At 55.7% G+C, this 56,125-nt stretch carries 61 protein-coding genes and 2 tRNA genes (2 of these 63 only partly in view); 27 read left to right on the top strand and 36 right to left on the bottom strand.

Going from position 1 to position 56,125, the window contains the following annotated elements; genetic code table 11:
• The 8 genes from ABLU50_RS06880 to ABLU50_RS06845 all read left to right on the top strand — a co-directional run.
• Positions 1-324: the 3' end of a biotin-independent malonate decarboxylase subunit beta gene (locus tag ABLU50_RS06880; protein WP_017899903.1), read on the top strand. The gene continues 606 nt to the left of window position 1, outside the view; 324 of the gene's 930 nt are visible here — the last part of the coding sequence; its start codon lies off the left edge, out of view; its stop codon occupies positions 322-324.
• Entirely contained in the window at positions 324-1,205 is an 882-nt protein-coding gene (mdcE, locus tag ABLU50_RS06875) for a biotin-independent malonate decarboxylase subunit gamma (RefSeq protein WP_087833178.1), read from the top strand. The genes ABLU50_RS06880 and mdcE overlap by 1 nt, the downstream gene beginning before the upstream one ends.
• A gap of 16 nt (positions 1,206-1,221) precedes the next feature.
• The gene (locus ABLU50_RS06870) at positions 1,222-2,325 is read left to right on the top strand and encodes an acyl carrier protein (protein ID WP_087833179.1); all 1,104 of its coding nucleotides are present in this window, start codon (positions 1,222-1,224) and stop codon (positions 2,323-2,325) included.
• Positions 2,322-3,026, top strand: coding sequence for a malonate decarboxylase holo-[acyl-carrier-protein] synthase (gene mdcG / locus ABLU50_RS06865; protein WP_048325840.1), 705 nt, complete (start codon positions 2,322-2,324; stop codon positions 3,024-3,026). Before ABLU50_RS06870 ends, mdcG begins: the two co-directional genes overlap by 4 nt.
• Position 3,027: 1 nt before the next feature.
• Entirely contained in the window at positions 3,028-3,246 is a 219-nt protein-coding gene (locus ABLU50_RS06860) for an acetyl-CoA carboxylase biotin carboxyl carrier protein subunit (protein ID WP_017899907.1), read from the top strand.
• 246 nt (positions 3,247-3,492) lie between these two features.
• Entirely contained in the window at positions 3,493-3,873 is a 381-nt protein-coding gene (madL, locus tag ABLU50_RS06855) for a malonate transporter subunit MadL (protein ID WP_025999210.1), read from the top strand.
• A 19-nt stretch (positions 3,874-3,892) separates the two neighbouring features.
• The gene (gene madM, locus ABLU50_RS06850) at positions 3,893-4,663 is read left to right on the top strand and encodes a malonate transporter subunit MadM (RefSeq protein WP_043520981.1); all 771 of its coding nucleotides are present in this window, start codon (positions 3,893-3,895) and stop codon (positions 4,661-4,663) included.
• A gap of 44 nt (positions 4,664-4,707) precedes the next feature.
• On the top strand, positions 4,708-5,139 hold the full coding sequence (locus ABLU50_RS06845; RefSeq protein ID WP_017899910.1) for a HutP family protein: 432 nt from the start codon (positions 4,708-4,710) through the stop codon (positions 5,137-5,139).
• Here ABLU50_RS06845 and ABLU50_RS06840 read toward each other — a convergent pair.
• From ABLU50_RS06840 to ABLU50_RS06780, 13 genes are all read right to left on the bottom strand, one after another.
• Positions 5,102-6,043, bottom strand: a complete 942-nt coding sequence (locus ABLU50_RS06840) for a LysR family transcriptional regulator (protein ID WP_017899911.1) — start codon at positions 6,041-6,043, stop codon at positions 5,102-5,104. The genes ABLU50_RS06845 and ABLU50_RS06840 overlap by 38 nt on opposite strands.
• 101 nt (positions 6,044-6,144) lie before the next feature.
• A complete protein-coding gene (mtr, locus tag ABLU50_RS06835; RefSeq protein WP_004206167.1) occupies positions 6,145-7,389 on the bottom strand; it encodes a tryptophan permease in 1,245 nt (414 codons plus the stop codon).
• Positions 7,390-7,532: 143 nt separating this feature from the next.
• On the bottom strand, positions 7,533-9,464 hold the full coding sequence (gene deaD / locus ABLU50_RS06830) for an ATP-dependent RNA helicase DeaD (RefSeq protein ID WP_004206168.1): 1,932 nt from the start codon (positions 9,462-9,464) through the stop codon (positions 7,533-7,535).
• The gene (gene yrbN / locus ABLU50_RS06825; protein WP_085903200.1) at positions 9,457-9,537 is read right to left on the bottom strand and encodes a protein YrbN; all 81 of its coding nucleotides are present in this window, start codon (positions 9,535-9,537) and stop codon (positions 9,457-9,459) included. Before yrbN ends, deaD begins: the two co-directional genes overlap by 8 nt.
• 104 nt (positions 9,538-9,641) lie before the next feature.
• Positions 9,642-10,526 (bottom strand): lipoprotein NlpI, encoded by an 885-nt coding sequence (gene nlpI, locus ABLU50_RS06820; RefSeq protein ID WP_004206169.1) that lies wholly within the window; start codon positions 10,524-10,526, stop codon positions 9,642-9,644.
• 108 nt (positions 10,527-10,634) lie between these two features.
• Positions 10,635-12,770, bottom strand: a complete 2,136-nt coding sequence (gene pnp, locus ABLU50_RS06815; RefSeq protein WP_087833181.1) for a polyribonucleotide nucleotidyltransferase — start codon at positions 12,768-12,770, stop codon at positions 10,635-10,637.
• A gap of 242 nt (positions 12,771-13,012) precedes the next feature.
• On the bottom strand, positions 13,013-13,282 hold the full coding sequence (gene rpsO, locus ABLU50_RS06810; RefSeq protein ID WP_002918244.1) for a 30S ribosomal protein S15: 270 nt from the start codon (positions 13,280-13,282) through the stop codon (positions 13,013-13,015).
• 148 nt (positions 13,283-13,430) lie between these two features.
• Positions 13,431-14,375, bottom strand: coding sequence for a tRNA pseudouridine(55) synthase TruB (gene truB, locus ABLU50_RS06805; protein WP_017899913.1), 945 nt, complete (start codon positions 14,373-14,375; stop codon positions 13,431-13,433).
• A complete protein-coding gene (rbfA, locus tag ABLU50_RS06800; RefSeq protein ID WP_002918248.1) occupies positions 14,375-14,776 on the bottom strand; it encodes a 30S ribosome-binding factor RbfA in 402 nt (133 codons plus the stop codon). The genes truB and rbfA overlap by 1 nt, the downstream gene beginning before the upstream one ends.
• 102 nt (positions 14,777-14,878) lie before the next feature.
• Positions 14,879-17,569, bottom strand: a complete 2,691-nt coding sequence (gene infB / locus ABLU50_RS06795; protein WP_004206173.1) for a translation initiation factor IF-2 — start codon at positions 17,567-17,569, stop codon at positions 14,879-14,881.
• A gap of 24 nt (positions 17,570-17,593) precedes the next feature.
• Positions 17,594-19,081, bottom strand: coding sequence for a transcription termination factor NusA (gene nusA, locus ABLU50_RS06790; RefSeq protein ID WP_002918252.1), 1,488 nt, complete (start codon positions 19,079-19,081; stop codon positions 17,594-17,596).
• 27 nt (positions 19,082-19,108) lie between these two features.
• A complete protein-coding gene (gene rimP / locus ABLU50_RS06785; RefSeq protein WP_002918364.1) occupies positions 19,109-19,561 on the bottom strand; it encodes a ribosome maturation factor RimP in 453 nt (150 codons plus the stop codon).
• A gap of 208 nt (positions 19,562-19,769) precedes the next feature.
• Positions 19,770-19,846 (bottom strand) — tRNA-Met (locus ABLU50_RS06780).
• Between the two features lie 307 nt (positions 19,847-20,153).
• Between ABLU50_RS06780 and argG the strand changes: the two genes are divergently transcribed.
• The 3 genes from argG to ABLU50_RS06765 all read left to right on the top strand — a co-directional run bounded on the left by argG (position 20,154) and on the right by ABLU50_RS06765 (position 23,205).
• A complete protein-coding gene (argG, locus tag ABLU50_RS06775; protein ID WP_004144895.1) occupies positions 20,154-21,497 on the top strand; it encodes an argininosuccinate synthase in 1,344 nt (447 codons plus the stop codon).
• A gap of 173 nt (positions 21,498-21,670) precedes the next feature.
• Positions 21,671-22,300 (top strand): winged helix-turn-helix transcriptional regulator, encoded by a 630-nt coding sequence (locus tag ABLU50_RS06770; RefSeq protein WP_004206175.1) that lies wholly within the window; start codon positions 21,671-21,673, stop codon positions 22,298-22,300.
• Positions 22,301-22,653: 353 nt separating this feature from the next.
• Positions 22,654-23,205, top strand: coding sequence for a YfaZ family outer membrane protein (locus ABLU50_RS06765; protein ID WP_004206177.1), 552 nt, complete (start codon positions 22,654-22,656; stop codon positions 23,203-23,205).
• Positions 23,206-23,246: 41 nt separating this feature from the next.
• Here the strand turns inward: ABLU50_RS06765 and ABLU50_RS06760 are convergent, their stop codons facing one another.
• From ABLU50_RS06760 to rlmE, 7 genes are all read right to left on the bottom strand, one after another.
• A complete protein-coding gene (locus ABLU50_RS06760) occupies positions 23,247-23,495 on the bottom strand; it encodes a hypothetical protein (protein WP_025999211.1) in 249 nt (82 codons plus the stop codon).
• Positions 23,496-23,792: 297 nt separating this feature from the next.
• A tRNA-Leu gene (locus ABLU50_RS06755) sits at positions 23,793-23,879 on the bottom strand.
• Between the two features lie 9 nt (positions 23,880-23,888).
• Positions 23,889-24,218 (bottom strand): preprotein translocase subunit SecG, encoded by a 330-nt coding sequence (gene secG, locus ABLU50_RS06750; protein ID WP_002918369.1) that lies wholly within the window; start codon positions 24,216-24,218, stop codon positions 23,889-23,891.
• A 229-nt stretch (positions 24,219-24,447) separates the two neighbouring features.
• Positions 24,448-25,785: a phosphoglucosamine mutase gene (gene glmM / locus ABLU50_RS06745; RefSeq protein WP_004206179.1), complete on the bottom strand. Its 1,338-nt coding sequence runs from the start codon at positions 25,783-25,785 to the stop codon at positions 24,448-24,450.
• Positions 25,778-26,626 (bottom strand): dihydropteroate synthase, encoded by an 849-nt coding sequence (gene folP, locus ABLU50_RS06740; RefSeq protein WP_004206182.1) that lies wholly within the window; start codon positions 26,624-26,626, stop codon positions 25,778-25,780. The genes glmM and folP overlap by 8 nt, the downstream gene beginning before the upstream one ends.
• 96 nt (positions 26,627-26,722) lie before the next feature.
• Positions 26,723-28,657: an ATP-dependent zinc metalloprotease FtsH gene (ftsH, locus tag ABLU50_RS06735; protein ID WP_004206183.1), complete on the bottom strand. Its 1,935-nt coding sequence runs from the start codon at positions 28,655-28,657 to the stop codon at positions 26,723-26,725.
• Between the two features lie 99 nt (positions 28,658-28,756).
• A complete protein-coding gene (gene rlmE, locus ABLU50_RS06730) occupies positions 28,757-29,386 on the bottom strand; it encodes a 23S rRNA (uridine(2552)-2'-O)-methyltransferase RlmE (RefSeq protein ID WP_002918373.1) in 630 nt (209 codons plus the stop codon).
• Between the two features lie 123 nt (positions 29,387-29,509).
• On the opposite strand from rlmE, the gene yhbY reads away from it, so the two are divergent.
• Entirely contained in the window at positions 29,510-29,803 is a 294-nt protein-coding gene (gene yhbY / locus ABLU50_RS06725; RefSeq protein ID WP_002918374.1) for a ribosome assembly RNA-binding protein YhbY, read from the top strand.
• Between the two features lie 152 nt (positions 29,804-29,955).
• Here yhbY and greA read toward each other — a convergent pair whose 3' ends face one another.
• A complete protein-coding gene (greA, locus tag ABLU50_RS06720) occupies positions 29,956-30,432 on the bottom strand; it encodes a transcription elongation factor GreA (RefSeq protein WP_002918375.1) in 477 nt (158 codons plus the stop codon).
• A 235-nt stretch (positions 30,433-30,667) separates the two neighbouring features.
• Here greA and dacB point away from each other — a divergent pair, with 235 nt between their 5' ends.
• The gene (gene dacB / locus ABLU50_RS06715; RefSeq protein WP_023291122.1) at positions 30,668-32,101 is read left to right on the top strand and encodes a serine-type D-Ala-D-Ala carboxypeptidase; all 1,434 of its coding nucleotides are present in this window, start codon (positions 30,668-30,670) and stop codon (positions 32,099-32,101) included.
• 52 nt (positions 32,102-32,153) lie between these two features.
• Here the strand turns inward: dacB and cgtA are convergent, their stop codons facing one another.
• The 4 genes from cgtA to rplU all read right to left on the bottom strand — a co-directional run bounded on the left by cgtA (position 32,154) and on the right by rplU (position 34,996).
• Positions 32,154-33,332, bottom strand: coding sequence for an Obg family GTPase CgtA (gene cgtA, locus ABLU50_RS06710; protein ID WP_004206186.1), 1,179 nt, complete (start codon positions 33,330-33,332; stop codon positions 32,154-32,156).
• Positions 33,333-33,347: 15 nt separating this feature from the next.
• A complete protein-coding gene (locus ABLU50_RS06705) occupies positions 33,348-34,313 on the bottom strand; it encodes a DMT family transporter (RefSeq protein WP_004206187.1) in 966 nt (321 codons plus the stop codon).
• A gap of 93 nt (positions 34,314-34,406) precedes the next feature.
• Entirely contained in the window at positions 34,407-34,664 is a 258-nt protein-coding gene (rpmA, locus tag ABLU50_RS06700) for a 50S ribosomal protein L27 (RefSeq protein WP_002434222.1), read from the bottom strand.
• A 20-nt stretch (positions 34,665-34,684) separates the two neighbouring features.
• Positions 34,685-34,996 carry a 50S ribosomal protein L21 gene (gene rplU / locus ABLU50_RS06695; protein ID WP_002918379.1) on the bottom strand — a complete coding sequence of 104 codons (312 nt, stop codon included), beginning with the start codon at positions 34,994-34,996 and terminating at the stop codon, positions 34,685-34,687.
• 260 nt (positions 34,997-35,256) lie between these two features.
• Between rplU and ispB the strand changes: the two genes are divergently transcribed.
• Together ispB and sfsB are read left to right on the top strand one after the other, a co-directional pair.
• On the top strand, positions 35,257-36,228 hold the full coding sequence (ispB, locus tag ABLU50_RS06690; RefSeq protein WP_004206188.1) for an octaprenyl diphosphate synthase: 972 nt from the start codon (positions 35,257-35,259) through the stop codon (positions 36,226-36,228).
• Between the two features lie 196 nt (positions 36,229-36,424).
• Entirely contained in the window at positions 36,425-36,697 is a 273-nt protein-coding gene (sfsB, locus tag ABLU50_RS06685; protein WP_004206189.1) for a DNA-binding transcriptional regulator SfsB, read from the top strand.
• 54 nt (positions 36,698-36,751) lie between these two features.
• On the opposite strand, the gene murA is transcribed toward sfsB, so the two are convergent.
• From murA to mlaF, 7 genes are all read right to left on the bottom strand, one after another.
• The gene (gene murA, locus ABLU50_RS06680) at positions 36,752-38,011 is read right to left on the bottom strand and encodes a UDP-N-acetylglucosamine 1-carboxyvinyltransferase (RefSeq protein WP_004206190.1); all 1,260 of its coding nucleotides are present in this window, start codon (positions 38,009-38,011) and stop codon (positions 36,752-36,754) included.
• 53 nt (positions 38,012-38,064) lie between these two features.
• Entirely contained in the window at positions 38,065-38,319 is a 255-nt protein-coding gene (gene ibaG, locus ABLU50_RS06675; RefSeq protein ID WP_004144910.1) for a BolA family iron metabolism protein IbaG, read from the bottom strand.
• 136 nt (positions 38,320-38,455) lie between these two features.
• Positions 38,456-38,746: a lipid asymmetry maintenance protein MlaB gene (gene mlaB, locus ABLU50_RS06670; RefSeq protein WP_004206192.1), complete on the bottom strand. Its 291-nt coding sequence runs from the start codon at positions 38,744-38,746 to the stop codon at positions 38,456-38,458.
• The gene (gene mlaC / locus ABLU50_RS06665) at positions 38,746-39,381 is read right to left on the bottom strand and encodes a phospholipid-binding protein MlaC (RefSeq protein ID WP_004206194.1); all 636 of its coding nucleotides are present in this window, start codon (positions 39,379-39,381) and stop codon (positions 38,746-38,748) included. Before mlaC ends, mlaB begins: the two co-directional genes overlap by 1 nt.
• Before the next feature lie 18 nt (positions 39,382-39,399).
• Positions 39,400-39,951: an outer membrane lipid asymmetry maintenance protein MlaD gene (gene mlaD, locus ABLU50_RS06660; RefSeq protein WP_004206195.1), complete on the bottom strand. Its 552-nt coding sequence runs from the start codon at positions 39,949-39,951 to the stop codon at positions 39,400-39,402.
• A gap of 4 nt (positions 39,952-39,955) precedes the next feature.
• Positions 39,956-40,738, bottom strand: coding sequence for a lipid asymmetry maintenance ABC transporter permease subunit MlaE (mlaE, locus tag ABLU50_RS06655; RefSeq protein ID WP_004150949.1), 783 nt, complete (start codon positions 40,736-40,738; stop codon positions 39,956-39,958).
• 7 nt (positions 40,739-40,745) lie between these two features.
• Positions 40,746-41,558 carry a phospholipid ABC transporter ATP-binding protein MlaF gene (gene mlaF, locus ABLU50_RS06650; RefSeq protein WP_004206196.1) on the bottom strand — a complete coding sequence of 271 codons (813 nt, stop codon included), beginning with the start codon at positions 41,556-41,558 and terminating at the stop codon, positions 40,746-40,748.
• A gap of 209 nt (positions 41,559-41,767) precedes the next feature.
• Between mlaF and ABLU50_RS06645 the strand changes: the two genes are divergently transcribed.
• The 11 genes from ABLU50_RS06645 to npr all read left to right on the top strand — a co-directional run bounded on the left by ABLU50_RS06645 (position 41,768) and on the right by npr (position 49,664).
• Complete coding sequence (locus tag ABLU50_RS06645) at positions 41,768-42,745, top strand: calcium/sodium antiporter (protein ID WP_004206198.1); 978 nt, start codon at positions 41,768-41,770, stop codon at positions 42,743-42,745.
• Between the two features lie 14 nt (positions 42,746-42,759).
• Positions 42,760-43,746: an arabinose-5-phosphate isomerase KdsD gene (gene kdsD, locus ABLU50_RS06640; protein WP_004206200.1), complete on the top strand. Its 987-nt coding sequence runs from the start codon at positions 42,760-42,762 to the stop codon at positions 43,744-43,746.
• A 14-nt stretch (positions 43,747-43,760) separates the two neighbouring features.
• Positions 43,761-44,327: a 3-deoxy-manno-octulosonate-8-phosphatase KdsC gene (gene kdsC / locus ABLU50_RS06635; RefSeq protein WP_017899917.1), complete on the top strand. Its 567-nt coding sequence runs from the start codon at positions 43,761-43,763 to the stop codon at positions 44,325-44,327.
• A complete protein-coding gene (lptC, locus tag ABLU50_RS06630; RefSeq protein WP_002918413.1) occupies positions 44,324-44,899 on the top strand; it encodes an LPS export ABC transporter periplasmic protein LptC in 576 nt (191 codons plus the stop codon). Before kdsC ends, lptC begins: the two co-directional genes overlap by 4 nt.
• Positions 44,868-45,413: a lipopolysaccharide ABC transporter substrate-binding protein LptA gene (gene lptA / locus ABLU50_RS06625; protein ID WP_002918415.1), complete on the top strand. Its 546-nt coding sequence runs from the start codon at positions 44,868-44,870 to the stop codon at positions 45,411-45,413. The genes lptC and lptA overlap by 32 nt, the downstream gene beginning before the upstream one ends.
• Positions 45,414-45,419: 6 nt before the next feature.
• Positions 45,420-46,145 carry an LPS export ABC transporter ATP-binding protein gene (gene lptB, locus ABLU50_RS06620; RefSeq protein ID WP_004206203.1) on the top strand — a complete coding sequence of 242 codons (726 nt, stop codon included), beginning with the start codon at positions 45,420-45,422 and terminating at the stop codon, positions 46,143-46,145.
• Between the two features lie 47 nt (positions 46,146-46,192).
• A complete protein-coding gene (rpoN, locus tag ABLU50_RS06615; protein ID WP_087833184.1) occupies positions 46,193-47,626 on the top strand; it encodes an RNA polymerase factor sigma-54 in 1,434 nt (477 codons plus the stop codon).
• A gap of 22 nt (positions 47,627-47,648) precedes the next feature.
• Entirely contained in the window at positions 47,649-47,936 is a 288-nt protein-coding gene (gene hpf, locus ABLU50_RS06610; protein ID WP_004206206.1) for a ribosome hibernation promoting factor, read from the top strand.
• Positions 47,937-48,006: 70 nt separating this feature from the next.
• Entirely contained in the window at positions 48,007-48,495 is a 489-nt protein-coding gene (gene ptsN, locus ABLU50_RS06605) for a PTS IIA-like nitrogen regulatory protein PtsN (protein ID WP_004144926.1), read from the top strand.
• Between the two features lie 45 nt (positions 48,496-48,540).
• A complete protein-coding gene (rapZ, locus tag ABLU50_RS06600; protein ID WP_004206208.1) occupies positions 48,541-49,395 on the top strand; it encodes an RNase adapter RapZ in 855 nt (284 codons plus the stop codon).
• Positions 49,392-49,664: a PTS phosphocarrier protein NPr gene (gene npr, locus ABLU50_RS06595; protein ID WP_002918431.1), complete on the top strand. Its 273-nt coding sequence runs from the start codon at positions 49,392-49,394 to the stop codon at positions 49,662-49,664. The genes rapZ and npr overlap by 4 nt, the downstream gene beginning before the upstream one ends.
• A 62-nt stretch (positions 49,665-49,726) precedes the next feature.
• Here npr and mtgA read toward each other — a convergent pair whose 3' ends face one another.
• The 4 genes from mtgA to uxuA form a co-directional block, all read right to left on the bottom strand.
• Positions 49,727-50,452 carry a monofunctional biosynthetic peptidoglycan transglycosylase gene (gene mtgA, locus ABLU50_RS06590; protein ID WP_087833185.1) on the bottom strand — a complete coding sequence of 242 codons (726 nt, stop codon included), beginning with the start codon at positions 50,450-50,452 and terminating at the stop codon, positions 49,727-49,729.
• A complete protein-coding gene (gene elbB, locus ABLU50_RS06585) occupies positions 50,449-51,102 on the bottom strand; it encodes an isoprenoid biosynthesis glyoxalase ElbB (RefSeq protein ID WP_004206211.1) in 654 nt (217 codons plus the stop codon). Before elbB ends, mtgA begins: the two co-directional genes overlap by 4 nt.
• A 233-nt stretch (positions 51,103-51,335) precedes the next feature.
• Complete coding sequence (gene arcB, locus ABLU50_RS06580) at positions 51,336-53,675, bottom strand: aerobic respiration two-component sensor histidine kinase ArcB (RefSeq protein ID WP_023319214.1); 2,340 nt, start codon at positions 53,673-53,675, stop codon at positions 51,336-51,338.
• Positions 53,676-53,823: 148 nt separating this feature from the next.
• Entirely contained in the window at positions 53,824-54,888 is a 1,065-nt protein-coding gene (gene uxuA, locus ABLU50_RS06575; RefSeq protein ID WP_032431272.1) for a mannonate dehydratase, read from the bottom strand.
• A gap of 297 nt (positions 54,889-55,185) precedes the next feature.
• Here uxuA and ABLU50_RS06570 point away from each other — a divergent pair, with 297 nt between their 5' ends.
• Positions 55,186-56,125, top strand: the 5' portion of a protein-coding gene (locus ABLU50_RS06570) for a Zn-dependent oxidoreductase (protein WP_004206214.1). The gene runs 77 nt beyond the window's last position; only the first 940 of its 1,017 coding nucleotides appear in the window; it begins with the start codon at positions 55,186-55,188; its stop codon lies beyond the right edge, outside the window.

Below are 56,125 nucleotides of genomic sequence, written 5' to 3'. Positions count from 1 at the left end.
GTGTTCCGCACCACCGGCGGTAAGCACAAGTATATCGTCGGCGACTGCAACTATCTGATTGCCGACTCGCTGGCAGCCTTCCACCAGCAGGCCGCGCTGATTGCCGACCTGCCCTGGCCGCAGATTGAAGCCATGCGCCGCATCGGCAGCGAAGCAAAAGTACGCGCCCAGATGGCGCTCACGCAAAAAATCAGCGAGTCAGAGCCATCAGATGCGCGGGATGTCTGGGCGATGGCGGGCAATACCGCGCCCCAGTCTCTGGTGGATATGGATCTCGACACGTTCCTGAGCAACGTTAAACGCCTGCCGGTGGAGGAAGCATAATGGAAAATTTACTCGGCCAGGGCCGCGCCGCTATCGATTTGATTGTTGACGAAAACAGCTTCGAAGAGAACGCGCTGGCGGATCTCGAGCTGCCTTATGAGGATTACGGCCCAGGGGCCGTCATCGGCAGCGCCCGTATTAGCGGTGAAGTCTGTACCGTTATTGCTAACGACGCCATGACCTTTAACCCGCGTTTTCCGGTGGTCTACGCCGGGGTTATCGGGCTGGAAGAGGGCTACAAAATGGCGCTGGCGGTCTATCGCACGCTGGCGATGGATAAAGACAAGCCCGTCGGCGAGAAACGTCCGCTGGTGCTGATCGTCGACACTCCCGGCAACGGGCCGGGCAAGCTGGAAGAGATCATCGGCATGAATAAAGCCACCGGTGCCTATCAGCTGGCACTGGCTGAGGCGCGCCATGCCGGGCACCCGATTATCGCGATGGTTATCGGTCGCGCCATTAGCGGCGCGTTTCTCTGCCACGGTTTACAGGCCGATCATATCCTGAGCCTGACGTCGGAATTTGGCACTATGATCCACGTCATGCCGCTGAGCAGTATCGCGCGTATTACCCGCCAGGACGTGGAGCGTCTGAGCGAACTTTCCCGAACCAATCCGGTCTTCGCGGCCGGGCCGGAGTTCTTCTGGCAACTGGGCGGGGTGGAAGCGCTGATCCAGGCGATCCCGGAGATGAAAGGGACGATCGTTCGCCATATCGCAGAAGTGCGCCAGCAGAAACAGGCGGCTGGCGTGACGGCGACAGGTCCGCAGGGGCGTGGGATCGCAGGCGAAGCGCGCGGCGGCAGAAAAATGCGCAACGTGATTCTGGCGCAGATGCGCGAGGATTATCGGGCGGTCGCGGCGCGGTATCAACCGGCCTGATTCTGGAGTTCGCGCTATGAACGATCCCATCGCCACACTCGAATGGCTGGTTGACGCCCAGCAGGGTATCCCCACGCTGACGGAGATGCCGCGCCGCACGCTGAGCGATAAAGGCATCGCTGGCCCCACGGCGGCTCACGTTATCGAGGAGATCCATACGCCGTTGAATCTGGCGCTGGTTACCTTTACCACCGGCAGCAGCGCATTTCAAAACATCGTCGGCGTAACGCAGAACGAACTGCCGTTGCGTATCGCGGCGGGTAGGCGTGTGCTGGCGGAATGCGGTGTAACCGCAGGGCAGCATATGGTGGTGACCTACGCGCCGCTGGTGAATGTGTTCACGCGTCAGGCGCTGGACGAGAGCGGTCTGCACTGGTCTTTTTTATCCCGCTCCTGCCGGGACGCGCTGCTGATTGCCCTGTGTCGCCAGCAGCCGGATGTGGTGGTGGGAGAGTCCTCATTTTTACGCGCCACGCTCGAACAGGCGCTAAAGATGAATCTGCAGGCGTATTTACCCAAAACGCTGACGATGATTACCGCAGGCACGCCCCTTGATGAAGCGCTGGTTCCGCTGTGCGCTTCGCTGGGTTATGGACTGCATGATGTCTACGGTTGCCAGGAATTCGGCTGGCTGATCCTGGACGGCCTTCCGCTGCGGGAAGATATTTCGCTGGTCGCCGCGCCGCAGGGCGGTGACTGGCGGGAAGTTATCGTTGGCGGCCTGCCGACCGGCGACAGCTTTCCCGTGGCGACCAACGGCCATCTGTGTAATGCGCAGGGCAAAATCCAGACCTGGAAGCGTCAGCGCACCACGCCGGAATATGACATGGTGGTGATGGCGACTACCGCCAATCACCGGGAAATTATCGAGCGGACGGCACGGACGATTTTACGTATCAAGGGGCGTGTTTGCCGGGTCAGCGCGCAGTTACAAACCCAGGCCAGCGCCACCCATATCCGCCTCTACCCCGTTACGGTTCCAGGGGAGGAAGCGGCAAAAACCGCGCCGGTCGATATTATCGGTCCGCAGGCCACCGCGCAGTTTGACGCCCTGCTGGCGGCGCAGCGAGATCTTCAGCAACAGGCGAAAAACGATCCGGCATGGAGCAAGCAGCGATGAGTGCCTTGCAACGCCATACTCTGTGCTGGCTGGACAGCGCTGAGCTGCGGCTGATTGCGAGGCAGTTGAACGGCGCGTTTAGCGCCCTCCCCGCCTCATGGCGGGAAGAGGCGCGGGACTATCTGCTCTCCGGATATCTCCCCGGCATTGTGCGCAGAGGCATTCGTGATGAAGTGAGTATTTCCCTGGGATTTTGCTTTCCGCAGCGCTGGCAAGGGCAGCGTTTACGGCTGGCGACGGTGGCTTCATTACAGGCCGTCACGCGCGTGTCAACGCCGGAGCAAACGGCCACCCTGCCTGCCGTCAGCCGTACCAGCGCGACACGTGCCTTTAACGCCCTGCGTCAGGCATGGCGCGGGCCGGAAACCGGGCTCGGCGTGTGGGGGTCGGTGGCGCTGGAGATGGCAACGCCCTGGCTATGGACGGACAGTCGCTCCGATTTAGATATCCGCATTACGCCCTGGCACGAAATGGCGTTAAGCGATTGTTACTCATTTCTGACTGATATTGCTCAGCAATATTCAGTGCGTATTGATGGGGAAATTAATTTACCCAACGGTTTTTCTATCAATATCCAGGAATGGTTTAGCGGGAGTCTGACCCTGCTGGCTAAAGGTGAGACCGATGTCGAATTAATGACGCGACATGATGTCGCCGGGTTAATAAAACATCTTTCAATGAAATATATTAAAGGAAATTAATATGTCTGAAGTTAAATCAAAAGTACCGGGTGTGGTCGATGAAGTTAAAGCTGCAGTGGGCGACAAAATTGAAAAAGGCCAGCCGGTTGTGATCCTGGAAGCCATGAAAATGAAAATGCCTGTCGCCTCGCCGGAGGCTGGCGTATTAAAGTCACTGGCGGTGAACGCAGGCGATCGCGTAAACCCAGGCATGGTCTTATTTGAAATTGCCGCTGAGTAGACCGTCACGTTTTTAATACTAAATAAATAGTGCGGCATTCCTTTGTGATATAACCATTATGCCTGAGTCATATCAGCGATAAACATTTCGCTGATATGACAGGCAGGGTGTGTACGTATAAATTGACTGTTGACTGTCCGCATCATAAAAACAGACTGTGCTAAAAGCCCTTGTCTTACTTTATTGTCATTTCCCGGTTCGGGTAGCCTCTTATGCTTTTAGTGTGGTTATAGAAAGAGAAACATCATGATTATTTACGGATTGATGTTAATGGGATTATGCATGTTCGCCGGGTTAATTGTCGGCGATCTTTTGGGCTTGCTGCTTGGAATTTCCGCCAATATCGGCGGCGTCGGCTTTGCCATGCTGTTTTTAGTCGTTATTTCCCAGAAGCTGACGGATAAGGGGCTGTTGTCTAAACCTGCCGAACAGGGGGTTGGATTCTGGAACGCGATGTATATCCCTATTGTTGTCGCCATGTCCGCGAACCAGAACGTTGTGGCCGCGCTCAAAGGAGGCCCGGTGGCGCTTATTGCTGGCCTTGGCGCAGTGGTGATTGGTTTTCTGCTGATTAAACCACTGAGCAAAATCGGCAACAAAAGCACGATGGCACGTTCAGCAGACTAACCGGTGGAGAGTATAAAGAATGGAACAATTCACAAAGATTCTTACCAGTAACTTCACCAGCAATGCCCTGGTCACCGCTTTTGTGGTGGTTGGTATTGTCTGCTGGGTTGCGGCCTGGCTTTCAACCCACGTCTTTCGCGGTAAAATTCACAGTTCGGCGATCGCCATTGCCGCGGGTCTGCTGCTGGCCTGGCTCGGCGGCGAACTCACCGGCGGCAAAAAAGGGCTTTCCGACATCACGCTTTTTAGCGGTATTGCGCTGATGGGTGGCGGCATGTTCCGTGATTTTGCCATTATCGCCACCGCCTTTGGCGTGAAGCTTGACGAGCTGAAAAAAGCGGGCCTCGCGGGCGCGCTGGCGCTGGTCATCTCCACAGTCCTCTCCTTCTACCTGGGTGCGATTGTGGCATGGGCTTTCGGCTATACCGACGCAGTCAGCATGGCGACCATTGGCGGCGGCGCGGTGACCTTTATTGTCGGCCCGGTTACCGGCGCGGCGCTTGGCGCAAGCTCGGATGTTATCGCGCTCAGTATCGCTGCCGGAGTGATTAAATCTATCGCCATCATGATTGTTACGCCGCTGGTGGCCAAACCCGCCGGACTGAACTCTCCCGCTGCAGCCATTGTCTACGGCGGGCTAATGGGTTCCACCAGCGGCGTGGCGGCAGGGCTGGCGGCGACTGACCCGAAACTTGTCCCTTATGGCGCAATGACAGCCACCTTCTATACCGGCCTGGGCTGTCTGCTGGCACCCTCTGCGCTCTATCTCTCTTTATCCCCGTTCTTTTAACCGCATGCGCCTGTTGTTTTATGCAACAGGCGCCAGGGAGACTTATGGATTCATTTCATCGTATGAAGCCCGGGCAAATTGCGATGCAGGCCTCACTGTGCACGCAGGAGGAAGAGGAGATTTTTCGGCAAAAGCTACTGGCCGATAAACCCGAACACCGAATCGGCTTTGCGTTTATCAGCGGCACCCCTGATGAACTGCGAAACAAACTTCAGCGCTCCGTCATCGGCTGTGCGTTGAAGAATCAAATCATCACCAGGCAGGAATCGGCCATTTTCACCTTATGCTCACTCAGCCGCCAGGCGCTGACCCACGCGTTAACGAATACTATCAGCGATGATCATATCCGCATGAAAATTGCTTTAGTCAGCACCCCCCGGTGGCTCGCCGTCGCCATGTACGGCGAAGCCCAGGTTTATCAGCGGATTACCCAGGAAATCATGGGGCTTTCTCTACATCGTTATTCTCCAGCATAAGCTGCCTGGCATACATACGGCATTCTGCGAGAAGAGATAGCAGTCCTGGATGATTTTCCTGGCTACGGGGAAAAACAAGCGATATCTCCTGCTCCATACGAAAGGCCTCCTGCAAAGGCAACAGGCGTATACCGCTACGAAAAAGCCCACGCATGCGCCCGGGAATAAGCGTGTAACCCACTCCGGCATTCACCATGCTCATTAACGAAAAAATATCATGCACCCGCAGCGCAATGTCAGGTTCAAATCCAGCGATACGAAACGCTTGCTGGAAACCTCTCCAGGTGGCGAACCCCTCACTCAGGGCGATAAACTTTTTACTCTGTAGCAGGGAGAGGTCAACGGGTACTGATAGAGTATCCGCATCCTGTACGGGAACCGCTAAATAAATGGAATCAGAAAATATCGTCCAGGTTTCGAATAAATGAGAATTATATTCATCGGGCGTTGAAATTAATGCTGCATCAATACTTCCTGCATTTAAAGCTTCTAATAAAACCTTATTAGAATTCATAATAAATTCTATAGAAAGTTCCGGGCGACGATTTTTCAACCCCTGAACAATCTGCGGCGCCGTTTTCAGCACCAGTGAATAGAGCAGACCTAAGCGTAATGCCGGAGAGTGATATCCTGAAGCTTCTCGCGTCATGTAAACACAGCGTTCCATGGCATCCATCACTTCTTTGGCATGCTTTTGCATCACCCAGGCCGCGGGACATGGTTGTAAATTTCGGCCATTATGCGTAAACAGAGCACAGCGTAGATTATCTTCCAGAGAATGAATGGCGCGGTGTACACTGACCGGAGATATTTTCATATTCTCTGCTGCCTTAGAAATATTCATGGTTTCCATATATCCAAGGAAAATTTCCAGTTTACGCAAAGTGATGTCTTGCTCAGGCATATAAACATCCCCTTATTTAAAATGACCTTACCTGATAATAAGAGAATGCTGGGGAATATATATTGAGCCAGATCGGTAATTCTGGCTCAGGTAGATTAAAATTACTGGTAAACCGGCAGCAGATTAACGCTCGACAGAATGTGTACAACCGCATTGCCAAGGCCAAACAGTAGGATCAGCACAATCATCGGTGTTCCGCCCCATACGCGGAACTGTGGGCTGCCGAAGCGTTTACGCGAGGCGCGAGCCAGCAGCGCCGGTACAATCGCCGCCCAGATCGTCGCCGCCAGGCCGGCATAGCCGATGGCGTAGAGGAAGCCATCGGGTTTCACCAGCCCGCCCATCATCGGCGGAATAAAGGTCAGCAGCGCAGTTTTAAAGCGCCCCAGCGCGCTGTCGTCAAAACCAAACAGATCCGCCAGGTAGTCGAACAGCCCCAGCGTGACGCCAAGGAACGAGCTGGCGACGGCAAAGTTAGAGAACACCACCAGCAGCAGATCCAGGCTCCGGCTGTTCAGCACCCCGCTCAGGGCCTGCACCAGCACATCAATATTGCCGCCCTTCTGCGCGATGTCGATAAACTGCGGACGCGGGATATTGCCCATCGTCACCAGCAGCCAGACCACGTACAGACCCAGCGCCAGCAGCGTACCGTAGGTTAAGCAGCGGATAATGGTGCGTGGATCTTTGCCGTAGTATTTCATCAGGCTCGGCACATTGCCGTGGTAGCCAAACGAGGCCAGGCAGAACGGCAGCGTCATTAGCAGATATGGCGCATAGGAGGCGTTCTTTTCCGCAACGTTAAACAGCGTCGTCGGCTCGACGTGCCCCAGCAGACTGCCAAAGGTCAGGAAGAAAGTGATCACCTTGGCGCCGAGCACAATAGCCGTCATGCGGCTCACCGCCCTGGTGCTCATCCAGACGATAAATGCCACCAGCAGCGCAAAGCCAAAACCCGCAGCCCGCGCCGGCACGTTCAGCGACATCTCGCTAAACGTATGATGTAGTATCGAGCCGCTGGCTGAAATATAGGCGTAGGTCAGGATATACAGCACAAAGGCGATCGACACGCCGTTGACCAGGTTCCAGCCCTTGCCGAGCAGGTCTTTGGTAATGGTGTCGAAGCTGGAGCCGATCCGGTAGTTAAGGTTGGCCTCGAGGATCATCAGACCGGAGTGCAGCATGCAGAACCAGGTGAAAACCAGCGCCGCCAGCGACCAGAAAAACCACGCGCCGGACATCACCACCGGCAGCGAGAACATACCCGCGCCGATAATCGTGCCGCCGATGATCACCACGCCGCCAAACAGGGACGGACGGGTTGCCGTAGTGGTTAGTGTCGCCATTTACCGAAATCTCCAGTCAAAAATACTTTCCCACGATGGGTGCGAAGCACTGTACCAGTACACGAGTACATAAGAAATAAAAAAAGCCCCAATCATGACGATCGGGGCTGTATTATTTAGTTTACGCTAGCGGACTGCGTTAATTATGCATCGCCACCGAAGCGACGGCGACCGGCAGAGTCATCGCGGCGCGGCGCGGATGCATCGTCACGACGCGGCGCACGGCCTTCACGACGTTCGCCGCTGAAACGACGACCATCACCACGACCGCCTTCACGACGCTCGCCACCGAAGCCACGACCGCCTTCACGACGCTCACCGCCGAAGCTACGACCGCCTTCACGACGTTCACCACCGCCACGACGTTCGGTGCGCGGCTGCGCATCGCCCAGCAGCTGCATGTTCATCGGCTTGTTCAGGATGCGGGTACGAGTAAAGTGCTGCAGCACTTCGCCCGGCATCCCTTTCGGCAGTTCGATGGTGGAGTGAGAAGCGAACAGCTTGATGTTACCGATGTAGCGGCTGCTGATATCGCCTTCGTTAGCGATCGCGCCAACGATATGACGTACTTCAACACCGTCATCGCGACCCACTTCAATGCGATACAGTTCCATATCGCCTACGTCACGACGCTCACGCTTCGGACGATCTTCGCGATCGCCACGCGGAGCGCGATCGTTGCGGTCGCCACGACGCTCGAAGCGATCGTCACGGTCACGGAACTCACGACGCGGACGCATCGGCGCATCCGGCGGCACGATCAGCGAGCGTTCGCCCTGGGCCATTTTCAGAAGCGCGGCAGCCAGCGTTTCCACGTCCAGCTCTTCGCCTTCCGCCGTCGGCTGGATTTTCGCCAGCAGCGCACGGTACTGGTCCAGATCGCTGCTTTCCAGCTGCTGCTGGACTTTCGCGGCGAATTTTTCCAGACGACGCTTGCTCAGCAGCTCTGCGTTCGGCAACTCCACTTCCGGGATGGTCAGCTTCATCGTACGTTCGATGTTGCGCAGCAGACGACGTTCGCGGTTCTCAACGAACAGCAACGCGCGGCCCGCGCGGCCCGCACGACCGGTACGACCGATACGGTGAACGTAGGATTCAGAATCCATCGGGATGTCGTAGTTCACCACCAGGCTGATACGTTCAACGTCCAGACCACGGGCTGCCACGTCAGTCGCAATCAGGATATCCAGACGACCGTCTTTCAGACGCTCCAGGGTCTGCTCACGCAGCGCCTGGTTCATGTCGCCGTTCAGCGCCGCGCTGTTGTAGCCGTTACGCTCCAGCGCTTCAGCCACTTCCAGGGTCGCGTTTTTGGTACGGACGAAGATAATCGCCGCATCAAAATCTTCCGCTTCCAGGAAACGCACCAGCGCTTCGTTTTTACGCATACCGTAGGCAGTCCAGTAGCTCTGGCTGATGTCCGGACGAGTGGTCACGCTGGACTGAATACGCACTTCCTGCGGCTCTTTCATAAAGCGGCGGGTAATGCGACGGATCGCTTCCGGCATGGTGGCGGAGAACAGCGCGGTCTGATGCCCTTCCGGGATCTGCGCCATAATGGTTTCTACGTCTTCGATAAAGCCCATGCGCAGCATTTCATCTGCTTCATCCAGTACCAGACCGCTCAGTTTAGAGAGGTCCAGGGTGCCGCGCTTCAGGTGGTCCAGCAGACGACCCGGGGTACCGACAACGATCTGCGGACCCTGACGCAGGGCGCGCAGCTGCACGTCATAACGCTGGCCGCCGTACAGGGCAACCACGTTTACGCCGCGCATATGTTTAGAGAATTCCGTCATTGCTTCAGCAACCTGTACCGCCAGCTCGCGGGTCGGCGCCAGCACCAGGATCTGTGGTGCTCTCAGCTCAGGATCGATGTTGTTCAGCAGCGGTAAAGAAAACGCTGCGGTTTTACCGCTACCGGTCTGGGCCATACCCAGAACGTCGCGGCCGTCCAGCAGATGCGGAATGCACTCAGCCTGGATCGGAGATGGTTTTTCGTAACCCAGATCGTTAAGCGCTTCAAGGATAGGAGCCTTCAGGCCCAGATCTGCAAAAGTGGTTTCGAATTCAGCCATGTAGTACGTGTGCCTCAAAATTAATGGCGGCCAGTCTACATAACTCATCGTGAAAATTTACGGTAATTTTCATTGAAAAGTGTGAACCGGCTCAAAGTAGGTGTATTAACGAACAACAACGCCCTCACCCGCGAAGGTGATGGCAAGCAAAAAACTATGGGCTGATGTGTTCGTCAGCTATTGCTGGTCCGATTCTGCCAGGTCATCTTGCTCCTGGCCCAAGAGCGATAATTCCAACAATGCGTATCGGTGCTCAACGTAGTTATGTACGTTGTTGGCGACCGCCAGTTTGAACAGTGCCGTAGCGCTGTCCTTGTCCCCCAGACTTAGGTAGTACTTACCTAAATAGAAGTTGGTTTCACTGAGATGCTCAGCGAGCGAGGTGTTATCCGTTGCGTCTGCCTTCAGACGAGTCATCAGCTCTTTTTCGCTAATGTCGCCAAGGTAGAACTCGACAATGTTCCATCCCCATTGCTCTTTGTCCGACTTGTCTAAGCGCTCTCTGAGTGCTTCAAGCGCCCGCTTCTCGTCGAGTTTACGCTCGGCGATATAAAGCCACAGGCTACGGAAAGGATCATTGGGATCGTCTTGATAAAACGCCAGCAGATCATCTTGCGCTAACTTAGCCCGGCCGCCGTAATACAGGGCGATACCGCGGTTCAAGTGCGCGTAGTTGTAAGTTGGATCAAGCTCAAGTACAGAATCAAACGCTTCATAGGCAGCATCAAAATTGCCTGCCTGCGTTAAGTAAATACCTAAGTAATTGAATACTTCAGGCATATCGGGTCGGATTGCCAGCGCTTGTGAAAAATCATTTCGCGCTAATGCCCTCAGACCGAGACTATCATACAACACTCCGCGCTCATATAAAAGCTGTGCGCGTTCGTCATCGGATAAAGCCCGACTGGCAAGAATTTGTTCCATACGTGCCAGAATCACTTCTTGCTGTAAAGTCGGTTGCAATGGTACTGCGAGGACGGCGTCCTTACGCCAGGCGGTGCTACTGCATCCTGCCAGCGTGAGAGCTGTCGCCACGAAACACCAGCGCAAAAAAGGCTTCATTTCCCACTCCCGAAGACAACGATTGGATGAACGTCCTGTTCCCCGGCTGCAAACGAGGCGTCCTGCCCGTAAAACGCCCTCCGCAAAAGCGGAGGGCTAACGGCAACCTTACTCGCCCTGCTCGGCAGCCGGAACTTCCGGCGCTGCGGCAGACGGAGTCTGTTCAATTGCTTCTTTGATGCTCAGACGGACACGGCCCTGGCGGTCAACTTCCAGAACCTTAACCGGCACTTCCTGACCCATCTGCAGGTAGTCAGTCACTTTCTCAACGCGCTTGTCAGCGATCTGCGAGATGTGAACCAGACCTTCTTTACCGCCGCCGATGGCAACGAACGCGCCAAAGTCAACGATACGGGTCACTTTACCATTGTAGATACGGCCAACTTCGATCTCAGCGGTGATCTCTTCGATACGACGGATAGCATGCTGTGCTTTGTCGCCGTCAGTCGCTGCGATCTTCACGGTACCGTCATCTTCGATTTCGATGGTGGTACCGGTCTCTTCGGTCAGGGCACGGATAACAGAACCGCCTTTACCGATAACGTCTTTGATCTTGTCCGGGTTGATCTTGATGGTATGGATACGCGGTGCGAATTCAGAGATATCGCCGCGCGGCGCGTTAATCGCCTGCTCCATCACGCCCAGGATGTGCAGACGCGCACCTTTAGCCTGGTTCAATGCAACCTGCATGATTTCTTTGGTGATACCTTCAATTTTGATATCCATCTGCAGCGCAGAGATACCGTCGCGGGAACCCGCTACTTTGAAGTCCATATCGCCAAGGTGGTCTTCGTCACCGAGGATGTCAGACAGCACGACGAAGTTGTCGCCTTCTTTCACCAGGCCCATGGCGATACCCGCCACGGCGGCTTTCACCGGCACACCAGCGTCCATCAGCGCCAGAGAGGCACCGCAGACGGAAGCCATGGAAGAAGAGCCGTTGGATTCGGTGATTTCAGACACCACGCGTACGGTGTACGGGAATTCTTCGATAGTCGGCATCACGGCCAGAACGCCGCGCTTAGCCAGACGACCGTGACCGATTTCACGACGCTTCGGAGACCCCACCATGCCAGTTTCACCTACGGAGTACGGAGGGAAGTTGTAGTGGAACAGGAAGGAGTCGGTACGCTCGCCCATCAGTTCATCGATGTTCTGCGCATCGCGTGCGGTACCCAGCGTCGCGGTAACCAGCGCCTGCGTTTCGCCACGGGTGAACAGTGCGGAACCGTGAGTACGCGGCAGAACGCCGGTACGAACGTCCAGACCACGGATCATATCTTTTTCGCGACCATCGATACGCGGCTCACCGGCCAGCACGCGGCTACGAACCACGTTTTTCTCGATAGCGTGCAGGATTTCACCCAGTTCGTTAGCGTCCAGGGTTTCATCTTCTGCAACCAGCGTAGCGATGGTTTCAGATTTGATCACATCAACCTGAGCGTAACGCTCTTGTTTGTCGGTGATACGGTAAGCATCGCTCAGGCGGGATTCAGCCAGCGCAGCAACGCGCGCGTTCAGCGCTTCGTTGACGGCTTCCGGCTGCCAGTCCCAACGTGGTTTACCGGCTTCTTTCACCAGGTCGTTGATGTTCTGGATAACAATCTGCTGCTGCTCGTGGCCAAAGACCACCGCGCCCAGCATCTGGTCTTCGCTCAGCAGTTCCGCTTCGGATTCCACCATCAGTACGGCCGCTTCGGTACCGGCCACCACCAGATCCAGTTTGCTGGACTTCAGCTCTTCCTGGGTCGGGTTCAGTACGTACTGGTCGTTGATGTAACCCACGCGCGCGGCGCCGATTGGGCCATTGAACGGAATACCAGACAGGGACAGCGCTGCGGAAGCGCCGATCATCGCGACGATATCCGGGTTAACCTGCGGGTTAACGGAAACAACGGTGGCGATAACCTGTACTTCGTTAACGAAGCCTTCCGGGAACAGCGGGCGAACCGGGCGGTCAATCAGACGCGCGATCAGGGTTTCGCCTTCGCTTGGGCGGCCTTCACGACGGAAGAAACCACCCGGGATTTTACCGGCAGCGTAGGTGCGCTCCTGGTAGTTAACCGTCAGCGGGAAAAAGTCCTGGCCTGGCTTCGCTTTTTTCTGGCCCACAACGGTCACGAATACCGCAGTGTCATCCATGCTAACCATCACAGCGGCCGTTGCCTGGCGCGCCATCATGCCGGTTTCCAGGGTCACGGTATGCTGGCCGTACTGGAATTTACGAACGATCGGATTAAGCAAAATTCTATCCTTTTTATCTATAAATCACGCCATATCTACGACATAGCGTCTATTGACCCGATCCTCTGCATCCTCGCGACTAATGACAACCTTTACCCGCCCCTGCGGATGAAGCCTCTCATTAGCCGCGCGAACCTCTGCATGAAGATCATTACTAGCAACAATACATGAGTTTTGAATGAATTGCTGCCGCCCGGTCGAAAAAAGGGGCCGTCAGGCCCCTTTTTCTGAAACTCGCAGAATTAGCGACGCAGACCCAGACGCTCGATCAGCGCGGAGTAACGTGCAACATCTTTACGTTTCAGGTAGTCGAGCAGTTTACGACGCTGAGAAACCATGCGCAGCAGACCACGACGGCTGTGGTGATCTTTTTTGTGCTCTGCAAAGTGGCCCTGCAGGTGGTTGATCTGTGCAGTCAGCAGTGCAACCTGAACTTCGGTAGAACCGCTGTCGTTTTCGCCACGACCAAACTCAGAAACGATTTTTGCTTTAGCTTCAACGCTTAGAGACATTTTAGAACTCCAGAAATTAAAAGAAAGAAAGGGTGCCGATCTCTAATTCAGCGACCCCTGATGCAACGCCCGTAAATGTTAAAACACTTTAGCGGACGTTAAGCGGCGATATTCTACTCGTAGCAGGCTTTTATCGCAAGAAAAGCGCTTACGCCGGGTATTCCACCACCAGACGACGCGGCGCCACGCGGCCTTCATCGTCAATTTCGCCCATGCCGAGAAACTTGCCGGATTCGCTTTCCATCACCCGCACCAGCCCGTTAAGCGGCGCGCCTGACTGACGTACCGGGTTGCCGTTTTTAAAGTAGACCGCGGAGGTCTCCGGGATGGTCACCAGCGGATAGTCCGAGGCCGGGCTGTCCATGGGCATCAGCAGCGGATCGAGCAGCTGCGCGGCAGGAATATCCTGCGCCGCCGCCTGATCGACCAGCGCCTGCAGCTGCTCGAGGGTTACCATCCGCTCAACCGGGTATTTGCTCACCGCCAGGCGACGCAGGAAAATCACGTGCGCGCCGCAGCCGAGCTTCTCACCTAAATCATCGATAATCGTCCGGATGTAGGTGCCTTTCGAGCAGTGGATCTCCAGCTCCAGCTCATCGCCTTCGTGGCGGATAAACAGCAGCTCATAGACGGTAATCGGCCGGGATTCCCGCGGGACGTCAATCCCCTGACGGGCATATTCGTATAGCTTCTTGCCCTGATATTTCAGCGCCGAGTACATCGACGGCACCTGCTGCGTCTCGCCGCGGAAGCTGTCCAGCGCCGCCGCCAGCTGTTCGTCGCTAAACGTCAGCGGGCGCTCTTCCACCACCTGGCCGTCGGCATCGGAGGTATCGGTGCGCTGGCCAAGTTTGGCGATCACGCGGTAGCGCTTATCGGAATCCAGCAGGTATTGGGAAAACTTAGTCGCTTCGCCAAGGCAGATCGGCAGCATGCCGGTCGCCAGCGGATCCAGCGCGCCGGTGTGTCCGGCGCGGTTGGCGTTATATATACGCTTTACTTTCTGCAGCACATCGTTGCTGGAGGCGCCCTGAGGCTTATCCAGCAGCAATACGCCGTGCACGTCGCGGCCGCGACGACGAGGACGACTCATCAGTCCTCCTTGCTGTCGTCCGGGTTCACACGACGCTCATCGTCGTGTTTCACCACGCTGGTGACCAGGTTGGACATGCGCATCCCTTCCACCAGTGAGTTGTCGTAGAAAAAGGTCAGCTCCGGCACGATGCGCAGGCGCATCGCTTTCCCCAGCAGAGAGCGGATAAAGCCAGAGGCTTCCTGCAGCGCTTTGATGCCCGCTTTCACCGCGGCTTCATCTTTGTCGTTGAGGAAGGTGACATACACCTTGGCATAGGCCAGGTCACGGGACATTTCCACACCGGAAACGGTGGTCATCATGCCCAGACGCGGGTCTTTGATTTCACGCTGCAGGATAATCGCAATCTCTTTTTGCATCTCCTGGGCCACGCGCTGCGGGCGACCAAATTCTTTCGCCATAATAAATTCTCCAGAATAAAGACAAAAAAGGGGCCTAAAGCCCCTTTTTAAAATGATTGCCGGGTGGCGCTTCGCTTCCCCGGCGGCTTAGCCATCCGATGATTAATCGATGCTACGCTGGATTTCGATGATTTCGAACACTTCGATCATATCGCCAACGCGAACGTCGTTGTAGTTCTTCACACCGATACCACATTCCATGCCGTTACGGACTTCGTTAACGTCATCTTTGAAGCGGCGCAGGGATTCCAGCTCGCCTTCATAGATAACCACGTTGTCACGCAGCACGCGGATTGGGTTGTGACGTTTGATGGTCCCTTCGGTAACCATACAGCCCGCGATGGCGCCGAATTTCGGCGATTTAAAGACATCGCGCACTTCAGCCAGACCGATGATCTGCTGTTTCAGTTCCGGAGACAGCATACCGCTCATCGCCGCTTTCACTTCGTCGATCAGGTTATAGATGACGGAGTAGTAGCGCAGATCCAGGCTTTCCGCTTCGATAACTTTACGCGCAGAGGCATCGGCACGAACGTTGAAGCCAACCAGAATCGCGTTGGATGCTGCAGCCAGGGTGGCGTCGGTTTCGGTGATACCACCTACGCCGGAACCGATGATCTTCACTTTCACTTCGTCGGTAGACAGTTTCAGTAAGGAATCGGAAATCGCTTCGACAGAACCCTGTACGTCCGCTTTCAGCACGATGTTCACTTCGTGAACTTCGCCTTCGGTCATGTTAGCGAACATGTTTTCCAGTTTAGATTTCTGCTGACGCGCCAGCTTAACTTCACGGAATTTGCCCTGACGATACAGCGCCACTTCACGCGCTTTTTTCTCGTCACGAACCACGGTCACTTCGTCACCGGCAGCCGGCACACCGGACAGGCCGAGGATTTCCACCGGAATGGACGGACCCGCTTCCAGCACTTCGCGACCCAGTTCGTCACGCATCGCACGCACACGGCCGTATTCGAAGCCGCACAGAACGATATCACCCTTGTGCAGAGTACCTTCGCGAACCAGAACGGTAGCGACCGGACCACGACCTTTATCAAGGAAGGATTCGATCACTGCGCCGCTCGCCATCCCGTTACGGACCGCTTTCAGCTCGAGGACTTCAGCCTGCAGCAGGATCGCGTCCAGCAGGTCGTCGATACCGGTACCAGCTTTCGCGGAGACGTGGACGAACTGGCTTTCGCCGCCCCACTCTTCCGGCAGGATGCCGTACTGGGACAGTTCATTCTTCACGCGGTCCGGATCGGCTTCAGGCTTATCGATCTTGTTCACCGCAACTACCACCGGCACCTGCGCCGCTTTGGCGTGCTGGATAGCTTCGATAGTCTGCGGCATCACGCCGTCGTCTGCCGCCACCACCAGAACCACGATATCCGTCGCCTGCGCACCACGAGCACGCATGGAGGTAAACGCGGCGTGGCCCGGGGTATCCAGGAAGGTGATCATGCCGTTGTCGGTTTCTACATGGTAAGCACCGATGTGCTGGGTAATACCACCCGCTTCGCCGGAGGCAACCTTAGTAGAACGAATGTAGTCCAGCAGCGAGGTTTTACCGTGGTCAACGTGACCCATGATGGTCACAACCGGTGCGCGCGGTTCAGCCGCCGCGCCGGTGTCACGGTCGCTCATTACCGCTTCTTCCAGCTCGTTTTCACGACGCAGGATAACTTTGTGGCCCATCTCTTCGGCAACCAGCTGTGCGGTTTCCTGGTCGATGACCTGGTTGATGGTCGCCATGGCGCCCAGCTTCATCATCGCTTTGATGACCTGAGAACCTTTCACCGCCATCTTGTTAGCCAGTTCGCCAACGGTGATGGTTTCGCCGATCACGACGTCACGGTTAACGGCCTGCGCCGGCTTCTGGAAGCCCTGCTGCAGAGCAGAACCTTTACGGTGCTTACCGCCTTTACCGCCGCGAACGGCCGCACGGGCTTCTTCACGATCGGCTTTCGATTCAGCGTGTTTGTTGCCTTTCTTCGCCGGACGGGCCGCTTTGCTGCTGCGGCTGCGGCCGCGACCGCCTTCGACTTCACGATCGTTATCATCTTCAGCCTGACGAGCATGCTGTGACGTGGTGACGTGATAGTCGCTGGTGTCTTCCGGGCTGTCTGAAGTTTCAGACCAATTTTTTTCGTTTTCTTCTGCCATACGGCGTGCTTCTTCCGCTACACGGCGCGCTTCTTCTTCAAGTTTGCGGCGTGCTTCTTCTTCCGATTTGCGCTTCAGTTCCGCGGCTTCGTTCTCGCGACGGATCTTTTCAGCCTGGGCGGTTTTGGTCATTTCGTCGGTATGTTGATTGCTCACTTTGTCTTTTTCCGCAGCTTCACGTTTCGCTTTATCAGCGACTTCACGTTTAGCTTGTTCTGCGGCCTCACGTTCAGCTTTTAATTGCGCCTCGCGTTTCGCTGCTTCTTCAGCTTCACGACGGGCCTGCTCTTCCGCTTCACGCTGCGCCTGCTCTTCCGCGGCCAGGCGTTCAGCCTCTTGCGGATCGCGTTTCACAAAGGTGCGTTTCTTGCGGACTTCGATTTGTACCGATTTACTCTTTCCACCGGTACCTGGAATATTCAACGTACTGCGCGTCTTACGCTGTAACGTCAGCTTGTCTGGCGCCGAACCATGCTCACGGTTCAGGTGCGTCAACAAAGTTTGTTTCTCTTGCGAGGTCACAGAGTCATCAGCCGTTTTGCGGATGCCTGCGTCAGCAAATTGCTGTATCAGGCGATCCACAGAGGTCTGAATCTCTGAGGCCAGCGCTTTAATAGTCACATCTGTCATGCTGTTCCTTCCTGCTACAGTTTATTACGCTTCGTCGCCGAACCAACAAATGTTGCGAGCGGCCATGATGAGCTCGCCAGCTTTCTCGTCGGTCATCCCTTCGATATCAGCCAGGTCATCAACTCCCTGCTCGGCGAGATCTTCCAGCGTACAAACACCACGGGCAGCCAGTTTGAATGCCAGGGCACGATCCAGACCTTCGAGATTCAACAGATCATCGGCAGGTTTGTTATCTCCCAGGCTTTCTTCCTGAGCCAGCGCCAGCGTAGTCAGTGCGTTTTTCGCACGCTCACGAAGTGCTTCAACGGTGGCTTCATCCAGACCGTCGATTTCCAGCAGTTCTTTCATCGGCACATAGGCCAGCTCTTCCAGCGAGGAGAAGCCTTCTTCAACCAGCACTGTCGCGAAATCTTCATCAATATCGAGATACTTGGTGAAGGTATCGATAGCGGCATGCGCTTCCGCCTGGTGCTTAGCCTGCAGATCGTCAACGGTCATCACGTTGAGTTCCCAGCCGCTAAGCTGCGAGGCCAGGCGGACGTTCTGACCGTTACGGCCAATCGCCTGCGCCAGGTTGCCCGCTTCTACCGCGATATCCATGGTGTGTTTATCTTCATCCACCACGATGGACGCGACGTCTGCCGGCGCCATAGCGTTAATCACGAACTGCGCCGGGTTATCATCCCAGAGGACGATATCGATACGCTCGCCGCCCAGCTCAGTGGAAACCGCCTGCACGCGCGCGCCGCGCATACCGACGCAAGCGCCAACCGGGTCGATACGCTTGTCGTTGGTTTTCACCGCGATTTTGGCACGAGATCCCGGATCGCGAGCCGCCGCTTTGATTTCCAGCACTTCTTCACCGATTTCCGGCACTTCGATGCGGAACAGTTCGATCAGCATCTCAGGCTTGGAACGGGTCACGAACAGCTGGGCGCCACGCGCTTCCGGACGGACTGCGTACAGTACGCCGCGAATGCGGTCGCCCGGGCGGAAGTTCTCACGCGGCAGCATATCTTCACGCAGGATCACGGCTTCAGCGTTGTTGCCCAGATCCAGAGTGATGTTGTCGCGGTTCACTTTTTTCACCACGCCGGTGATGATTTCACCTTCGTGCTCGCGGAACTGATCGACCACCATTGCGCGCTCGGCTTCGCGAACTTTCTGCACGATAACCTGTTTAGCGGTCTGGGTGGTGATGCGGTCGAAAGTGACAGACTCAATCTGATCTTCGACGTAGTCACCGACGTTCATGCTTTCATCTTCGAAACGCGCGGCTTCCAGCGTGATCTCGCGCGTCGGCTGGGTCACTTCTTCTACAACCAGCCAGCGACGGAAAGTGTCGAAATCGCCGCTCTTACGGTCGATTTCAACGCGAACGTCGATCTCTTGTTCGTATTTTTTCTTGGTGGCCGTTGCCAGCGCGCTTTCCAGCGCTTCGAAAATTTTCTCACGCGGCAGCGCTTTTTCGTTGGAAACGGCTTCAACAACAGCCAAAATTTCTTTGTTCATCGGGGCCTTTCACCTCAATCCAGACTGTTAAAAGTGGGGAACCAGGTTCGCCTTCTGGATGTTACTCAGCGCGAACACTTCATCTTTGCCTTCGACGGTTACCGTGATCATTTCACCGTCTACCGCTTTGATAATGCCCTGCCATTTGCGACGGTTCTGAACCGCCATGCGCAGCACCAGCGCAACTTCTTCGCCAGTGAAACGTTGATAGTGTTCGGCGGTGAACATCGGACGGTCGAGACCAGGCGAAGAGACTTCCAGGTTGTAAGCGACAGTGATCGGGTCTTCGACATCCATGACGGCGCTTACCTGGTGGCTCACATCAGCACAATCATCAACGTTGATGCCATCTTCACTATCAATATAGATGCGCAGTGTGGATGTGCGACCGCGAATAAATTCGATGCCGACCAGCTCAAAGCCAAGCGCTTCAACCGGCGCAGTGAGCATCTCTGTCAATTTTTGCTCTAATGTGGACAAACCCACCCCCAAGACATAAAAAAAGGGCGTATAGCCCAGTTATTCTGAAGTCAGATAACAAAAAACCCCGATAAATCGGGGCTTTAGATAACTGAACCCTGAGATCGCCATGGCGATCTGGAACACCTTCCGCAAGAATTCTTTCAAATTCGGCTACGAAGGACACCTAGTCCTCACAGTATATTTGAAAAAGTACTTAATGGGAAAGTGGTTGCGGGGGCCGGATTTGAACCGACGACCTTCGGGTTATGAGCCCGACGAGCTACCAGGCTGCTCCACCCCGCGCCTGAAACGTGGCATATTTTACTCTTTTTGAGCAAAAGACGCAAATACTGCTGGGATTTGGTACCGAAGACGGGACATAAAATCGGGATGAATTGTAACGGCAACTAGTATATTTTGTCAACATGCATTTTAGCGCCCCCGATTGCCGTTTGTGCTGGTATTTCAGGCTTTTTTAGCAAAAAGATGATGAAGCCCTTCCTGTCGCCAGTAAAAGATGGTTAAATGAATACTCACAATTAATGCATAAAAATGCAGTTAAGGTTGTTGGGTCGAACTCACCACAGTCTATCGAGCAGGGTTTTATTTTATGACGACGATTCTCAAGCATCTCCCGGTTGGTCAACGTATTGGTATCGCTTTCTCTGGTGGACTGGATACCAGCGCCGCGCTGTTATGGATGCGCAAAAAAGGCGCCGTGCCTTATGCATATACCGCTAATCTGGGTCAACCGGACGAAGACGACTACGATGCTATTCCGCGCCGCGCGAAAGAGTACGGCGCCGAAGGTGCCCGTCTGATCGACTGCCGCAAACAGCTGGTCGCAGAAGGGATCGCCGCGATTCAGTGCGGCGCTTTCCATAACACCACTGGCGGGTTGACCTATTTCAACACCACGCCGCTGGGCCGCGCGGTCACCGGCACCATGCTGGTAGCGGCAATGAAAGAAGACGGCGTTAACATCTGGGGCGATGGCAGCACCTATAAAGGCAACGATATCGAACGTTTCTATCGCTACGGCCTGCTGACCAACGCTGAACTGCAGATCTACAAACCGTGGCTGGACAGCGATTTCATCAATGAACTCGGCGGCCGTCACGAAATGTCCGAATTTATGATCGCCTGCGGCTTTGACTACAAGATGTCGGTCGAGAAAGCCTATTCCACCGACTCCAACATGCTCGGCGCTACCCACGAAGCGAAAGATCTGGAGTTTCTGAATTCCAGCGTCAAGATCGTCAACCCGATTATGGGCGTGAAGTTCTGGGACGAAAACGTGAAGATCCCTGCGGAAGAAGTCACCGTACGCTTTGAGCAGGGCCACCCGGTGGCGCTGAATGGCAAAACCTTCGCCGATGACGTTGAAATGATGCTGGAAGCCAACCGCATCGGCGGTCGTCACGGCCTGGGCATGAGCGACCAGATCGAAAACCGCATTATCGAAGCGAAAAGCCGCGGCATTTATGAAGCCCCGGGGATGGCGCTGCTGCATATCGCCTACGAGCGTCTGCTGACCGGTATTCATAACGAAGATACTATCGAGCAGTATCACGCTCACGGTCGCCAGCTGGGCCGTCTGCTGTATCAGGGCCGCTGGTTCGATTCCCAGGCGCTGATGCTGCGTGATTCGCTGCAGCGCTGGGTCGCCAGCCAGATCACCGGCGAAGTCACCCTTGAGCTGCGTCGCGGCAATGACTACTCGATCCTCAATACGGTATCAGACAACCTGACCTATAAAGCAGAGCGCCTGACCATGGAAAAAGGCGATTCCATGTTTACCGCTGAAGACCGTATCGGCCAGTTGACCATGCGTAATCTGGATATCACCGATACTCGCGAGAAGCTGTTCGGCTACGCGCAGTCTGGCCTGCTGAGCGCCTCCTCAGCGACGGGTTTACCGCAGGTTGAAAATCTGGAAAACAAAGGCAAATAATCGCCTGACGATGTTTACTCTCTCTGCCGGCGGCTCTCCGCCGGCTTTTTATTTTTTGTTACCAGTCAGCAGCAGAAAAATCGAAAAGAGGCATTTTTTCCTTATCACCCGGCCGGCAAAATTGTTGACTATAATAGCCTCAATTGATTAATTTATATCTGGTGATAAACATCATGAATATTAAACCGCCGATCAGGCCGCAAAAGGCCATTGACCGACTGATCGATGTGCTTGAGCCACACGCGACGCCCGTTAACGCGATCGCCAGAAAAAGACTAACGTGGGAGTATAAAGGTAAGACCCAACTCTTTATTTTTAAAAAAGGCGAGCTGTCGATTATTCGTAATTCCGACAAGCTATTGATGGTTACCGTCTATGAGCCGCATCTGTTCGGCGTGGCGGAAATGCTGCAGCCCAGCCGCAGCCATAGTCTGCGGGCGGAGGTCTCTTCCGAACTGCTGCGTATCGATTATGACCTGGCGTCGGCGCTATTCCGTCAGCACAACCTGTGGGAAGAAGTTACCAGCCTGCTGGCTTATCATACCTCGTATATGGTATATCGTGACGATCTGGTCCTGCAGCAGCGAACCTATTCGGTGATCCGTAACCATCTGCTGGAAATGATGCTCTTAACCGAAGAGACCCGGCAGCGCGTGTCTATTCTGGAATATATTCAGGACCGGACCCATCTGTCGCGCAGCAGTATTCTCAATGTCTTATCAGCCTTAAAGAAAGGCGGTTATATTGCCTTTGCCCGCGGCGGTTATTTGCAAAGTATCGCCTCGCTTCCGGAAAAATTCTAACCCGCGCCCGTCACCATCTTTTTGTCGTTATTCACCTTACTGTTGAAAATGTTTAAATTTAAATCAATAAACGCTAACGGTAAAAAAAGAAAAATTTTATGCTGAGTTCCTGAATTTACCGGTGGACAACATGTCCCTGAGATCAACCAGCAGACTGCCACTCACGGCGTTAACCGCCGGGCCTGCATCAGCTCAGGATATGCCACCGGAAATCGGCCAGGCGTGAGCAGCGGCAGCGGGAGTTGACCCCTCTTGTTTGCCGTCTGCAGCGACCATAACGATGAGATCCAAGAACCCGTTAATTTTGCCCGAACGCCCGTATCGGGCTTTTTTTTATCTGAAGGAATTCAACAATGAAGTCTATTGCTCCAAAAATGGTTGCCGTGATGATCGCTTTAGGGGCCAGCAGCGCTGCCTGCGCATCCGTTAACCTGCATGGTGAAGCCGGCGCCGAGTTTACCAATCTGTCCGCCAGCTTTGGTGCCGGGGAACCTGGCATGACGTTCAACACCCAGTGGGCCCACAGCGACAATGACGGGGACAGCGTAGGACTGGGAATGGGTTACAACTTTAACCTCGGGCCCTTTCTGATGACGCTGGGCGGTAAAGGGGTCTATTTGAACCCTAAAGATGGTGATGAAGGTTACGCTATCGCCGCAGGTGGTGGAGCAGAACTCCCACTCGGCCAGTACTTCACGCTCTTCGGTGAGGGTTATTACTCGCCGGACTCGATGTCCAGCGGCGTCGATGATTATGTGGAGGCCAATGCCGGGCTACGCCTTAACGTGCTTCCGTCGCTAAATATCGAAGCTGGCTATCGTTATATCGATATGGCGGGGAAAAATGGCAACCGCGACAACACCCTCGCCGACGGGGCCTATGCCGGGGTTAACTTCCGCTTTTAATCCATGCACAGGGATTGCCTTCCGGCAGTCCCTGTCTCATCTCAGCTGGTCAGCGGCACGCTTTTCAGTACACGGTTGATCTCCTGCAGACCAGCAACATTATTCTCTTTACGGTAAACGTCATTCATGGACGCCATCTGCTCCAGGCGGGTCAACGCGCCATACACCTGATATACCTCACTATGTCTGTCGAAAACATCGCGGCGCTCTACATCCTGCAAATAATGGCTTTTCAACGAATGATTAAGGCGACCAATCAGTGCCGTATTGTCCTGGAAATAGCGCGTCACCGCCTGGGCATTGTTCGCCGCAGTCCCCGGCTCACTGTGCGATACCGGTACGGTTAGCGTATTAATCGTCTCCACCGTTTTGGATGGCGATATTGAACTGCATCCCGCTAAACCGAGCACGCCGGCGACGATAAGCAACCCGATCTTGTTCATTGTGTCACTTCACCTCTGTTAATTTGACGAGGCGACTTTAACGACAGCAAAAGGAGGGGACCAGCGAAGAGATGTTTAATAATAAATGGTTGGTGGGGACAAAAACAAAAAAAGACGCTTTTCAGCGTCTTTCTTCTGGAATATTGGTACCGAGGATGGGACTCGAACCCACAAGCCCGTTAGGGCACTACCACCTCAAGGTAGCGTGTCTACCAATTCCACCACCTCGGTACAGAATACTTAGTGCGGGATATCGCTGGTCGGCTGAGCCGGCGCAGTTGGCTGAGTTTGCTCCGTTTTCGGCGCGCTCAGGTTATCCCACTCACTTCCTTTACTGGTCTTGTTGCTGTTGATGTTACCCAGCGCCAGACTGATGATGAAGAACAGCGCAGCCAGGATGCCGGTCATACGGGTCATGAAGTTACCAGAACCGCTGGATCCAAACAGTGTGCCGGAAGCGCCTGCACCGAAGGAGGCTCCCATATCAGCGCCTTTACCTTGCTGCAGCATAACCAGACCTACGAGGCCAATCGCTACAATAAGGAAAACAACCAAAAGAGCTTCGTACATAATCAACCTGTTCCTTGCGGATTCGCCGCATACCAAGTGCTTCGACCAATAAAGCGGGACGTTTTAACGTTTCCCACTGAAGCGGGTGTGAATACTAACCAAAGCGAATGACCTTCGCAAGGGCAATTTCGACACATTGTATCAACTGCAGAAAAAAACAGCAAAAAGCCGGTATTCGATCATAAAAAAGGCGGCAAGCGCCGCCTTTTTAACAACTTAGCCGGCAAGCTTAGACGCTTTTTACCGCTTCGGCGATGCGATGCGCAAACTCGTGCACCTGATCTTCATGCTCGCCTTCCACCATGACGCGGATCAGCGGCTCCGTACCCGATTTACGCAGCAGGACGCGGCCACGCTTACCTAATGCCGCTTCCACTTCTGCGGTCACCGCTTTGACATGCTCATTCTCCAGAGGGTTGCCGCTGCCCTCGGTAAAGCGCACATTCACCAGCAGCTGAGGGAACATCTTCATGCCGCTGCACAGGTCATGCAGGCTCATGTGGTTGCGTACCATCGCCGCGACCACCTGCAGACTGGCGACGATGCCATCGCCGGTGGTGGTTTTATCCAGCAGGATCACATGGCCGGAGTTTTCCGCACCGATGCGCCAGCCTTTTTCCTGAAGCATCTCCAGCACATAGCGGTCGCCCACCTTCGCGCGGGCAAACGGGATGCCTAGCTGCTTGAGCGCCAGCTCCAGGCCCATATTGCTCATCAGCGTACCGACGGCGCCGCCGCGCAGCTGTCCCTGACGCAGCCCTTCCCGGGCGATGATGTAGAGGATCTGGTCACCATCGACTTTATTGCCTTCATGGTCAACCATGATCACCCGATCGCCATCGCCGTCGTAGGCAATGCCCAGATCGGCTTTTTCCGCCAGCACGCGCGCCTGCAGCGCCCGCACGTCGGTAGCCCCGACCTCTTCGTTGATGTTGAGGCCGTCAGGCTCGCAGCCCATCGCGATAACCTGAGCGCCCAGCTCGCGGAATACATTGGGAGCGATGTGGTAGGTTGCGCCATGCGCACAGTCCACCACCACTTTCAGCGTGGAGAGGCTCAGTTCGTTGGGAAAGGTGCCTTTACAAAACTCAATGTAGCGCCCCGCGGCATCGACGATACGGCTGGCTTTGCCCAGCTCAGCCGAGTCCACACAGGTGAGTTCTTTCTCCATTTCAGCTTCAATCGCCTCTTCCACATCATCCGGCAGCTTGGTGCCCTCAATGGAGAAGAACTTGATGCCGTTGTCGTAGAAAGGGTTATGTGAAGCGGAGATGACGATCCCCGCCTCGGCGCGAAAGGCGCGCGTCAGGTAGGCGATCGCCGGCGTCGGCATTGGCCCGGTGAACGATGCAGAGAGTCCCGCTGCCGCCAGCCCGGCTTCCAGCGCCGATTCCAGCATATAGCCCGAAATACGGGTATCCTTGCCGATGATAATTTTACGCGAGCCGTGGCGCGCTAACACTTTACCCGCCGCCCAGCCGAGCTTAAGCACAAATTCCGGAGTGATCGGCGCATCGCCGACGCGGCCACGAATACCATCGGTGCCAAAATACTTGCGGTTACTCATAACGTTTTTTTCCCTTAGCGGCGAGGGTGGCTTCCACCACGCGCAGCGCTTCTACCGTTTCTTTGACATCATGGACGCGGATAATCTGCGCGCCCTGCATTGCTGCTATGACGGCACACGCCAGGCTGCCGTTCAGCCGTTCCGACGGCCCAACGTTCAGCAACTGACCTACCATCGACTTACGCGACATACCGACCAGCAGCGGCAGACCAAAGTGATGAAACTCTCCCAGCCTGGCCAGCAACTGATAATTGTGGGTGAGATTTTTACCGAAACCGAATCCCGGGTCGAGCAGCAATTTTTCTTTTGCGATCCCCGCCTGTTCGCAGCGCACGATGTGTTCATTAAAAAAGCGCTCTACATCGGCGAAGACATCCTCATACTTCGGCGCCTCCTGCATGGTTTTCGGCTGTCCCTGCATATGCATCAGACACACCGGCAACCCGGTTTCCGCCGCGGCCTGCAGCGCGCCGGGTTCGGTCAGCGAACGAATATCGTTAATGATATGCGCCCCCGCTCGGGCCGATTCGCGGATAACCTCCGCTTTGGAGGTGTCCACTGAGATCCACACCTCAAAGCGCTGGGCGATAGCCTCCACCACCGGGATCACCCGCGCAAGCTCCTCTTCCACGCTAACCTCAGCCGCCCCTGGCCGCGTCGATTCACCGCCGATATCAATGATGGTCGCCCCGGCGTTGATCATCAGATTGGCATGCTTCACCGCCTCAATCAGCGAATTATGGGCGCCGCCATCAGAGAAGGAGTCAGGCGTCACATTAAGAATACCCATCACGTGGGGGTGAGAGAGATCGAGGGTTGAGCCCTGGGCTACAAGTTTCATCACAAAATCCCTGAGACAGAAGAGGTTAAAAAAGAAAAACCCCGGAGCGGGCGCCCCGGGGTTTTAAGGTTAAAACAAGACATCAACAGCGGCAGCTTATTTGTCGCCCAGCTGCTCTGACATGGTATTGCCCGGGTTCGGCGTACGCGGTTCATCAACCGGACGCGGCGCACGAGGCGTGCCATTGTTGTCAGAGTTGTTAGAAGAACCTGGTTCTTCCCAACCCGCTGGCGGACGAACATCGCGACGAGCCATCAGGTCGTCAATCTGCGGCGCATCAATGGTCTCATACTTCATGAGCGCATCTTTCATCGCGTGCAGAATATCCATGTTGTCGTTCAGCAACTGGCGAGCACGACCATAGTTACGCTCAATCAGCGATTTCACTTCCTGGTCGATGATACGCGCGGTTTCATCGGACATATGCTTCGCTTTCGCGACGCTGCGGCCGAGGAACACTTCACCCTCTTCTTCCGCATACAGCAGCGGACCGAGTTTGTCGGAGAAGCCCCACTGGGTCACCATGTTACGCGCCAGGTTCGTCGCCACTTTAATGTCGTTGGACGCGCCGGTAGAAACATGTTCCGGACCGTAGATAATCTCTTCCGCCAGACGACCGCCGTACAAGGTGGAGATCTGACTTTCCAGTTTCTGACGGCTGGCGCTGATCGCATCGCCTTCCGGCAGGAAGAAGGTCACACCCAGCGCACGACCGCGCGGGATAATCGTCACTTTGTGTACCGGATCGTGCTCCGGCACCAGGCGACCGATAATCGCGTGGCCCGCTTCGTGGTAAGCGGTAGACTCTTTCTGCGCTTCCGTCATCACCATGGAGCGGCGTTCCGCACCCATCATGATTTTGTCTTTCGCTTTTTCGAACTCAACCATCGAGACGACGCGTTTGTTGCCGCGGGCAGCAAACAGGGCCGCTTCGTTGACCAGGTTGGCCAGGTCGGCACCGGAGAAGCCAGGGGTACCGCGAGCAATGATTGCCGCATCGATATCCGGCGCCAGCGGAACGCGACGCATATGCACTTTCAGGATCTGCTCACGACCGCGAACATCCGGCAGGCCAACCACCACCTGGCGGTCAAAACGGCCCGGACGCAACAGCGCGGGGTCAAGAACGTCCGGACGGTTAGTCGCCGCGATAACGATAATGCCTTCGTTACCTTCAAAGCCGTCCATCTCAACCAGCATCTGGTTCAGGGTCTGCTCACGTTCATCGTGACCACCGCCAAGACCGGCACCACGCTGGCGGCCGACGGCGTCGATTTCATCGATGAAGATGATGCAAGGCGCTGCTTTCTTAGCCTGTTCGAACATGTCACGCACACGAGATGCACCAACACCGACGAACATTTCTACGAAGTCAGAACCGGAAATAGTAAAGAACGGCACTTTTGCTTCGCCAGCGATCGCTTTCGCCAGCAACGTTTTACCGGTACCTGGAGGACCGACCATCAGGACGCCTTTCGGGATCTTACCGCCCAGTTTCTGGAAGCGGCTCGGCTCACGCAGGTATTCCACCAGTTCGCCGACTTCCTCTTTCGCTTCGTCACACCCGGCAACGTCAGCAAAAGTGGTTTTGATCTGATCTTCCGTCAGCATACGGGCTTTGCTTTTGCCGAAGGACATCGCGCCCTTCCCGCCGCCGCCCTGCATTTGCCGCATAAAAAAGATCCAGACGCCGATCAACAGCAGCATAGGGAACCAGGAGATGAAGATGGAAGCCAGCAGGCTTGGCTCTTCTGGTGGTTCACCAACCACTTTGACGTTTTTAGTCAACAGGTTATCGAGCAGCTTCGGATCGTTAACCGGAATGTAAGTCGTGTAACGGTTACTATCTTTCTTGGTAACGTTGATCTCACGTCCGTTGATACGCGCTTCGCGAACCTGGTCCTGATTGACCTCTTGCAGGAAGGTAGAATAATCCACCTTGCGGCCATTCGACTCGCTGGGCCCAAAGCTCTGGAATACTGACATCAGCACAACGGCAATGACCAGCCAGAGTATTAGGTTTTTCGCCATGTCACTCAAGGGATTAACCTCTTATTACAACTGTGTTAAAAACAGCGTCAGGATACTCTATATCCAGTTTCTTTCAAACTTTCGTTTGAAATCTGCCGGTTATGGTTTACGCCCGGTCGCTACAATATACACTTCACGCGAACGAGCGCGGGAAGAGTCCGGCTTACGAACTTTGACCTTCGTAAACAGGGAGCGAATTTCTCGAAGATACTCATCGAAGCCTTCGCCCTGGAACACCTTCACTACAAAACTACCACCTGGCGCTAATACATCACGAGACATTTCAAGCGCCAGTTCTACCAGATACATAGCCCGGGGAATATCCACCGCCGGTGTTCCGCACATATTCGGCGCCATATCGGACATGACCACTTGTACTTTACTGTCGCCCACTCGCTCAAGTAACGCTTTCAGGACTAATTCATCACGAAAATCGCCCTGAAGGAAGTCCACACCAACAATTGGATCCATTGGTAAAAGATCGCAAGCGATGATGCGGCCGCTGTTGCCGATCTGCGTGACCGCATACTGCGACCAGCCACCGGGAGCAGCACCGAGGTCAACTACCGTCATCCCCGGCTTAAAAATTTTGTCACTTTGCTGTATTTCATCAAGTTTAAACCAGGCACGGGAACGTAACCCCTTTTTCTGTGCCTGTTGAACATATTTATCGCTAAAGTGTTCCTGAAGCCAGCGGCTTGAGCTGGCAGAACGCTTTTTACCTGTCATTTAACATTCCCGTTCGGGTTCATCGTACTTTACTGCGTAAAAATCGACGCGGTAGTTTGGCGATATATGGGAGATGGCGGTAGAATGACCCGTTTTCAATCCCAACGTAAGCAAAAAAATACGATGAATCTGAGTACTAAACAAAAACAGCACCTGAAAGGTCTGGCACATCCGCTCAAGCCGGTAGTTATGCTTGGCAACAATGGTTTGACCGAAGGGGTACTGGCCGAGATCGAACAAGCGTTAGGGCACCATGAACTCATCAAGGTGAAGATCGCCTCAGAAGATCGCGAAACTAAAGCCTTGATCGTGGAAGCTATCGTGCGCGAAACCGGCGCCTGTAACGTACAGGTCATCGGTAAAACGCTGGTTCTGTACCGCCCAACGCCAGAGCGTAAAATCTCGCTGCCACGCTAAGAATATCCTCAATCCCGACACAACTTTGTGTAAAACGAGGGATTTCTGTGGCCAGGCGAGCAAAATGCCATGCTCGTGACGTTGATAAAAGGCCGCTATGCGGCCTTTTTCCTTTCTTTACAATCTATAAACATCGTAGCGGGAAATACGCCTTACAGGTATTCAACCTTAGTAATTTCGTATTCCACTTCCCCACCCGGTGTACGGATAGTCACGACGTCATCCTGCTCTTTACCGATCAGACCACGGGCAATCGGCGAGTTCACGGAGATCAGATTCTGCTTAAAATCAGCTTCGTCATCGCCCACGATACGGTAGGTCTGCTCCTCGTCAGTATCGAGGTTCAGCACACTGACGGTTGAACCAAAAATCACCCGGCCATTGTTCGGCATTTTGGTGATATCGATAACCTGCGCGTTGGACAGTTTCGCTTCGATGTCCTTGATACGCCCTTCGCAGAAGCCCTGCTGTTCACGCGCGGCGTGATACTCGGCATTCTCTTTCAGATCGCCGTGTTCACGGGCCTCAGCAATAGCGGCAATGATTTCAGGACGACGCACAGACTTCAGATAATCCAGTTCTTCGCGCAGTTTTTCAGCGCCACGTAAGGTCATCGGAATCGCTTGCATTAGTTATACCTCTTTATCATTCCTTCAGGGAACGGATAGCCCCGCTCCGCCACCTGTCCTGTACACGGGCAGGACACGAGCAAAAAGAAACCGACCCGGGAAACACTCCCCAGGTCAGCAGCAATTTTTCATTTGATAGGTATTTTACCCCGAAGTTCATTATGGGTCATCGTTTACTTTACTGGGCGTTGCACCGTAGTATGACGGCCTGGCTTCAGGTTGTTAGCGCGAGATTATGCGATTTCCCAGATTTATCATCGGATTGACTGCCGGTATAGCGCTTAGCGCTCAGGCGGCGAATATTGACGAGTACATCACCCAGCTTCCCGCCGGTGCGAACCTTGCCTTTATGGCGCAAAAGGTCGGCGCGTCGACGCCGGAAATCGACTATCACAGCCAGCAAATGGCGCTTCCAGCCAGTACGCAAAAGGTCATCACCGCGCTGGCGGCGCTGCTGCAACTGGGGCCCGATTTTCGCTTCACCACCACGCTGGAAACCAAAGGCTCACTGGACGGCGGCGTGCTGAAAGGCGATCTGATCGCCCGCTTCGGCGGCGACCCAACGCTGAAGCGGCAGGATATTCGCAACATGGTGGCGACGCTAAAAAAAGCTGGCGTGCAGCGTATCGACGGCAATGTGCTTATCGATACCTCGGTCTTCGCCAGCCATGATAAAGCGCCGGGGTGGCCGTGGAACGACCTGACGCAATGCTTCAGCGCTCCGCCTGCGGCGGCGATTGTCGACCGCAACTGCTTCTCGGTCTCGCTGTATAGCGCGCAGAAGCCGGGCGATCTCGCCTTCATTCGCGTCGCCTCCTATTATCCGGTCACTATGTTTAGTCAGGTTCGCACCCTGGCGCGCGGCTCATCGGAAGCGCAGTATTGCGAACTGGACGTGGTGCCGGGCGACCTTAACCGCTATACCCTCACCGGCTGCCTGCCGCAGCGTAGCGAACCGCTGCCGCTGGCCTTTGCGATACAGGATGGTGCCAGCTATGCCGGGGCGATCCTTAAAGCGGAGCTGAAGCAGGCGGGGATCGCCTATAGCGGCACGCTGCTGCGTCAGACGCTGGCCAATGAGCCCGGTACGGTATTAGCCACCACCCAGTCGGCGCCGCTGCACGATCTGCTGCGGATCATGCTGAAGAAATCCGACAACATGATTGCGGATACCGTTTTTCGTACCATCGGTCATGCCCGGTTCGGCGTACCAGGGACCTGGCGGGCAGGATCTGATGCCGTACGTCAGATCCTGCGTCAACAGGCTGGGGTTGATCTCGGCAACACCATCATCGCCGACGGCTCTGGCCTGTCGCGCCACAACCTGATCGCCCCGGCGACCATGATGCAGGTGTTGCAGTATATCGCCCAGCACGACACCGAGCTCAACTTCATCTCTATGCTGCCGCTGGCGGGCCATGACGGCTCGCTGCAGTATCGCGCCGGCCTCCATCAGGCGGGCGTCGATGGCAAAGTCTCGGCGAAAACTGGGTCGCTGCAGGGGGTTTATAACCTTGCGGGCTTCATCACTACCGCCAGCGGGCAAAAGGTGGCCTTCGTGCAATACCTCTCCGGCTACGCCGTGGAGCCAGCCGATCAGCGTAATCGCCGCATACCGTTGGTGCGCTTTGAAAGCCGGCTTTATAAGGATTTGTACCAGAACAACTAAAAACAAAAGGGCCGCATCAGATGCGGCCCTTTTTGATCCAGAGAAGTCAGGATTAGCGTTTGTAGATGAATTCGACGCCTTCTTCGTCGTCTTCGTCCCAGTCGTCATCCCAGTCTTCGTCATCTTCCACTTCGGCTTCGGCCTCTTCAAGCTGCTGACGGTGATAGTCGTCCCACATAAACTCGACTTTCTCCGGCTTCTGCTCTTCTTCCGCCTGCACGATGGGGTTTTCGATGATGAAGGTCATCACGTCCCAGCACAGATCTTTGACGCCCTGCTGGCTGGCGGCGGAGATCAGGTAGAATTTCTCTTCCCAACCCAGCGCTTCAGCAATCGCCTTCGCTTTAGCTTCGGCTTCCGCTTTGTCCATCAGGTCAATCTTGTTAAAGACTAACCAGCGCGGTTTGGAGGCCAGCTTCTCGCTGTATTTCTCCAGCTCGCCGATGATGATGCGCGCGTTCTCAACCGGATCGGAACCGTCGATAGGCTCGATGTCGATCAGGTGCAGCAATACGCGGCAGCGCTCAAGGTGCTTGAGGAAACGAATACCGAGGCCTGCGCCTTCCGCTGCGCCTTCAATCAGCCCCGGGATATCGGCGACCACAAAGCTCTTCTCGTTGTCCATACGCACCACGCCCAGGCTTGGCACCAGGGTGGTAAACGGATAGTCAGCCACTTTCGGCTTGGCGGCGGAGACCGCACGGATGAAGGTGGATTTACCGGCGTTCGGCATCCCCAGCATTCCGACGTCCGCCAGCAGCATCAGCTCCAGCTGCAGGTCGCGCTTATCACCCGGCGTACCCATGGTCTTCTGACGCGGCGTACGGTTAACGGATGATTTAAAGCGGGTGTTGCCCAGACCGTGCCAGCCGCCCTTCGCCACCATCAGACGCTGACCGTGTTTGGTCATATCGCCCATGGTCTCGCCGGTGCCTTGGTCAATAACCCGGGTCCCGACCGGCACTTTTACCGTCACGTCTTTACCACGCTTACCGGTACAGTCGCGGCTCTGGCCATTCTGCCCGCGTTCGGCGCGGAAAGATTTTTCAAAACGGTAGTCGATCAGGGTATTCAGGTTCTCGTCCGCTTCCAGCCAGACATCGCCGCCGTCACCGCCATCGCCGCCGTCCGGGCCGCCTTTCGGAATATATTTCTCGCGGCGGAAGCTTACGCAACCATTGCCGCCGTCACCTGCTACGACCAGGATCGTTGCTTCATCTACAAACTTCATTTTACTCTCCGTAAATCATTCGCCTGAGCGGGGCAGCGGTACTACCGCCTCTCGCTTACGCCAACGTCCCCAAAGACGATGACCGATGGCGGAATACATCGCGCCCGCAACCACGACAAACGCACCGAGATAACCAATCAGGTTTAACATCGGTCTGGCGAAAACATCGGGCCAGGCCATTGATAATAAATCAGAAAACAGTAGCGTAAACAGTGGCGTCAAGGTGATTAACGCGCTGACCTGCGCCGCCTGCCAGCGCGCCATGGCTTCCGCCAGCGCGCCGTAGCCGACCAGGGTATTTAGCCCGCAAAAAATCAGGCATGCCAGTTGCCAGCTGCTTAACCGGGATATCACCCCAGGCTCAGCGAGCGGCAGTAATGCAATCGTACATAAAGTGTACAGCAAAAATAGTATCTGCTGCGATGCCAGACGGCGCAATAACACCTTTTGCGCGACGCCGTAGCTTACCCACACCGTGGCGGCAGCAACGCCGAAAATTACCCCCCACGTGTAGTCCGTCAGGCGGGTAAAGATTTCAATCAGGCTGGTGTTGAAGAACATCACCAGCCCGCTGAGCAGCATCAACGCGCCCACCACCTGGGTGCCGCGCATGCGCTCTTTCAGAATCACGACGCTAGCCACCATCATGCCCACCGGCGATAGCTGGCCGATGACCTGAGAAGCCGTGGGGCTGAGATACTGCAGGGAAGAACTGAACAGAATGAAGTTACCGAACAGACCGCCGGTGGCAATCGCTAATAAGACCAGCCAGCGCGGCTTGCGAAAAATCCGCAGCGGCGGCAGTTTGCCTTTGATCGCGAGGATCGCGCCAAGGCCAATACTGGCCATCAGGAAGCGATAAAACACCACCGTTGGCGGCGCCATCACCTCAAGAACCTGCTTCATTGCAATCGGCAACGCTCCCCAACACATCGCGGTGGTAAGCGCCAGAATAATGCCAATCCCAGCCTGCTGCTTCATGCCTGTTTCCCTGCAAAAATTTTCCGGTAGACGAATGTAAAAAGCCCCGCAACGTGTTGCGGGGCTTTCATCCGTTACCGGGACGCGAAAAACTTATTCAGCAACGATGCTGATGAATTTACGGTTTTTCGGGCCTTTAACTTCGAACTTGACTTTACCGTCAGTCAAAGCGAACAGAGTGTGGTCACGGCCGCAACCAACGTTGGTGCCAGCGTGGAATTTGGTACCACGTTGACGAACGATGATGCTACCTGCCAGAACTGCTTCACCGCCGAAACGTTTTACGCCCAGACGTTTAGCTTCTGAATCGCGACCGTTACGAGTCGAGCCGCCAGCCTTTTTATGTGCCATTTAAATCTACTCCTCAGGTCTTAGGCGCTGATGCCAGTGATTTTCACATCAGTGAACCACTGACGATGGCCCTGCTGCTTACGATAGTGTTTACGACGACGAAACTTAACGATTTTAACTTTCTCGCCACGACCGTGAGCAACAACTTCAGCTTTGATTACGCCGCCCTCAACGAAAGGAACGCCGATCTTGATTTCTTCACCGTTTGCGATCATCAGCACTTCAGCGAACTCAACAGCTTCGCCAGTTGCGATGTCCAGCTTTTCCAGGCGAACGGTCTGACCTTCGCTTACTCGGTGTTGTTTACCACCACTTTGGAAAACCGCGTACATATAAAACTCCGCTTCCGCGCACCTCTTCGTGTGATTCAGAGTGCGCTATAAATATTCACAATAGGGCGCGAATATTACGCAAAACGCGAGCCTTTGACAAGAGCGATTAGCGATCAATGCAGAAAAAAAACACAACTTTCACGACAACGTTTATCTACGGCAATTTTTCAGTACAATCATATCTTCTTTTAATTCTGTCTTAATCCTTCTGTGATCCCACCTGGATTCATGGTAACAGGACATTTGGCCCGGCTTTTGCGATGAATTTAGAAAAAATCAATGAGTTAACCGCGCAAGATATGGCGGGTGTCAATGCGACGATTCTTGAGCAACTCAACTCCGATGTTCAGCTTATCAATCAGTTAGGCTATTACATCGTCAGCGGCGGCGGCAAACGCATTCGCCCGATGATTGCTGTGCTCGCCGCGCGCGCGGTGGGTTATCAGGGGAGCGCGCATGTCACCATTGCTGCGCTGATTGAATTTATTCATACCGCCACCCTGCTGCATGACGACGTCGTCGATGAGTCTGATATGCGTCGCGGCAAAGCCACGGCAAATGCGGCGTTTGGCAATGCCGCCAGCGTGCTGGTCGGCGATTTTATCTATACCCGCGCCTTTCAGATGATGACCCAGCTGGGCTCGCTGAAGATCCTCGAGGTCATGTCGGAAGCGGTGAACGTTATTGCCGAAGGCGAAGTGCTGCAGCTGATGAACGTCAATGACCCGGATATCACGGAAGAGAACTACATGCGCGTCATCTACAGCAAGACGGCGCGTCTGTTTGAGGCAGCCTCGCAGTGTGCGGGACTGCTGGCCGACTGCACTGCGGAAGAAGAGCGCGCGTTGCAGGATTATGGCCGCTATCTCGGCACCGCTTTCCAGCTGATCGACGATTTACTCGATTACAGCTCCGACGGAGAGCGGCTCGGTAAAAACGTCGGTGACGACCTCAACGAAGGCAAACCGACGCTACCGCTGCTGCACGCCATGCACCATGGTACCGCCGATCAATCGGCGATGATCCGCGGGGCTATCGAGCAGGGCAACGGCCGCCATCTGCTGGATGCCGTCCTGGAAACGATGGCTGCCTGCGGTTCGCTGGAGTGGACGCAGAAACGTGCTGAAGAAGAAGCTGACAAAGCGATTGCCGCGCTGCAGATTCTCCCGGACACCCCCTGGCGTGAAGCCTTGATCGGGCTGGCGCATATCGCGGTTCAGCGCGATCATTAATCCCCTCTCCTTCCCGCGCAATGCGCGGGAAAGTTCCAGTAAAAACCCATTCCCTACCGTAAATTTCCGGATATCTTGATACATTCTGAATATTCCGACGCTTTAACAGAACTTGTTAGAACCTTACCTGGTGCGCGGGTATAGTGTCTCCGTCGCCCATATGGGCCGTTCAGGATCTTTATCACCAGGAGAATTTATGGATAAGTTCATCGACTGGCATCCCGCAGATATTGTTGCTGGATTACGTAAACGGGGAACATCGCTGGCGGCAGAGTCGCGACGGCACGGTCTGAGTTCTTCAACGCTGGCGAACGCCCTGACCCGCCCCTGGCCGAAAGGCGAATTAATCATCGCCACGGCGCTGGATACACAGCCATGGGTCATCTGGCCGTCACGCTACCATGATCCGGTAACGCATGAGTTTATCGACAGAACGCAGATGATGCGTCAGAAGAAGATGGACAAGTGATGGGATTATGCGACAAGGACCCGGGAGAGACACCCGGGCCCTGTCAGGACGCGATTACTCGCCTTTCACGCGCTGAATATTGGCACCCAGCGCCTGCAGTTTATCTTCGATACGCTCATAGCCACGATCGATATGATAGATGCGATCGACGATGGTGGTTCCCTCAGCGATACAACCTGCCAGCACGAGGCTCGCCGAAGCACGCAAATCGGTCGCCATCACCTGCGCGCCCGAAAGCTGCTTCACGCCATGACAGATCGCGGTATTGCTCTCGATCTCCGCGTGAGCACCCATACGGATCAGTTCCGGAATGTGCATAAAGCGGTTTTCAAAGATCGTTTCGGTGATCACGCCGGTCCCTTCCGCGACCAGGTTGAGCAGCGTGAACTGGGCCTGCATATCGGTCGGGAAGCCCGGATGCGGCGCGGTACGCACGTTAACCGCTTTCGGACGGTTGCCGTGCATATCAAGGCTGATCCAGTCTTCGCCCGTTTCGATGTCCGCTCCGGCGTCGCGCAGCTTTGCCAGTACGGCATCGAGGGTATCTGGTTGCGCGTTACGGCAGAGGATCTTGCCGCCGGAAATGGCTGCGGCCACCAGGAAGGTCCCGGTTTCAATACGGTCCGGCAGCACACGGTAAACGCCGCCGCCCAGACGCTGCACGCCTTCGATAGTGATGCGATCGGTACCCTGGCCGCTGATTTTTGCGCCCAGCGCGTTAAGGAAGTTCGCGGTATCGACGATCTCCGGCTCGCGAGCGGCGTTTTCGATAATCGTCGTACCCTCGGCGAGGGTCGCTGCGCTCATGATAGTGACGGTGGCGCCGACGCTCACTTTATCCATCACGATATGCGCGCCTTTCAGACGACCATTGACCGAAGCTTTTACATAACCTTCTTCCAGTTTGATCTCGGCGCCCAGCTGTTCCAGGCCGCTAATATGCAGATCGACCGGACGCGCGCCGATGGCGCAGCCGCCAGGCAGAGAGACTTGTCCCTGACCGAAACGCGCCACCAGCGGCCCCAGCGCCCAGATAGAGGCGCGCATGGTTTTCACCAGATCGTACGGAGCACAGAATACATCGACCGGGCCGGCGTCAATCCACACCGAACCATTGCGCTCTACCTTCGCGCCCAGCTGACTCAGCAGCTTCATGGTGGTATCGATGTCTTTCAGCTTAGGTACGTTCTGGATCTCTACCGGCTCTTCGGCAAGCAGCGCGGAAAAGAGGATTGGCAGGGCGGCGTTTTTTGCACCGGAGATGGTGACTTCGCCCTGAAGGCGAGTCGGCCCCTGAACACGGAATTTATCCATTGATTCTGTTCTCTATTAAAAATTCACATACGCTGCAGGGGATCCCCCACAGCTTAGAAGCCATTTAGTTTGCGGTCTCGCGCCCACTCCTGCGGAGTAAAGGCCTTGATCGACAGCGCATGGATGCGGTTGTCAGCAATATATTCCATCAGCGGCGCGTAGACGCTCTGCTGCTTTTTAACCCGACTCATGCCATCGAACATCTCACCCACAGCAATAACCTGAAAGTGGCTGCCATCGCCAGAGACGTGGACTTCCTGGAGGGGGAGTGCGTTCATCAGCACGGTCTGAATTTCATGATTTTCCATGGGCTCAAATTTATCTGATAGTGAAAACAGCCCAACATCTTAGAGGAAAGTGGCGCGGTCTTAAACAAGCAAAAAGCCCCGGCGAAAAGATTGCCGGGGCTTTCGGAATAGCTTCAGCGCTAAGACACTGAAAAGATTATGGGATCATATCGACAGGCAGGTTGTAAAGACCGACCAGCGTTTGTAGATTTTCGCTCTTGCCGATCAGCTGCGCTTCCCGGCCCTGGCGGCGAATCAGCGCTACAAAATGCATTAACAGCGCCAGGCCCGCCGTGTCCACGCGCGTGGTCTGACTGAGATCGATGATCGCTGTCCCCGCCGTCGCCTGGGCACGTGCCTCCCAGAGCGGGACCAGCAGATCCTGGTCCAGCTCTCCGTGCAGCGCCAGCGTCTCGCCATCACGAGTCCAGCTCAGCTGCCCGCTCATTATTTTTTCTGTTCCAGGGTGATCGGCTGAGCGGAGATCGCTTTGAGCTGCGCGGTCAGGCCATCAACGCCCTTGGTACGCAGCAGGTCGCTCCACTCGTTTTGTTTGGTGGTGATCATGCTGACCCCTTCCGCAATCATATCGTAGGCCTGCCAGTTGCCGGTCTGGGTATTTTTACGCCACTGGAAGTCGAGACGTACCGGCGGACGGCCGTTCGGGTCGATGATAGTGACGCGGATCGGAATGATGGTCGCGCTGCCCAGCGGCTGTTCCGGGGCAATCTGATAGGTCTGACCATGGTACATTGCCAACGCCTGGCCATAGGCCTGCTTCAGGTATTCACGGAAGGCGGCAAAATAAGCTTCACGCTGCGCCGGGGTAGCTTCTTTGTAATAGCGGCCCAGCACCAGCGCGCCGGCATACTTCACCTGCACATAAGGCAGAAGCTCCTGGTCGACGATGTCGCGCAGATAGTTAGGGTTGGCCTTGATCTTCGGCTGTTCATTCTTCAGGCGATCGAAGGTTTTCTGCGCCGCTTCATTCATCAGCTTATACGGATTGGACTGGTCTGCCGCCTGGGCGGCGGTCAGCGGGGCAATCACCAGCATGGCGACCATGAGTAAGCGTTTAAACATATCGTGTTTCTCCTGAAATTAATGCGTCGTGCCGGCTGCCGGCGTCGCGTCAGTATGACCTTCTGCCTCGGCCTTATCATTGCCAGAATTCTGATTGTCGCCGCCCTTACTGTTATAAAGGAACTGACCAATCAGATCTTCCAGCACCATAGCGGACTTGGTGTCCTGGATAGTACCGCCGTCTTTAAGAATAGTCGTCCCGAGGTCCGGGTCTTCAAAACCGACGTTCAGCGCCAGATACTGCTCGCCCAGCAGGCCAGAGGTGCGGATCGCCAGCGAACTGGTATCCGGGATATGGTTGTAGCGCTCATCGATATCGAGCTCCACGCGCGGCAGATAGGTTTTCGGGTCGAGGGTGATGTCCGCCACGCGGCCAACAACCACACCGCCGATGCGCACCGGCGAGCGTGCTTTCAGGCCGCCGATATTATCGAAGGTCGCGTAAAGACGGTAAGTCGGCTCGGTACGTAGCGAGGTGACGTTCGCCGCCTTCAGGCAGACAAACAGCGCCGCCAGCAGCGCCACCAGTAAGAACACCCCTACCCAGATTTCATTTTTTTTCGTTTGCATGAACTCAATTCCCAAACATCAGCGCAGTCAGCACAAAATCCAGCCCCAGAACCGCCAGCGACGCATGCACCACGGTGCGCGTAGTCGCCCGGCTAATCCCGGCGGAAGTGGGGATAGCGTCATAACCATTGAATAACGCAATCCAGGTTACCGTAATGGCGAATACCAGGCTCTTAATCAGGCAGTTCACCAGATCCATTCGCCAGTCGACGGCATTTTGCATCGCGGTCCAGAAAAAACCACCATCAATGCCTTTCCAGCTCACGCCCACCAGCGCTCCACCCCAGATCCCCACCGCAACGAAGATAATCGTCAGCAGCGGCAGCGAAATGACGCCGGCCCAGAAACGGGGAGAAATGACGCGGCGCAGCGGATCCACCGCCATCATCTCCATACTGGAGAGCTGTTCCGTGGCCCGCATCAGGCCAATCTCGGCGGTCAGCGCCGACCCGGCGCGACCGGCAAACAGCAGCGCGGCGACCACCGGCCCCAGCTCGCGCAGCAGCGACAGCGCCACCAGCATGCCAAGACTGGTCTCTGCGCTGTAGGTGGTTAAGACCAGATACCCCTGCAGCCCGAGCACCATACCGATAAACAGGCCCGATACAATGATAATCAGCATCGACAGAACGCCGACGTTGTAGAGCTGACGAACCAGCAGCGGCGCGTGCTTGCGAAACTCTGGTTTGCCGACAACGGCGTTGAACAGCATTAATCCGGCGCGTCCAAAGGTCGCGGTGGTTTTAATACCGCGATGGCCTAGCGCGGCCAGCGCATTAAACAGCATCAGTCGCTCAACTCCCTATGCCTAATAAATCATGGTGATAGTCGCCAGCCGGATAACGGAACGGCACCGGGCCGTCGGCAATACCATCAATGAACTGACGAACCCGAGGGTCCGCATTCTCACGTAGCGACTGGGCGCTGCCGTGGGCGACAATCTTTTTATCCGCCACGATATACGCATAGTCCGCAATGCTCAGCACCTCAGGCACATCGTGCGAAACCACGATGCAGGTGACACCCAGCGTGCTGTTGAGTTCAGAAATCAGCTTCACCAGCACGCCCATGGTGATGGGATCCTGCCCGACGAACGGTTCGTCGAACATAATGAGATCCGGCTCCAGGGCAATGGCCCTCGCCAGGGCGGCGCGGCGCGCCATGCCGCCGGAAAGCTCAGAGGGCATTAACTTCGCCGCACCGCGCAGCCCTACCGCCTCCAGCTTCATCATCACCGTCGTATGCAGCAGCGCAGGCGGCAGATGCGTATGTTCGCGCAGCGGGTAGGCGACGTTGTCAAAGACATTGAGGTCGGTGAACAGCGCCCCGGACTGGAACAGCATGCTCATCCGCTTACGCACCGTGTACAGACGCGAACGGGTCATCTGCGGCACGTTCTCGCCATCGAACAGGATCTCTCCCCTGTCCGGCGGGATCTGTCCGCCGATCAGGCGTAACAGGGTAGTCTTGCCGATCCCCGAAGGTCCCATAATCGCAGTAATTTTACCGCGCGGCACCGACAGCGAGATGTCGTCGAAGATCACGCGATCGCCGCGAGAAAAGCGGATACCGCGCACTTCAACTAAATTCGCCTGAGTTTGGCTCATAAAATCATCCTTACTAAGCACCTGATGGGCAAGCATCGCCCTTTCTTACGCCACAATCACAACATTTTTACAGAATCTTACCTGCACAGGTTAGCGAAAGCTGGCATTTGTTTTACTTTTGGCACGCATAAAGTCAAAATTAAGAATTCGTTACGCTGCGTAGGGATAACCCAGCGAGGCGACGATTATACCTGAAGAAAGGACTTTAGATGCTCTTAGCGACGGCTCTGTTAATTATTGGTTTATTGCTGGTTGTCTACAGCGCCGATCGTCTGGTCTATGCCGCCTCCATCCTCTGTCGCATGTTGGGGATCCCGCCGCTGATCATCGGTATGACGGTGGTGAGTATTGGCACTTGCCTGCCAGAGATCATGGTTTCCACCGCGGCCTCGCTGCATGGACAGACCGATCTGGCGGTGGGCACCGCGCTCGGCTCCAACATTACTAATATTCTCCTGATCCTCGGTCTGGCTGCCTTACTCAGGCCATTTACCGTGCATTCTGATATTCTGCGCCGCGAATTACCGCTAATGTTGCTGGTCAGCGTACTGGCAGGGCTGGTGCTCTATGATGGTCAACTGTCCCGTCTCGACGGCCTGTTTTTACTGGCGCTGGCGCTGCTATGGCTGCTGTTCACCATCAAAATCGCCCGTCTGGCGGAACGCCAGGGAAGCGATAGCCTGACCCGCGAACAGCTGGCCGAACTGCCGCGTGAAGGGTCGCTGCCGGTCGCTCTGCTGTGGTTAGGGGTGGCGATGATCGTCATGCCGATGGCCACCCGCATGGTGGTAGATAACAGTACGGTGCTGGCAAACTATTTTGCCATCAGTGAACTGACCGTCGGCCTGACGGTAGTGGCGATAGGCACCAGCCTGCCGGAGCTGGCCACCGCCATCGCCGGGGCGCGCAAAGGGGAAGATGACATTGCCATCGGCAATATCATCGGCGCAAATATCCTCAATATTGCGCTGGTGCTGGGTTTGCCGGCGCTGATCGCGCCGGGAGCCTTTGCGGCGGAAGCCTTTACCCGCGACTATGGCGTGATGTTGCTGGTCAGCCTGATCTTCGCCGTGCTGTGCTGGCGCCGCCAGCAGCAGCCGGGACGACTGGTTGGCGCGCTGCTGGTCGGCGGTTTTGTGGTTTGGTTGGCGATGCTGTTCTGGACAGCGCCGCTCTTCGTTGAATGACTCGGGATAACATCATGTCGCAAATAGATTTGCCCACGGATTTTGACTTTCAACAGGCAGGCCGTCAGGTGCTGGAAATTGAACGTGAAGGTCTGGCCCAGCTCGATCAGTATATAAATGACGATTTCACCCGCGCCTGCGAAACGATTTTCCGCTGCGGCGGGAAGGTCGTGGTGATGGGGATGGGCAAATCCGGCCATATCGGCCGCAAAATGGCGGCAACCTTCGCCAGTACCGGCACGTCGGCATTTTTTGTCCACCCAGGCGAAGCCGCGCACGGCGATTTGGGCATGGTTACGCCGCAGGACGTGGTGATTGCGTTGTCGAACTCCGGCGAATCGAACGAAATCCTCGCGCTGATCCCGGTCCTGAAACGTCAGCAGGTGAAGCTTATCTGCATCACCAGCCGGCCTGAAAGCAGCATGGCGCGCGCGGCGGATATCCATCTGTGCGTGAAAGTGCCGAAGGAGGCCTGTCCGTTAGGGCTGGCGCCCACCTCCAGCACCACCGCCGCGCTGGTGATGGGCGATGCCCTCGCCGTCGCCCTGCTGGAAGCCCGCGGCTTTACCGCTGAGGATTTCGCTCTCTCGCATCCGGGTGGCGCACTCGGTCGTAAGCTGTTGCTGCGTGTCAATGATATTATGCATACCGGTGATGAGATCCCGCACGTCGGCCTGCAGGCCACCCTGCGCGATGCGCTGCTGGAAATCACCCGTAAAAATTTAGGTATGACCGCTATCTGCGATGACGACATGAACATCATCGGTATCTTTACCGACGGTGACCTGCGCCGGGTCTTCGACACCGGCGTTGATATGCGCGATGCCAGCATTGCCGACGTCATGACCCGGGGAGGGATCCGTATCCGTCCCGGCACCCTGGCGGTGGATGCGCTAAACCTGATGCAATCCCGTCATATCACCTGCGTGCTGGTTGCCGATGGCGACCATCTGCTGGGTGTGGTACATATGCACGATCTCCTGCGCGCGGGCGTAGTGTAAGTAAGGAAAAAATAATGAATAATGCTGATGCTCCGTTAGCGACCTGCTATGGGCCGGTAAGCCAGACGTTTCTCGATCGCGCGGCTAAGATCCGTTTACTGATCCTCGATGTCGACGGTGTATTATCCGACGGGCTTATCTATATGGGTAATCACGGCGAGGAGCTGAAAGCGTTCAACGTCCGCGATGGCTATGGTATCCGCTGCGCGCTGACCTCTGGCATTGAAGTGGCGATTATTACCGGACGAAAAGCTAAACTGGTAGAAGATCGCTGTCAGACGTTGGGCATCACGCATTTGTATCAGGGGCAGTCGGACAAGCTGCTGGCGTTCCGCGATCTCACTGACAAACTGGGCGTGCGGCCAGAGGAAGTCGCCTACATCGGCGACGATCTGATTGACTGGCCGGTGATGGCCGAAGTGGGGCTTAGCGTCGCCGTCGCGGATGCGCATCCGCTGCTGCTGCCGCGCGCCGATTACATCACCCGGATTAATGGCGGACGCGGCGCGGTACGCGAAGTCTGCGATTTGTTACTATTGGCGCAGGGCAAGCTGGATGAGGCCAAAGGGCAATCAATATGAGTAAAACCAGACGTTGGGTTATCATTTTACTGTCGCTGCTCGCGCTGATCCTCATCGGCCTGAATCTGGCGAATACGGACGACACGGCCCAGCCGGAGGTCAATCCCAACGACCCGACGTATAAAAGCGAACACACTGACACCGTGGTGTACAGTCCGGAAGGCGCCCTGAGCTATCGGCTGATTGCCGAGCACGTGGAGTATTTTTCCGATCAGGAGGTCTCCTGGTTTACCAAACCGGTGATGACCACCTTTGATACCAATAAGGTGCCGACCTGGTCAGTCAGAGCAGATAAAGCGAAGCTAACAAATGACCGGATGCTCTATCTTTACGGGCACGTTGAGGTGAATGCGCTCGCGCCTGACTCTCAACTGCGCAAAATTACGACGGATAACGCCCAGATAAATCTGGTAACGCAGGACGTTACCTCCGATGACATGGTGACGTTATACGGCACCACATTTAATTCCAGCGGCCTGAAAATGCGTGGAAACCTTCGCAGCAAAAATGCCGAGCTGATTGAAAAGGTGAGAACCTCTTATGAAATTCAGAACAAACAAACTCAGCCTTAAGATTGCGCTCGCCGGCGCGTTACTGGCCGCCAGCCTGCCGGCCCTCGCCAAGACGGGCGATACCGATCAGCCGATCCATATCGAATCCGATCAGCAGTCGCTGGATATGCAGGGCAATGTCGTCACCTTCACCGGTAACGTGGTCGTGACGCAGGGGACGATCAAAATTAACGCTGATAAAGTGGTGGTCACCCGTCCGGGCAATGAAAAAGGCAAAGAGGTGATCGAAGGTTTCGGTAACCCGGCCACCTTCTACCAGATGCAGGATAACGGCAAACCGGTAAAAGGCCGGGCGTCGAAAATGCGCTATGAGCTGCAGAACGATTACGTCGTGCTGACCGGCAACGCGTACCTTGAACAGCTCGACAGCAACATCAAGGGCGACAAGATCACCTATCTGGTGAAAGAGCAAAAAATGCAGGCCTTCAGCGACAAAGGTCGACGCGTCACCACCGTTCTGGTGCCGTCCGAGCTGCAGGACAAAAGCGGCAACCAGCAAAAGAAGAGTAACTAATCCGTTATGGCAACCTTAACTGCGAAGAATCTCGCTAAAGCGTATAAAGGCCGCCGCGTGGTGGAAGATGTCAGTCTCACCGTTAACTCGGGGGAGATTGTCGGCTTGCTTGGCCCCAACGGCGCCGGTAAAACCACCACCTTCTACATGGTGGTCGGGATTGTGCCGCGCGACGCGGGCAATATTATCATTGATGACGAAGACATCAGCCTGCTGCCGCTGCACGCGCGCGCGCGCCGGGGGATCGGCTATCTGCCGCAGGAAGCCTCGATTTTTCGTCGCCTGAGCGTTTATGACAACCTGATGGCGGTCCTGCAGATCCGTGACGATTTGAGCAGCGAGCAGCGGGAAGATCGCGCCAAAGAGCTGATGGAAGAGTTTCATATTGAGCACCTGCGTGACAGCCTCGGTCAGGCGCTCTCCGGTGGTGAACGCCGCCGCGTCGAAATCGCCCGCGCGCTGGCGGCCAACCCGAAATTTATTCTTCTGGATGAACCCTTTGCCGGCGTGGATCCGATCTCGGTTATCGACATCAAACGCATCATTGAGCATTTGCGCGACAGCGGCCTCGGCGTACTGATTACCGACCATAACGTCAGAGAGACTCTCGCGGTCTGCGAACGCGCGTATATTGTCAGTCAGGGACACCTTATCGCTCATGGTACACCGCAGCAGATCCTCGAAGATGAGCAGGTTAAGCGCGTGTATCTTGGGGAAGACTTCAGACTCTGATAGGGTAGAGGTTACAGACGTTTTAGCCGGAGATATTTACCCTGAACATGAAGCAAGGTTTGCAATTAAGGCTTAGCCAACAGCTTGCCATGACGCCGCAACTGCAGCAGGCGATTCGTTTGCTGCAGTTGTCCACGTTAGAACTCCAGCAAGAGCTCCAGCAAGCGCTGGAAAGTAACCCGTTGCTTGAGCAAACCGATCTTCACGACGAGGTAGAGGCGAAAGAGGTGGAGGACCGCGAGTCTCTCGATACCGTCGACGCACTTGAGCAAAAAGAGATGCCCGACGAGCTTCCTCTCGATGCCAGCTGGGATGAAATCTATACCGCCGGTACGCCGTCAGGCAACGGCGTGGACTACCAGGACGACGAACTCCCCGTTTATCAAGGCGAGACCACCCAGACGCTGCAGGATTACCTGATGTGGCAGGTCGAGCTGACGCCCTTCACCGATACCGACCGCGCCATCGCCACCTCCATTGTCGACGCCGTCGACGATACGGGCTACCTCACCGTTCAGATTGAAGATATCGTCGACAGCATCGGCGATGAGGAGATCGGCCTCGAAGAAGTGGAAGCCGTCCTGAAGCGCATCCAGCGTTTTGATCCGGTTGGCGTCGCGGCGAAAGATCTGCGCGACTGTCTGCTGATCCAGCTCTCGCAATTCGCCAAAGAGACGCCGTGGCTGGAAGAGGCCCAGCTGATTATCAGCAATCATCTCGATCTTCTGGCCAACCATGATTTCCGCACCCTGATGCGGGTGACCCGGCTAAAAGAAGAGGTGCTGAAAGAGGCGGTGAACCTGATCCAGTCCCTGGATCCCCGTCCAGGCCAGTCCATTCAAACCAGCGAACCGGAATATGTCATTCCCGACGTGCTGGTGCGCAAGGTCAGCGGCCGCTGGACCGTGGAGCTCAACGCCGACAGCATTCCACGGCTGAAAATTAATCAGCAGTATGCGGCAATGGGCAACAGCGCCCGCAATGACGCCGACGGCCAGTTCATTCGCAGCAATCTGCAGGAAGCCCGCTGGCTGATTAAAAGTCTGGAAAGCCGCAACGATACCCTGCTGCGCGTGAGCCGCTGCATCGTAGAACAACAGCAGGCTTTTTTCGAACAGGGTGAAGAGTATATGAAGCCGATGGTGCTGGCCGATATCGCCCAGGCCGTCGAGATGCATGAATCGACGATTTCCCGTGTCACCACGCAAAAATATCTGCACAGTCCGCGCGGTATTTTTGAACTGAAGTATTTCTTCTCCAGCCATGTCAATACCGAAGGCGGCGGCGAAGCCTCGTCGACGGCGATTCGCGCGCTGGTGAAGAAACTCATCGCCGCGGAAAATCCCGCGAAGCCGTTGAGCGACAGTAAGCTCACCTCCATGCTGTCCGAGCAGGGTATCATGGTCGCGCGCCGCACTGTCGCGAAGTACAGAGAGTCTTTATCCATCCCGCCGTCAAACCAGCGTAAACAACTGGTCTGACACAACCGATAAGGAAGACACTATGCAGCTCAACATTACAGGACACAACGTCGAGATCACTCCCGCGATGCGCGACTTCGTCACGGCGAAGTTCAGCAAGCTGGAACAATTTTTCGACCGGATCAATCAGGTCTATATTGTGTTAAAAGTAGAGAAAGTGACGCAAATTGCGGACGCGAATCTGCATGTCAACGGTGGCGAAATCCATGCCAGTGCGGAAGGGCAGGATATGTATGCAGCTGTCGATGGTCTTATCGACAAGCTGGCAAGGCAGTTAACGAAGCATAAAGATAAACTAAAACAACACTAATTGTCCGGGCCCCCCTGCGTCAGCCGCCAGGTAACATCGGCGACGGGCGCGGGGGCGCTCAGGTGAAATTATGATGAACAACGATTCGGCTCTACAACTGAGCAACGTCCTGAACCAGGAATGTACCCGTAGCCAGGTTCACTGCCAGAGCAAGAAGCGTGCTCTGGAAATCATTAGCGAACTGGCCGCCAAACAGTTAAGTTTGCCGCCGCAGGTGGTGTTCGAAGCGATCCTCACCCGCGAAAAAATGGGCAGTACCGGGATTGGCAATGGTATCGCCATTCCCCACGGAAAACTGGAAGAGGATACGCTGCGTGCTGTCGGCGTTTTTGTCCAGCTGGAAACCCCCATCGCCTTCGACGCGATCGACAATCAGCCTGTCGACCTGCTGTTCGCGCTGCTGGTGCCGGCCGATCAGACAAAAACCCACCTGCATACGCTCTCCCTGGTGGCCAAACGGCTGGCCGACAAAGCGATTTGTCGTCGCCTGCGCGCGGCGCAGAGCGATGAAGAGTTGTATGAGATCATCACCGAAGCAGGAAGCAGCGATGACGCATAACGGCAGTCGCACCTTATCCTTTATCGTACTGAGGAGAAACGGTACATGGTACTGATGATCGTCAGCGGCCGCTCGGGCTCGGGTAAATCCGTCGCTCTGCGAGCGCTGGAAGATATGGGCTTTTACTGCGTGGATAACCTGCCGGTCGTGCTGCTGCCCGATCTGGCACGGTCGCTGGCTGACCGCAATATTTCGGCGGCCGTCAGCATCGACGTGCGGAACATGCCGGAATCACCGGAGATCTTCGAGCAGGCGATGAAAAACCTGCCGGAGTGCTTTTCGCCGCAGCTGCTATTTCTCGATGCCGATCGCAACACGCTGATCCGTCGATACAGCGACACCCGTCGCCTGCATCCGCTGTCGAGCAAGAATTTGTCGCTGGAAAGCGCCATCGATGAAGAGAGCGATCTGCTGGAGCCCCTGCGCTCGCGTGCCGATCTGATTGTCGATACCTCGGAGATGTCGGTTCACGAGCTGGCGGAAATGTTGCGCACCCGGCTGCTGGGTAAACGAGAACGCGAACTGACCATGGTCTTCGAATCCTTCGGCTTTAAGCACGGTATCCCGATCGATGCCGATTACGTCTTTGACGTGCGCTTTCTGCCAAACCCGCACTGGGATCCGAAGCTGCGTCCCATGACCGGTCTGGATAAGCCGGTGGCCGCCTTCCTCGATCGGCACACCGAAGTGCACAACTTTATTTACCAGACCCGGAGCTATCTTGAGCTATGGTTACCGATGCTGGAGACCAACAATCGCAGCTATCTGACGGTGGCCATTGGCTGCACCGGCGGTAAACATCGTTCGGTTTATATTGCTGAACAACTGGCTGACTACTTCCGCTCGCGCGGCAAAAACGTGCAGTCTCGTCATCGGACGCTGGAAAAACGTAAATCATGACCGTAAAGCAGACCGTTGAAATCACCAATAAGCTGGGCATGCACGCCCGCCCGGCGATGAAGCTGTTCGAACTGATGCAGAATTTCGATGCCGAGGTGTTGCTGCGCAACGATGAAGGCACGGAGGCGGAAGCCAACAGCGTCATTGCCCTGCTGATGCTGGACTCGGCGAAAGGACGGCAGATAGAGGTGGAGGCCAGCGGTCCGCAGGAAGTGGAAGCCCTCGCCGCAGTGATTGCCCTGTTTAATGCCGGGTTTGACGAAGACTAAAGGTGACGCTTCCCGGCGACGGAGACTGGCGACGGTACCAGCCCCGGCGCCGGATTTACCCGCTAATAGAGCTTATGCTCACGCATGAACCCTTCCCCACCCAGCTGTCGCATCTGGCGTAAGATCCAGGCCTGGCGGTTGCGCACATAGCCCGAAGGCGCGTCGGCGCGATAGCGGATCGGGTTTGGCAGCACCGCGGCCAGTAGAGCCGCTTCCCCCGGCGTCAACTGGCTGGCGGGCTTATGAAAATAGCGCTGGGCGGCCGCTTCCACCCCAAAAATCCCCTCGCCAAACTCGGCAATATTCAGGTAGACGGTCAGGATCCGCTTTTTACTCCACACGGTTTCCATGCCGACGGTCAATCCGGCCTCCAGCCCCTTGCGCAGCCAGCTACGACCATCCCACAAAAACAGGTTTTTCGCCGTCTGCTGCGACAGCGTTGACGCGCCGCGGATGCGGGTATCGTGACGCTCATTGTGCGCCAGCGCCTTTTCGATTGCCGAGACGTCAAACCCCCAGTGTTCCGGGAACTTCTGATCTTCGGCGGCAATCACCGCCAGCCCCATCCACGGGGAGATCTTATCCATGGCGACCCAGTCGGAGTGCGCCAGATAGTGGACATCGCCGGACAGCCAGGCGCTTATCTGCCGCTCAAGCATGACTGCCGAAAAGGGCACCGGCAGCACGCTAAACAGCGCGATCCCCCCGCTCCAGAAGACGGCGGCGATCAGCAGCAGACGCAGCGCCAGTCGTTTGAGCAGCGCGAAGGGCGCAATGCGGAGCTTCATGCGCTCAGCGCCAGCACGCGGGCGACCAGTTTTTCGATCCCAGTGGCGGCTTGCACAATATTCTCCGCCAGCATATACGCCGGGGTGGTGACCACTTTATTCTCTTCATCCACCACGATGTCGTCGACCGGGCAAGGCACATGCTCCGCCCCCATCTCCTCCACCACATCGGCGGTATCGAGATCGGTCCCGATAGTCATCCGCAGCGGAAATGCAAAGATCTTCGGCAGCAGCGCCGGAGCGATGCACATAAAACCCAGCGGCTTGCCGGCCTGATGCATCGCCAGCGCCAGGGCCCGCAGATCGTGGTCCACCTCGCATTTGCTGCCCTCGGCAGCGAAGCTGCTTAAGTTTTTCGCCGCGCCGAAGCCGCCGGGGACGATCAGCGCGTCCAGCGTCTCCTCACGCGCCTGCGCCAGCGGCAGGATGTCGCCGCGGGCGATGCGCGCCGCTTCCACCAGCACGTTGCGCTGCTCCGTCAACGGTTCACCCGTCAGATGGTTGATGACGTCGCGCTGCGGTTTATCGGGCGCAAAGCAGACCGCCTGCGCGCCGTTGCGCGCGATCGCCAGCAGGGTAATCACTGCCTCATGAATTTCACTGCCGTCGTACACGCCGCAGCCGCTCAGTACCACACCAATTTTTTTCATCGCCTTCGCTCCTCCATGCAACTCGCTGAAACCAGTCAAAAATGTCGATTTACTCGCTATGCTTCACATATTTTACTGATTCATGTAACAAATTAGTTAAGCTTTGCTATCTTAATGAGCGAGCAATCCACTTCTCAGGTTGCGCCACGTAACAACATCACTCAAATCACACTGGCTCAACCACCAGTTCCCTGGTGTTGGCGCAGTATTCGCGCACCCCGGTCTGTCCGGGGTCATTTTTTCCCGGCCTTCGCCACCCATGCCTTCAGAATCGCCACGTCGTTTTGCCACTCGGATTTCATCTCTTCAACCCATTCAGCGACATTATCAGACCAGGCAGGCAGGTCCGGCGTCTGGATCTGCTGACCCAGCTGCTGGATGTGGCGCAGGCCAATAGAACCCGCAGCCCCTTTGATCTTATGCCCCTCTTCGACGATCCCTTTTTGATCGCGGGCGGTGAGATTAGACTCAAGGACGGACATATAGCCCGGCATCATCTTCTCAAACACCGCGAGACCATCGTTGATAAGCTTCGGTCCCACCAGTTCGATGTATTGCTCCAGCATATCGGTATCCAGCACCGCGTCGGCTTTATGCAGATCGGCCGCCGGCGCTTCCTGTGCCTCCTCTTCCGGCGCATCCCAGAATTTTTTGATCATGGCCGTCAGCGCCGGCACCGATAGCGGCTTGCTCAGCACATCGTCCATGCCGGCATCAAGATACTCTTTCTTATTCTTCAGCACGTTGGCGGTCAGGGCTACCAGCGGCGGCAGCTCATCCGCGGCAAAATTCTGTTTTAGCTGACGAGAGATATCCAGACCCGTCATATCCGGCAGCTGGATATCCAGCAGCACCAGGTCGTACTCGCCAGGCTCAAACATCTCCAGCGCGGCTTTACCGGTCATCGCGACATCCACGCTGTTGCCCAGCTTTTCCAGCACCGAGCGCGCCACGATGACGTTGAGCTCAATATCTTCTACCAGCAGCACGTTGAGCGCCGGTAATGGCATGTCGTCTTCCGCCAGGGTATCTTCCACTTCTTCCGCAATGGCAGGCGCATGGACGGTGAGCGTAAAGGTCGCTCCTTTACCCGGCTGGCTGGTGACGCTGATATCGCCGCCCATATTGCGCGCCAGGCGGCGCGATACGGCGAGGCCAATCCCGGTGCCGGTGGCTGGTTTGCCGCCGTGGCTGTCTTTGACCTGGTAATACATGGCGAATATTTTGTCCTGTTCCGCTTCAGGAATACCAATCCCGGAGTCTTCCACTTCGAAGTGCAGGATATCGCCTTCGTCATAGCGCACGCGGACGTTCACCCCACCGCCCTGTGGGGTAAATTTCACGGCGTTGCTGATAAGATTCCACAGGATCTGCCGCAGGCGGGTGCCGTCGGTGATCACCTTGTGCGGCAGCGGCAGGCTCGGCTCCAGCACAAAGCGCAGTCCCTTCTGCTGCGCCTGCAGACCGGAAAGGTTTTCAAGGTCGGCAAGGAAGCTGGTGAAGTCCACCGGCTGGTTATCGAGCTGTACCTTACGGCGCTCCATTTTATCCATGTCGATAATATCATTGAAGATATTCCCCAGCGTCACCGCCGAGACATGGATGGTTTTCAGGTATTTTTCCTGCTCGCTGGTCAGTTCGGTATCCAGCAAAATTCGGCTCAGCCCGACGATCCCGTTCAGCGGGGTACGCAGCTCATGGCTGATGGTGGAGATGAAGGTGGTTTTATCCCGGCTGGCGCGTTCGAGGGCGTCCTGATAGCGTTTTCGTTCGGTGATATCGCGCCCGAAGCCCATCAGGCCGCGACGCTTACCGACGCGATCGTAGTACGGGACCTTGCGGATTTCAAAGCACGCTTTACGGCCATCGGGATAGTCCAGCCACTGCTCATAGGTCAGCGATACATTGTGGCGGAACACCTTCTCATCGGTTTCCAGCACCTTTTCCGCTGCTTCTTCGCTATAGACGTCCTGCGGTTTGAGGTGGATCAGCTGTTTCTCGCTTTTGCCGGTCAGCAGCTCCATCGCCCGGTTACAGCCGGAAAATTCTTTATCCTCATTGCGGTAGAAGACCAGGTCAGGGGAGGCGTCGAGGAAAGAGCGCAGAAAGGAGGATTGCTGTTCGAGCTGGATCTGCGTCTCTTCACGCTCTTTCATCTCGATCTTCAGCTGCTCAAGGGTGGTCTCACGCTCGGCTTCCGCCTTTTCACGTTCGCCAATCTCCTGATTCAACTGCGCAATATTGTCTTTCAGCTGCACGTTCAGCTTCAGATCGCGCTCGCGCATCTCCTCCAGCTTCTCCACCAGCCGCGACAGACGCTGGCGGGACTCTTCAAGTTGCTCCACCACCACCGAGAGAAAGTAGACCGCCCACGGGGTGATGAGCAGACCGAAGAAGATAGAGCGGATAACGTCGATGCTTTCAACCTGGCCATGCAGCACCATGGTGACCGCCATCTGTACCACGATGGCCAGCACCACCAGCGCAAGAGCCAACAGCATTGAAAAGCGGACCAGACCCAGCTTCATCATCAGGTCGACATAATACTGCGCCAGCATACGAATTTGCTTCATAGGGGATTCCTTCACGACAACTCCGCACAATAATACTCAATTCTGAGCAATGCGCTGTAAGTTGTGCAAAAAATGCGGGAAGGAGCCGATATGACGGCTGGCCGCCAAGGCGAACCAGCCGCTAAAAAGAGGCATGGTCAGGAGGAGGCTAGCGCTTGCTTAGCGCCTCCCAGAGACCTTTGAGGTAGGTCACCCCGAGTGCGCGATCGTATAAACCATAGCCCGGGCGTCCGGTCTCTCCCCAGATAAAGCGGCCATGATCCGGGCGTATATAGCCGTCGAAGCCGTTGTCGTGCAACGCTTGCATCACCTTGTACATATCCAGGGAGCCGTATTCTGACGGATGGGCGCACTCGTAAAAGTCTTTATCCTGCATCAGTTTAATATTGCGGACGTGGGCAAAATGGATCCGCTTGCGGCGGGTAAACTCAGCCAGAATAGCGTATACGTCGTTATCCGGATCTTCGGCAATCGAGCCGGTGCAGAGGGTAATGCCGTTGGCGGGTGAATCGACAGCCCGGCAGATCCAGTCCAGATCGTCGCGGTTTTTGACCACCCGCGGCAGGCCAAATATCGAGTACGGCGGATCGTCAGGATGAATCGCCATTTTCACGCCCACCTCTTCGCAAACCGGGATCACCGCCTGCAGAAAATAGACCAGGTTCTCCCGCAGCTTGTGGTCATCCACCGCGCTATATTTGGCAAACAGGGTCTGCACTTCCGCCAGCCGTTCCGGCTCCCAGCCCGGCAACGCGAAGCCGTTTGAATTCTCCAGGACCTCCTTCACCACGTCTTCCAGCCGCTTATCGATATCTTTCTTCTCAAAAGCCATCGTTAACGAGCCATCCGGCAGGACGTAGTTCATATCCGTCTTCATCCAGTCAAACACCGGCATGAAGTTATAGCAGATGACTTTGACGCCGAAGCGGGCAAGGTGGCGAATGGTCTGCTGATAGTTGGCAATATAGCGGTCACGGGAAGGGAGGCCGATTTTGATGTCGTCATGGATGTTGACGCTCTCTATCACCTCCATTTTCAGGCCTGCGGCATGGACCTGGCTGACCAGACGCTCAATTTTATCCTCCGGCCATACCTCGCCGACCGCGACGTCATAGAGCGCGCCGACCACCCCCTCCACGCCGGGCACCTGGCGTATATGCTCTAATGAAACCTTATCTTCCTCTGGTCCAAACCAGCGCATTGTCATCTGCATCGTCATCACCTGCTCAACATAGTTTAATTTCACCCTACTACCATACCAGTAATCATAATTGATTGAGCCTTAACTGTCGTGATGACGATCACATTCCTGCTGACCGGCTCGTCGGTAAGGTCGCTTTCGCGGCATTCATAATTTTTCTCAATTTATTTCAATAGATTAATCATTCCCGGGCTTTTTCTGACGACCTTCGCCAAATGTGATCCAGAGCTAGTTATGATCAATTGCATACTTGTATGGTAATAAAAATAACGCTATTTGTTCAGAAAACAGACAAGGGAAGGAACAGAAATGAGAAGCGTCGTTGTCAAAGAGCCAGGCCAACTGAACATCGAATCCCGTCCGGTTCCCGCTCCGGGCGCCCACGAAGTCCGGGTGAAAATCGCCTTTGCCGGGATCTGCGGGTCCGATGTGCATATCTATCAAGGCCATAACCCCTTCGCGAAATATCCCCGCGTTATCGGCCATGAATTCTTCGGCATCATTGATGCCGTCGGCGAGCAGGTCTCTTCGGCACGCATCGGCGAGCGCGTCGCGGTCGACCCTGTCGTCAGCTGCGGCCATTGTTATCCCTGCTCGGTGGGGCGGCCGAATGTCTGTGCGCAGCTCCAGGTCATCGGGGTTCACCGCGACGGCGGATTCAGCGACTACGCCTGCGTGCCGGCGAAAAACGCCTGGCGCATTCCGGAGGCCATCAGCGATCGTCAGGCGACGATGGTTGAGCCTTTTACCATTGCGGCAAACATTACCGCCCAGCTGCAGCCCACGGCGCAGGATATCGCCCTGATCTACGGCGCAGGTCCGATGGGTCTGACGGCGATCCAGGCGCTGAAGGGGGTGTATGGCGTTAAGCAGGTGATCGTAGTGGACCGCATTGCCGAACGTCTGCAGATGGCGCGGGACAACGGCGCCGATTTGACGCTGGATAACACTCACCAGCCGCTGGCGGAACAGCTGGCGCAGCGGCAGATAGCCCCCACGCTGATCATCGATGCCGCCTGCCATCCGGCGATCCTTCAGGAGGCCATTCTCCTCGCCTCTCCCGCCGCACGCATCGGCATACTCGGCTTCTCCGGCGAGCCGTCCACCCTGACCCAGCAAAGCATCACCAGCAAAGAGATCTCCATTTTCTCCTCCCGGCTAAACAGCGGGCGTTTTCCGCTGGTTATCGACTGGATGGAGAAAGGCCTTATCCAGCCTGAGGCGTTAATCACCCACTGCATGCCGCTGG

Source organism: Klebsiella sp. GG_Kp173 (assembly GCF_040062415.1).
Taxonomy (GTDB): domain Bacteria; phylum Pseudomonadota; class Gammaproteobacteria; order Enterobacterales; family Enterobacteriaceae; genus Klebsiella; species Klebsiella quasipneumoniae.
Note: the sequence above shows the minus strand (reverse complement) of the source record. Positions and strands in the feature narration are given on the sequence as shown.

Coding starts and splice junctions, on each gene's coding strand:
- ftsH (WP_004206183.1), bottom strand. CDS start 28,657: ATGGCGAAAAACCTAATACTCTGGCTGGTCATTGCCGTTGTGCTGATG.
- ABLU50_RS06765 (WP_004206177.1), top strand. CDS start 22,654: ATGAAGTCTATTGCTCCAAAAATGGTTGCCGTGATGATCGCTTTAGGG.
- secG (WP_002918369.1), bottom strand. CDS start 24,218: ATGTACGAAGCTCTTTTGGTTGTTTTCCTTATTGTAGCGATTGGCCTC.
- madL (WP_025999210.1), top strand. CDS start 3,493: ATGATTATTTACGGATTGATGTTAATGGGATTATGCATGTTCGCCGGG.
- nusA (WP_002918252.1), bottom strand. CDS start 19,081: ATGAACAAAGAAATTTTGGCTGTTGTTGAAGCCGTTTCCAACGAAAAA.
- mlaE (WP_004150949.1), bottom strand. CDS start 40,738: ATGCTGTTTAATGCGCTGGCCGCGCTAGGCCATCGCGGTATTAAAACC.
- mdcG (WP_048325840.1), top strand. CDS start 2,322: ATGAGTGCCTTGCAACGCCATACTCTGTGCTGGCTGGACAGCGCTGAG.
- ABLU50_RS06645 (WP_004206198.1), top strand. CDS start 41,768: ATGCTCTTAGCGACGGCTCTGTTAATTATTGGTTTATTGCTGGTTGTC.
- folP (WP_004206182.1), bottom strand. CDS start 26,626: ATGAAACTTGTAGCCCAGGGCTCAACCCTCGATCTCTCTCACCCCCAC.
- cgtA (WP_004206186.1), bottom strand. CDS start 33,332: ATGAAGTTTGTAGATGAAGCAACGATCCTGGTCGTAGCAGGTGACGGC.
- mdcE (WP_087833178.1), top strand. CDS start 324: ATGGAAAATTTACTCGGCCAGGGCCGCGCCGCTATCGATTTGATTGTT.
- hpf (WP_004206206.1), top strand. CDS start 47,649: ATGCAGCTCAACATTACAGGACACAACGTCGAGATCACTCCCGCGATG.
- mlaF (WP_004206196.1), bottom strand. CDS start 41,558: ATGAGCCAAACTCAGGCGAATTTAGTTGAAGTGCGCGGTATCCGCTTT.
- ibaG (WP_004144910.1), bottom strand. CDS start 38,319: ATGGAAAATCATGAAATTCAGACCGTGCTGATGAACGCACTCCCCCTC.
- nlpI (WP_004206169.1), bottom strand. CDS start 10,526: ATGAAGCCTTTTTTGCGCTGGTGTTTCGTGGCGACAGCTCTCACGCTG.
- lptB (WP_004206203.1), top strand. CDS start 45,420: ATGGCAACCTTAACTGCGAAGAATCTCGCTAAAGCGTATAAAGGCCGC.
- sfsB (WP_004206189.1), top strand. CDS start 36,425: ATGGATAAGTTCATCGACTGGCATCCCGCAGATATTGTTGCTGGATTA.
- mlaD (WP_004206195.1), bottom strand. CDS start 39,951: ATGCAAACGAAAAAAAATGAAATCTGGGTAGGGGTGTTCTTACTGGTG.
- ABLU50_RS06705 (WP_004206187.1), bottom strand. CDS start 34,313: ATGAAGCAGCAGGCTGGGATTGGCATTATTCTGGCGCTTACCACCGCG.
- truB (WP_017899913.1), bottom strand. CDS start 14,375: ATGAGTCGTCCTCGTCGTCGCGGCCGCGACGTGCACGGCGTATTGCTG.
- murA (WP_004206190.1), bottom strand. CDS start 38,011: ATGGATAAATTCCGTGTTCAGGGGCCGACTCGCCTTCAGGGCGAAGTC.
- lptC (WP_002918413.1), top strand. CDS start 44,324: ATGAGTAAAACCAGACGTTGGGTTATCATTTTACTGTCGCTGCTCGCG.
- rpmA (WP_002434222.1), bottom strand. CDS start 34,664: ATGGCACATAAAAAGGCTGGCGGCTCGACTCGTAACGGTCGCGATTCA.
- elbB (WP_004206211.1), bottom strand. CDS start 51,102: ATGAAAAAAATTGGTGTGGTACTGAGCGGCTGCGGCGTGTACGACGGC.
- ABLU50_RS06860 (WP_017899907.1), top strand. CDS start 3,028: ATGTCTGAAGTTAAATCAAAAGTACCGGGTGTGGTCGATGAAGTTAAA.
- yrbN (WP_085903200.1), bottom strand. CDS start 9,537: ATGAAAATTACCGTAAATTTTCACGATGAGTTATGTAGACTGGCCGCC.
- mlaB (WP_004206192.1), bottom strand. CDS start 38,746: ATGAGCGGGCAGCTGAGCTGGACTCGTGATGGCGAGACGCTGGCGCTG.
- argG (WP_004144895.1), top strand. CDS start 20,154: ATGACGACGATTCTCAAGCATCTCCCGGTTGGTCAACGTATTGGTATC.
- rplU (WP_002918379.1), bottom strand. CDS start 34,996: ATGTACGCGGTTTTCCAAAGTGGTGGTAAACAACACCGAGTAAGCGAA.
- rpoN (WP_087833184.1), top strand. CDS start 46,193: ATGAAGCAAGGTTTGCAATTAAGGCTTAGCCAACAGCTTGCCATGACG.
- uxuA (WP_032431272.1), bottom strand. CDS start 54,888: ATGCAGATGACAATGCGCTGGTTTGGACCAGAGGAAGATAAGGTTTCA.
- ABLU50_RS06870 (WP_087833179.1), top strand. CDS start 1,222: ATGAACGATCCCATCGCCACACTCGAATGGCTGGTTGACGCCCAGCAG.
- mlaC (WP_004206194.1), bottom strand. CDS start 39,381: ATGTTTAAACGCTTACTCATGGTCGCCATGCTGGTGATTGCCCCGCTG.
- ABLU50_RS06840 (WP_017899911.1), bottom strand. CDS start 6,043: ATGCCTGAGCAAGACATCACTTTGCGTAAACTGGAAATTTTCCTTGGA.
- arcB (WP_023319214.1), bottom strand. CDS start 53,675: ATGAAGCAAATTCGTATGCTGGCGCAGTATTATGTCGACCTGATGATG.
- mtgA (WP_087833185.1), bottom strand. CDS start 50,452: ATGAAGCTCCGCATTGCGCCCTTCGCGCTGCTCAAACGACTGGCGCTG.
- kdsC (WP_017899917.1), top strand. CDS start 43,761: ATGAATAATGCTGATGCTCCGTTAGCGACCTGCTATGGGCCGGTAAGC.
- npr (WP_002918431.1), top strand. CDS start 49,392: ATGACCGTAAAGCAGACCGTTGAAATCACCAATAAGCTGGGCATGCAC.
- lptA (WP_002918415.1), top strand. CDS start 44,868: ATGAAATTCAGAACAAACAAACTCAGCCTTAAGATTGCGCTCGCCGGC.
- ptsN (WP_004144926.1), top strand. CDS start 48,007: ATGATGAACAACGATTCGGCTCTACAACTGAGCAACGTCCTGAACCAG.
- yhbY (WP_002918374.1), top strand. CDS start 29,510: ATGAATCTGAGTACTAAACAAAAACAGCACCTGAAAGGTCTGGCACAT.
- ispB (WP_004206188.1), top strand. CDS start 35,257: ATGAATTTAGAAAAAATCAATGAGTTAACCGCGCAAGATATGGCGGGT.
- dacB (WP_023291122.1), top strand. CDS start 30,668: ATGCGATTTCCCAGATTTATCATCGGATTGACTGCCGGTATAGCGCTT.
- rlmE (WP_002918373.1), bottom strand. CDS start 29,386: ATGACAGGTAAAAAGCGTTCTGCCAGCTCAAGCCGCTGGCTTCAGGAA.
- infB (WP_004206173.1), bottom strand. CDS start 17,569: ATGACAGATGTGACTATTAAAGCGCTGGCCTCAGAGATTCAGACCTCT.
- madM (WP_043520981.1), top strand. CDS start 3,893: ATGGAACAATTCACAAAGATTCTTACCAGTAACTTCACCAGCAATGCC.
- greA (WP_002918375.1), bottom strand. CDS start 30,432: ATGCAAGCGATTCCGATGACCTTACGTGGCGCTGAAAAACTGCGCGAA.
- ABLU50_RS06845 (WP_017899910.1), top strand. CDS start 4,708: ATGGATTCATTTCATCGTATGAAGCCCGGGCAAATTGCGATGCAGGCC.
- mtr (WP_004206167.1), bottom strand. CDS start 7,389: ATGGCGACACTAACCACTACGGCAACCCGTCCGTCCCTGTTTGGCGGC.
- glmM (WP_004206179.1), bottom strand. CDS start 25,785: ATGAGTAACCGCAAGTATTTTGGCACCGATGGTATTCGTGGCCGCGTC.
- rbfA (WP_002918248.1), bottom strand. CDS start 14,776: ATGGCGAAAGAATTTGGTCGCCCGCAGCGCGTGGCCCAGGAGATGCAA.
- deaD (WP_004206168.1), bottom strand. CDS start 9,464: ATGGCTGAATTCGAAACCACTTTTGCAGATCTGGGCCTGAAGGCTCCT.
- ABLU50_RS06770 (WP_004206175.1), top strand. CDS start 21,671: ATGAATATTAAACCGCCGATCAGGCCGCAAAAGGCCATTGACCGACTG.
- kdsD (WP_004206200.1), top strand. CDS start 42,760: ATGTCGCAAATAGATTTGCCCACGGATTTTGACTTTCAACAGGCAGGC.
- rpsO (WP_002918244.1), bottom strand. CDS start 13,282: ATGTCTCTAAGCGTTGAAGCTAAAGCAAAAATCGTTTCTGAGTTTGGT.
- rapZ (WP_004206208.1), top strand. CDS start 48,541: ATGGTACTGATGATCGTCAGCGGCCGCTCGGGCTCGGGTAAATCCGTC.